Below are 57,671 nucleotides of genomic sequence, written 5' to 3'. Positions count from 1 at the left end.
CAAACAGTTTCGAAGGTGTGGCAAGCAGTTTTGCTATCCAGGCAGGTAGAGAGATCCGCGTGATGGTCAAGCCAGACCAACTTGACGATTCTCAAGCTATACGTGTAGCTCGTGAGATTAGAAAGAAAATCGAAGAAGAACTAGATTATCCGGGACACATCAAGGTTACGGTTATACGCGAAACAAGAGTAATTGAATATGCCAAATAATGAAAAACCAAACGGGACAGCTTTTTGTCCCGTTTTTTGCTTTTCATGGATCTCCGGTTTGCTGGGCAAGGGTGCAACGGCTTATCGAAACAGACAAAATATGTTACTATAAAAAGACTAGAGTTTAGAGAAGAGGCTGAAGATGAAAGTATTATTTATTGGGGATGTCGTAGGTTCAATCGGCAGACAGATGCTGCAGGATACACTCCCGCAACTGAAGAAACATTACCGTCCGCAAGTGACCATCGTAAACGGGGAGAACGCAGCAGGCGGCAGAGGCATAACGGAAAAAATTTACAAAGAATTTTTGCAGACAGGTGTCGATGTCATCACCATGGGGAACCACACTTGGGATAACCGTGACATATTCGAATTCATCGGAACGGCCAACAAGATGATCCGTCCGGCTAATTTTCCGGAAGGGACGCCCGGCATCGGCTGGACGATCATAAAAGTGAACCAACTGAAATTGGCTGTGGTGAATCTGCACGGACGCGTCTTCATGAACAGTCTGGATGACCCTTTCCGCAAAGCGGATGAAATCCTGGAGCAGGTTCGCAAAGAAACGAATTGCATCTTTGTCGATTTTCACGCTGAAACGACCAGCGAAAAACAAGCAATGGGTTGGTATTTGGACGGGCGCGTGTCTGCGGTGGTCGGTACGCATACGCATGTGCAGACAAATGATGCCCGTATCTTGCCTGGTGGGACAGGCTATCTGACGGACGCCGGAATGACTGGGGCTTATGACAGCATTTTAGGCGTCGAAAAAGAAATCATCATCCAGAAATTTCTGACGCAATTGCCGATTCGCCATGAAGTGCCCGAAAAAGGCAGGAAATTGCTCTCCGGCTGCTATATGGAAATCAATGACCAGACCGGCAAATGCGTAAAAATCGAGAACATCGTGATCAATGAAGATCGCCCATTTGGAGGGGAATTCTATTGACCCAAGAACTGCCTATCGAAGGCCCGGCAGAAGCAGAATTGCATCGACTGATCGAAATACTGAAAAAAAATGAAGTGATCGTCCGTTACCAAGAGGCCGAAGAAAGCATAAAAGAGAACCGGGCGCTGGAACAATTGGTCGAAGCCATCAAAAGCAAACAAAAAGAAGCCGCGGCTTTTGAACACTATGCTAAGCCGGCAGCGGCGGGAAAAACAGCTGCTGAATTAGCGGAGCTGAATAAGCAATTGAAGGACAGCATAGCGGTTCAGCAATACCGGGAAGCTTTATGGGATGCCAATGAACTGTTGGAGAATGTCATCGGCATCATCCAACGCGGCGTTGATGACGCCATCGAAAAAGATGAACCGTGAGGACTGAAGAGATATATTGATAGAGGTGAAAGAATGCCACAAAAGACTAAAAACACACCCATGATGGAGCAATACTTATCCATAAAAGAGCAGTATCCGGATGCGTTTTTGTTCTACCGCTTGGGCGATTTCTACGAATTGTTCCATGATGATGCCATGAAGGCTGCAAAATTACTGGAAATTACGCTGACGAGCCGCAACAAAAATGCCGATGAACCGATTCCGATGTGCGGGGTCCCTTTTCATGCTGCAGCGGAATACATCCAGAGACTCGTGGAAATGGGGCACAAGGTTGCCGTTTGCGAACAGATGGAAGACGCCAAGCTGACAAAAGGCATGGTGCGCCGGGAAGTCGTGCGGGTCATTACACCCGGTACGTTTTTGAATGAGAACGGAAGCGAGAGCAAGACAAACAATTACTTGGCCAGTGTCGTCCGGAACGAAGCGGGCGGCTATGCGCTGGGATATGCCGATATCGGAACGGGGGAACTGAAAGTCACCCTGCTGACCAACGAGGATGCCGTATTCAACGAGCTCCAGACGTTGCCGTTCAAAGAAATCGTCCTGGACGAAAAAACGGCTGAAGGCCTGACGGAAAAGTTGGAAAAACACTTTGGCATCCTGGTTTCCATTCAAGCAAAGTTGATTCCGGAAACGGACTTCCAGGATCTGGTTGCGGAGTTGCCGCAACAGTCTGAAAAGGATGTGCTTGTCCTGTTGCTGAGCTATCTTTCGGATACCCAAAAGCGCAGCCTGTCCCATCTTCAGAAAGCCGTCGCCTATCAAACGGACGCTTTCCTGAAGATGGACACTTATGCGCGGCGAAACCTTGAGTTGGCCGTATCGATCCGGACGCAGCAGAAGAAAGGCAGCCTGTTGTGGACGCTGGATGAAACCAAGACAGCTATGGGCGGGCGGATGCTGAAACAATGGCTTGAAAAACCGCTGATCAATCTGAGCGACATACTCGAAAGGCAACGGAAAGTGGAGTCGTTGGTCAATCACTACTTTGAGCGGATGGACATCAATGATTCCTTGACATCGGTGTATGACCTGGAACGTTTGGTCGCCAGAGTATCGCTCGGCAACGTCAACGGCCGCGACCTGATCCAGCTTAAAACATCTTTGCAGCAGATTCCGGGATTGGTCCAAGCCATCGCTGCAATCGACGAACCGGATGTTTGGCAGGCTGTCATTGACAAATTGGAAGCCTACCCCGAAGTCATCGAGCTGATCGAGCGGGCGATCACGGATAATCCGCCGATCCAGATCACGGAAGGCAACATTATCCGCGACGGTTACGACGAGCAATTGGATCGCTACCGTGATGCGATGAACAACGGAAAACTGTGGATAGCGATGCTGCAAAAAGAGGAAAGAGAAAAAACCGGCATCAAAACGCTGAAAATCGGCTACAACCGCATTTTTGGCTATTACATAGAAGTGACGAAGGCGAACCTTGCCGCGCTGCCTGAAGGCACGTACGAGCGCAAACAGACGCTTGCCAATGCGGAACGTTTCGTCACGCCTGCGTTGAAGGAGAAAGAGACGCTTATTTTGGAGGCGGAGGAAAAGTCTGTCGAATTGGAGCATGAACTGTTCGTCGCCTTGCGCGAAGAGATAAAAGGATACAGCCGACAATTGCAGGCGCTGGCCAAACTGGTGGCGGAGATCGATGTCCTGCAGTCGTTCGCCCACGTCAGCGAAGCCTATCATTTCTCCAAGCCGGAATTGAGCAACAGCGACCGGAATCTGTCCATCAAAGATGGACGGCATCCGGTCGTGGAACGTGTCATCGGAAAAGATAAATTTGTGCCCAACAGTATTTCCATGAATGAGGACAACCATATTCTGCTTATTACCGGGCCGAATATGTCGGGCAAGAGCACCTACATGCGTCAGGTTGCGCTGATTGTCATCCTGGCCCAGATGGGTTGTTTTGTGCCGGCGGAAAAAGCCCATTTGCCTATCTTTGACCAAATCTTTACCCGGATAGGCGCAGCGGATGACCTCTATTCCGGACAGAGCACGTTCATGGTCGAAATGGTCGAAACGAACCAAGCGCTGCGATTCGCCACCGATAAGAGTCTGATCTTATTCGACGAAATCGGTAGGGGTACGGCAACGTATGACGGCATGGCCTTGGCCGAAGCGATCCTGCGTTACATCGATCGCACCATCAAAGGCAAGACGCTGTTTTCGACGCATTACCATGAATTGACGCAACTCGAAGCCGATTTGGCGGGGACAAAAAACGTCCATGTAGGGGCAATCGAAAAAGACGGAGAATTGGTGTTCCTGCATAAACTGATGCAAGGACCAGCAGACAAAAGCTATGGCCTGCATGTGGCCAAATTGGCCGGAATGCCGCATGAACTGATAGCCGAGGCGCAGGTCATCCTCAATTCATTGAATGAGCAGCATGTGCTGCATGCGGGAACGGGCATACCTGTTCCGGATGACACAGTCGAACAGTTGGCACTTTTCCAGGAAAACGCGATGCAGCCGAACGAGAAGCACATCCTGGACGAGTTGTCGGACCTGGCGCTGGAGGATTGCACACCGATGCAAGCCATGCTGATGATAGACGGTTGGAAAAAGTTGCTGAAATCGCAAAAAAGTAGGTGAGAACGATGGCCAAAATCAGGGAACTTTCCCAAATATTGACGAACCAGATTGCTGCCGGAGAAGTGATCGAACGTCCGGCATCAGTCGTTAAGGAATTGGTTGAGAACGCAATCGATGCGAACAGTACGCAGATTGACGTCTATATTGAAGAGGCTGGATTAAAGAAAGTGCAGGTCACCGACAACGGCGACGGCATAGCGGCGGATGAGGTGAAACTTGCCTTTACGCGGCACGCGACCAGCAAAATCTATACGCAGGATGATCTTTTCCGCATCCACTCGCTGGGGTTTCGGGGTGAGGCTTTGCCCAGTATCGCTTCTGTCGCCAAAGTTTCGATCGAAACGGCTGTCGCTGATCAAAGCGGCACCTACTTGTCCATAAAGGGCGGCGTCATTGGGGAGGAAAAGCCGAACAAATCCCGTAAAGGGACTACGATCATCGTTGAAGACCTTTTCTACAACACGCCAGCCCGTCTGAAATACATCCGTTCCCTGCAGACCGAATTGTCGAACATCACAGACATCATGAACCGGATTGCCTTGAGCCATCCGGAGATCGCTTTCCGTTTGCTCCACGAAGGGAACCAACTTCTGCACACAGCAGGCAATGGCGATCTGCGTCAGACCATCGCGGGCGTCTACGGCACCTTGACTGCCAAGAAGATGAAACTGATCGAGAACGAAAATTTGGACTTCAAAGTGAAGGGTTATATCAGTTTGCCTGACACGACACGGGCAAGCCGCAACTACATCACCTTGATACTGAACGGACGCTTCATAAAAAATTACGCCTTGAACAAAGCAATCATCGACGGCTACGGATCCAAGCTGATGGTCGGAAGGTATCCGCTCGCCGTCATCGTGATCGAGGCGGACTCCCTGCTTTTGGATGTGAATGTCCACCCTTCGAAAAAAGAAGTCAGGATCAGCAAAGAAAAAGAGCTCGGGGAATTGATCCAGAGTGCGGTCGCTGCTGTTTTGAGGACCGAAGAACGCATCCCGAGCGGCATCGAAAATCTGAAATTCAAACGCCCGAGTCCAGCTGAACCGGTCCGGACCGAGCAATTGAGCGTCTCTTTCCGGTCAGTCGACCGAGAGCTTCTGCAAGAAACGGAAACGAAGCTGCCGGCAACAAGCGAAAATATGGATTTCCGCTCTTTGGAAACATCTTGGGACAACGGGCCGGTTCATGATGAAAACGACGAACACATAGAGCCCTTTAAAGATTCCGCAGGGACCGAACCTCGTGAAGACCTATCCCTTCCAAGTGAAGATCAAGAAGTTTACGTTGTTCCTTTCAGTGACCAGCCAAAACAGGACCACAATGAGCCAAGCGCGCCTTACCTATCCGGGGAACCCAAAAATCCGGATGCCCATGAAGAGCCGATCATGAAGACAGTCCAGAAAGTCGAAGCGGAAACAGAGAAGGGACCAGCGAGCAAGCGGCCTTTCCCGGATTTGCACTTTTTCGGCCAGATGCACGGGACTTACCTGTTCGCGCAAAACGAAAATGGACTCTACATCATCGATCAGCACGCTGCCCAGGAACGCATCAAATATGAATATTATCGTGAAGAAATCGGCAAGGTTTCCACCGATCTCCAAGGTTTGTTGATACCGATCATGCTGGATTATCCTGCGAATGAATTCCAGTTGATCCAGGAAAACCGAGAGGTACTGGAATCGATGGGCCTGTTCCTGGAACCGTTCGGCCAAAACAGTTTCATTGTCGAAAAGCATCCCGCCTGGTTCACGCCGGGTGAAGAGGAAGAAATTCTGAAGGAACTGGTGGAAATGTTTTTGGCTGAAGGCGATATCTCCATCAAAAAGCTTCGGGAAGCGACGGCCATCATGATGAGCTGCAAACGCTCGATCAAGGCGAATCATTTCCTCAGCGACAAAGAAGCGCGCCAATTATTGGCCGATCTTGCCGAAACGGACAACCCCTACAATTGCCCGCACGGCAGACCGGTGCTGATCCAGTTCTCCAACCAGGATATGGAGAAGATGTTCAAGCGGATCCAGGACCCGCACTGAAAGCTTATCATTTCTTATTTCTGCTTATTTATTGTAAAATCAGGTTAGTTAAATAACAGATAGGAGTGGAAAAAATGGTGCAAATCAATGACATTTCCGAAATGATGGGAGAACTGAACAAAGAAAGTTCGATCCAGGCCTTGGGCAGCAAAACGGGCGTTGATGCAAGCATTTTGCCTAAATTGGCTGTCGTTGCAATTCCATTGATCCTAAGGGCATTAAGCAAAAACGCAGAGTCAAAAGCAGGGAAAGATTCCTTATCGGATGCGTTGGAAAAACATAAAGGTCAGACGAAAGACGTGTCCTCGATCGAAGACGTGGTCAAAAAAGTCGATACGGATGATGGGGATAAAATATTGGATCATGCCTTCGGGGACAAGGATAAGGTCGTGGATCAGATCGCTGCCCAAACAGGCATCAGCAAATCTGAGGTTGCCAAGGTCTTGGCTTCCATGGCGCCAATGATCCTGGGCATGCTGGCTGACAAAAAAGATGCTGATGGGCTGGATGCCGACGGTGTTGCCAAACAGACCGACATCTTCTCCAAACAAGCTGAAGAAACAGCCACAAACAATTTCGACATCACCGATCTTTTCCCTAAGCAGTCCGGAACGGCGACGCCATCGGCAACAGGCGGATTGGGCGGCATTCTGGGGAGCATTTTGGGGAATCTATTCTGATCCACTCCTGAGGACACATGGTCGAAGCAGAACAAGACTTTTTTGTTCTGCTTTTTTGTATTTTTTGATATACTGGAGCAATGAAAAGAAAGGGGTCTGATCTCGAGATGGACAACAAAGAGGAACAATTGAAGCGTTTGACGCCTTTACAATATGAAGTGACACAGAACGAAGCTACGGAGAGGCCTTTTTCCGGCGAATATGATGATTTTTACGAGAAGGGCATCTATGTGGATATCGTGAGCGGTGAGCCTTTATTCAGTTCTGCCGACAAGTACGATGCAGGCTGCGGGTGGCCTTCTTTTGCAAAACCGATTTCCACTCTGAAAGAGCTGGAAGACCGCAAGTTGATGCGCAAACGCACAGAAGTCCGCAGCGCTCAAGCCGATTCCCATCTGGGGCATGTTTTTGAGGACGGCCCTGCAGAGTTGGGCGGCTTGCGCTATTGCATCAATTCGGCAGCCCTGCGCTTTGTTCCGTACGATCGATTGGACGCGGAAGGTTATTCAGAATACAAACAATTATTCGAATAAACAGCAGAGATAAGTCCCATGGCTATCAGCCCTGGGATTTTTTGCTTATGCAGAACCAAACGATTGTTCCCACATATATGGCTGAGCGGCTGTCATTTCCGTTCTGTTTTATGTTATGATAGGGACCGAATGATAATCAGGAAATGAAGAGTAGGAGTCAGATGATGTACGAATACATAAAAGGTAAATTAGTTTATGTGGGACCGCTCTATGTGGTTCTGGAGAACGGTGGCATCGGCTACCAATTGCAGGTCGCGAATCCTTTCCGTTTTTCCGGAAGCCTGAACCAGGATGTAACGTTTTACATTTATCAGGCAGTCCGCGAAGATGCGATCACGCTCTTCGGTTTCAAGGACTACACGGAAAAACAGTTGTACTTGAAACTGATCAGCGTCTCCGGAATCGGACCGAAGAGCGGCTTGTCCATATTGGCAAGTGATGATCACCTGGGTCTTATCCAAGCGGTCGAAACGGATAATGTGGGGTATTTGGTGAAATTCCCTGGTGTAGGCAAAAAGACAGCCTCGCAGATCATTTTGGACTTGAAAGGCAAACTCGGGGAACTGCTGCCCGATACGTATTGGATGGAAGAGCATCCGGTCCATGAACCCGCTGGCGCACAACCCGCTGTGTTGACGGAAGCACTCGAGGCTTTGGCCGGTTTGGGATATTCGGACCGTGAAGTGAAGAAAATACTGCCGCTATTGGAAAAAGAAAACTATTCCAGCGCCGAAGAAGTGCTTCGTACGGCGTTCAAGCTACTTTTAAAAGGGTGATATAGATGACAGCTGAAAACAGAATCGTTTCCGGAAATACGGAAGACCTGACAGAAGATTTGATCGAAAAAACATTGCGGCCGCAATTGATGGCGCAGTATATCGGCCAAGACAAAGTCAAAAATGAATTGAAAGTGTATATCCAGGCCGCAAAAGCGCGCAGTGAAGCCTTGGATCACGTGCTGTTGTACGGGCCTCCGGGATTAGGGAAAACGACATTGGCGATGGTCATCGCCAATGAATTGGATGTCCGGATCCACAGCACGAGCGGACCCGCAATCGAGCGGCCGGGCGATCTGATGGTATTGCTCAATGAACTGGAAGCGGGGGATGTCCTTTTTATCGATGAGATCCATCGCTTGCCGCGGATCGTGGAAGAAGTTCTGTACTCTGCCATGGAGGATTATTATGTGGACATCATCATCGGGCAAGGACCGACAGCCCATCCGGTCCACTTTACGCTGCCGCCGTTCACTTTGGTAGGTGCCACAACAAAAGCCGGCAGTCTGTCGGCTCCCCTGCGCGACAGGTTCGGGATCGTTTCACGGATGGAATATTACAGCCTTGAGGATCTCCGGCAGATCGTCCACCGCTCTGCGGATGTTTTGTCCACGAAAATCGACGAGTCAGGCGCTGTCGAAATCGCCTTGAGATCCAGAGGCACCCCACGTGTAGCCAACAGGCTGCTCCGGCGCGTGCGCGATTTCGCCCAAGTTTATCGCGATGGCCTGATCACGAAGGAAATCGCCGACAAAGCCTTATCCATTTTGAGTGTGGACAATAAAGGGCTGGATGACTTGGATAGGCAAATCTTGACGACGATGATCCGATTCTATAACGGCGGCCCCGTCGGTCTTTCGACGATCGCCGCCAACATCGGCGAAGAAATGGAAACGATAGAGGACATGTACGAACCCTATCTGCTCCAATTGGGCTTTCTGCAGCGCACTCCGCGCGGCAGGATAGCAACCCCAATGGCATATGACCATTTGGGAATTACGTATGATACAGAAAATTAAGTGAGGTATTTTATCAATGAGGACAAGTGATTTTGATTTTTATTTGCCGGAAGAGCTGATTGCGCAGACACCGCTGCTGGATCGGTCATCATCCCGGCTTCTTGCCCTGGACTCCAAGACTGGAGAAATCACGGACAAACATTTCACCGACATGGTGGAGGAGCTTCAGGAGGGCGACGCACTGGTGCTGAACAATACGCGGGTGCTGCCTGCGCGACTGCACGGCGTCAAACCGGATACCGGCGGGCATATCGAAGTTCTGCTTTTGAACAATATCCAAGGGGATGAGTGGGAGACGCTCGTCAAGCCGGGAAAACGGGTCAAAGTCGGGACAGTCATCTCTTTCGGGGACGGGCGCTTGACAGCCGAAGTGACGCAATCGTTGGAGCACGGCGGCCGCATTTTGAATTTCAAATATGATGGCGTATTTTTGGAGATACTGGAATCGCTGGGCGAAATGCCGTTGCCGCCATACATTAAGGAAACGCTGGACGATCAGGAACGTTATCAGACCGTTTACGCCAAAGAAGTCGGATCGGCAGCGGCCCCGACAGCCGGGCTTCATTTCACGGCCGACTTGCTCAAGGAAGTGTCCAATAAAGGTGTCAAGATTGTCTATCTGACGTTGCATGTGGGCTTGGGGACTTTCCGTCCGGTATCGGTCGATGATATCGCCAGCCACGAAATGCATTCGGAATTCTACCAGCTGACGAACGAGGCAGCGCAAACGCTGAATCAGGTCCGTTCCAACGGAGGCAAAATAGTGGCGGTGGGCACGACTTCCGTGCGGACACTGGAAACGATCGGCACGAAATTTGATGGGAAAATCAAGGCGGACAGCGGATGGACCAAAATTTTCATTTCGCCCGGCTACTCCTTCAAGGTTGTGCAAGGCATCATCACCAATTTTCATTTGCCGAAATCCACCTTGGTCATGCTGGTCAGCGCTTTTGCCGGCAGAGAAAACGTCCTGTCCGCTTACGAGCACGCAGTCAAAGAAAAATACCGATTCTTCAGCTTCGGCGATGCCATGTTCATCAAATAGAGAAAAGCGGAACGGGTTCGTTCAGCCAAAAAAACCTTCAGGAATTTGATCCCTGAAGGTTTTTTCGATTTCTCTGCCGTCTCTAGTACGAACTATCGGTTATTTATGCGAGGCTGTCTTCGGCATCAACGCAGAAACAAGAACTACGATCAGCGCGGTAAAGATACCCGTCATGGTTGCGATCATAAAGTCATAACTGCCGCCGGATAAGGCGCTGCCCAGATAAACAGATACTTGCCCTAAGATAAATCCCCAAAAAATGATTGCAATATATTTCATGTCGTTTACACCTCTTCTCGAAATTCATTTTATCACTTTTTTTGGAGATGACAAGCATTACTTGCCCAACAACTTTTTCGCTTCTTGGATTAGGGCGGGTGCGCTATAATAGTAGTATTGATTAGAAAAAGGAGGTCCAGACATGTCTTTTGTACATTTGCAGGTCATCAGTGCCTATTCTCTTTTGCAGACGACTACCCGAATAGAGGATTTGGTGCGCAGCGCCAAGACAAAAGGCTATCAGGCCATCGCACTGACGGACCAAAATGTTCTTTATGGCCAAGTCGACTTCTTCAAGCTTTGCAAAAAGTATGCTATCCAACCCATTCTGGGCATCCAACTGGATTTGCCCGGAATAATCAGAAAAGATCGCACCTTTCCGTTGGTTTTGTTGGCAAAGGATTTTGAGGGCTACAAAAAGTTGATGGCTTTGTCGACGGTCAGGAATCAGGACGCTTCGGATAAGGAATTGCTTTCCCTTTTGGAGGAAGATTCAAGCCGCATCATCGCGATTACGCCGGGAGAAAAAGGCGAAATCGAGAGCTTTTTGAACGGAAACGATCAGGGGAATGCCAAGGCAGCCAGTTTGGCCTGGGAAAAAATCTTCACCCACGGCAATTTTTATTTAGGCGTTCAGCTCCACGAGAAAATGAAACCGATCATTCCGCAGCTGAAACTTTTATCGAGGGAGACAAACATCCCGACTACAGCGATGCATGACGTCAGATATCTGGAGCCGAGCGACAATTTCAGCTGCCGGGTCCTGAAGGCGATCGAAGCGAACGGAAAAGTGGATCTGCAATCGGAAGCGCTGGATGGCATGTATTACTTGCCGACCTGCGGAGAAATCGAAAGGAAATTCCGGGAGGCTGCTTTGGTGGAAGAGGCTGAAACGACCCAGAAAATTGCGGATGAAATCGAAATCGACTTGCCGCTGCATCAGTCGCTGTTGCCGCGCTATCCGCTGCCTGCCGGGACGACGCCGCAAGCATACCTCAGGAGGCTCTGCGAGGAAGGGTTGCGTCAGAGGATGGATTCCCCTAACGCGGAATATGAAAAACGCTTGGCGTATGAATTGGAAGTCATCCATGAAATGGGCTTCGATGATTACTTCCTTATCGTTTGGGACGTGATGGCATATGCCCGAAAAGCGAAGATCATGCCGGGAGCCGGCCGGGGATCTGCCGCCGGTTCGCTCGTATCGTATGTCCTGCGCATCACCCATGTCGATCCCATCAAATACAATCTGTTGTTTGAGCGTTTTTTGAACAAGGAACGCTACAACATGCCGGATATCGATTTGGATTTTCCGGATAACCGGAGGGACGATATCCTGCATTATGTCCGGGATAAATACGGTTCGGACCACGTAGCCCAAATAGCCACATTTGGCACGCTTGCCGCTAAAATGTCTTTGCGTGATACTGCACGAGTATTCGGACTGTCTGTTGCGGAGGCTCAAATATGGTCGAATGCGATCCCTAATCAATTGGGCATCAGTCTGGCGGAGGCAAGGCAGAAATCAAAAGAGTTGCAGAACCTGATCAGCGCGACTGGCGTGAATCGTCTTCTCTATGAGACCGCAGAAAAGATCGAAGGTGTCCCGCGGCATGTTTCCACTCACGCGGCAGGGGTCGTCATCAGCGACAATCCATTGCGGGATATTGTGCCTTTGCAGAAGAAAAACAGTGAGCTGTATTTGACGCAGTACACAATGGGTAACATCGAAGAAATCGGCTTGCTCAAAATGGATTTCCTGGGTCTGAAAAATCTGACGATACTGAATGATGCGGTGCAATTGGCCAGCGATGCGCACAAAAAAAACATCAACATTTGGGAAATACCGATGGATGATGATCGGACGCTCGATATATTCCGAAGAGCGGATACGAATGGGGTATTCCAGTTCGAATCCCCCGGCATAAAGAATGTGTTGCGAAAACTCGGGCCGGAATCGATCGAAGATGTCGCCGCCGTCAATGCGCTTTATCGACCGGGTCCGATGGAACAAATCGACCTCTTCGTTTCGCGGAAAAAAGGATTGGCCGCAATCGATTATCTCCATCCAGATCTGAAATCGATCCTTGAGGTGACCTACGGGGTGATGGTTTATCAGGAACAGGTCATGCAGGTGGCTTCCCGGATGGCTGGCTTCAGCCTGGGGGAAGCGGACATCCTCAGAAGAGCGATAGGCAAAAAACAAAAGTCGGCTATCGATGAAGAAAGAAAACACTTTATTGAAGGGTCGCTGCGGCAAGGCTATTCCGAGCAGACGGCCGAGCAAGTGTATGATTACATCGAGCGGTTCGCCAATTACGGTTTCAACCGTTCGCACTCGGTCGCTTATTCTTTCATAGCCTACCAACTTGCCTACATGAAGGCGCATTACCCGGAAGCGTTTTTCGCTGCTTTGCTGAATTCCGTCAACCAACACTCGGATAAGATGAAGGAATATTTCATCGAACTGAAGAGGCGCAACATCACCATTTCCTATCCGGACATCAATACAAGCAATTGGAAATTTGCGTTGCAGCAGCAGACGATCCAGTTCGGCTTGGGCGGGATCAAAGGCCTCAGACGCGATTTTATCCAGGAAATCATCAGAGAACGCCAAGGTCATGGCCGCTATCAGGATTTCGTTCAATTCTTGAGAAGGATCCATCCGAAATGGCTGAAGGAGGAAAACATCACACCGCTCATCTACAGTGGGGCGTTCGACAGTTTTGGACATTCGCGCGCTACGCTGCTGCAGTCGTTGCCGGGTATGCTGAACAGCATCGATTACAGCGGAAATAACATCGATCTGTTTTCGATACTGGAGCCGAAATATGTTGAAGTGGGAGAAATGCCTCTGTTGGAATTGTTGGATATGGAAGAAGCCACATTGGGTCATTCTCTGAAAGGCCATCCAATCGACCAGTTCGGCAAATTATACAACAACGGTGCTGTTGCGTACGTAACTGAGCTGGCATACGACAAAAAAATGCGCACGATGGGATTGATCAAAGACATCAGAAGAATCCAGACGAAGAAGGGCGACCCCATGGCTTTCGCTAACCTGACCGACAGTACAGGCGAAATCAGCGTCACGATTTTTCCCGAGTACTATATCCGGTTCATGAAACTGCTGAAGGCAAACCAGCTGCTTGTCGTCGAAGGCAAGCTGGAGCGGTCGAAACAAGCTGACAAAACGAGCTTTTTGGTTACGCATATCTGGGATGCCGAAGCCTATCAGGATATGATGGGTCAAAAAAAGGAGAATGTATTCATCCGCTTGACGGCGGAAAACAACACGCCAGAGCTGTTCAATAAAATGTATCGGGTGCTGAACCATCAGCGGGGAGAACATCCTGTTATTCTTTACAACGAAGCCACAAAACAAACGATGCGCTTGACAGCGGAAAACTGGGTCACTATTTCTGCTGAACTGCTTGAATCACTGAAGTCCATTTTTGGAAATGGAAATGTTGCGGTCAAATGAAAGCGAAAAGTTGATATCCGGATACTGTTTTCATAAAAGCGAATGCTGTCCAGACTTGTTCAGTCTTTTTGGTTGAGCCTGCCTACTACGGATTTGTAGAATTCGGGCGGTAGTAATAACATTTTGTCCGAATGTGGCGATATTCGGGACAAGAAGCCATTATTTTTCATTGTTTCTTTTTTAACAATCAAAAAAACGTGAAATTAAAAGACATTTTCATAAAAAGATGATAAGATAGTGAAGGACAAATTCAAAAAATATTTAATGCATGAATTTTTTTGAAAATTGAGAGTTTTTAACTTTATTGATGAGGTGAAGTCTAATGAAACGTATTGCAGTATTGACTAGTGGTGGAGATGCACCAGGAATGAATGCAGCCATTCGCGCTGTTGTGCGAAAAGGCATTTATGACGGTTTGGAAGTTTATGGTATCAATTATGGCTATGCTGGTATGGTAGCCGGAGATTTCCGTCGTCTGACGATTGATGACGTCGGAGACACAATCAGCCGTGGGGGAACAATTTTATATTCTGCCCGCTATCCTGAGTTCGCAAAACTGGAAGGACAGCTTAAAGGAATCGAACAGTTGAAGAAATTCGGCATCGATGGCCTGATCGTAATCGGAGGAGATGGATCCTACCGTGGAGGAGCAGCGCTTACTAAATTAGGCTTCCCGACAATCGGTATTCCAGGAACAATCGATAACGATATTCCAGGTACTGATTACACGCTTGGTTTTGATACTGCGATCAATACAGTATTGGAATCTGTGGATAAAATCAGAGATACTGCAACAAGCCATATCCGTACATTCGTTGTTGAAGTAATGGGCAGAAATGCCGGCGACATCGCTCTATGGACTGGTATCGGAAGTGGCGCGGAATCCATCGTCATTCCCGAAAAAGAATTCACAATGGAAGAAGTAGTTGCTGAAATCCAGGAAGGCAGAGCGCGCGGCAAAAAGCATACGATCATCATGTTGGCTGAAGGCGTAATGTCCGGGGTTGAATTCGCAGAGAAACTTTCCAAATTCGAAGAATTCCATACACGTGTCACTGTTTTGGGCCACGTGCAACGCGGCGGATCCCCATCAGCGAAGGACCGCGTATTGGGAAGCATCTTCGGTTACAATGCCGTTAAAATGTTGGAAGAAGGCAAAGGCGGAATCTGTGTAGGCGTCAAGGGCGATGAAGTTGTTTTCAACGATATCATCGACACACTTGAGAACCAAAAACACTTGCCATTATTGTCGCTTTACCAAATCAACAAAGAAATTTCTTTCTAACGAAAAGTTGACTTACGTTTTACAAAATATAAAATGAGGTGCTTATTTTCTATGAAAAAGACAAAAATTGTATGTACGATTGGGCCTGCTAGTGAATCTGTAGAAACACTTGTAAAATTGATCAATGCCGGTATGAACGTTGCCCGCTTGAATTTCTCGCACGGAGACTTTGAAGAACATGGCGCTCGTATCGTCAACATTCGCGAAGCATCAAAAATTACAGGCAAAATGTGCGCTATCCTTTTGGATACAAAAGGTCCTGAAATCCGTACAAACAACATGAAAGACGGCATCGTGTCATTGATCGCCGGCGAAACAGTAAGAATCTCAATGACAGAAGTTGAGGGTACGAAAGATAAATTCTCAATCACTTACCCAGAATTGATCAACGATGTCGTTGTCGGAAACCATATCCTATTGGATGACGGCTTGATCGACCTTGAAGTGACTGAAATCGACAGAGAGAACAACGAAATTGTTACCTTAGTCAAAAACTCAGGAATCTTGAAAAACAAAAAAGGTGTCAATCTGCCAGGGATCAAAACCAACTTCCCAGGGATTACACAAAAAGATACTGACGATATCATCTTCGGTATCGAAAATGACGTCGATTTCATCGCAGCGAGCTTCGTGCGTCGCGCAAGTGATGTATTGGCAATCACTGAAATTTTGGAAAAACATAATGCAACCCACATCCAAATCATCCCTAAAATCGAAAATCAAGAAGGTCTTGATAACATCGATGAAATCTTGAAAGTTTCTCAAGGTTTGATGGTTGCCCGTGGTGACTTAGGCGTGGAAATCCCTACTGAGGAAGTTCCTATCGCACAAAAAATGTTGATCAAAAAATGTAACGCATTGGGCAAACCAGTCATCACAGCAACACAAATGCTGGATTCCATGCAACGCAACCCACGTCCTACACGTGCTGAAGCAGGAGACGTTGCCAACGCAATCTTTGACGGAACCGATGCAGTTATGCTATCCGGCGAAACAGCTGCTGGGGATTACCCGGTTGAAGCCGTTACAACGATGGCTACAATCGCTATCCGTACGGAAGAAGCAATCGTTGGACAAGATGCATTTGCTTTGAAAGCATACAGCAACACAGATATGGCTGAAGCAATCGGTCAATCGGTTGGACATACAGCCCGCAACCTTAACATCCAAACAATCGTTGCCGCTACTGAATCTGGACATACAGCGCGCATGATCTCTAAATACCGTCCGAAATCACACATCGTTGCAGTCACTTTCTCGGAACGTCAAAGACGCGGATTGGCACTTTCGTGGGGTGTGTATCCGTTCGTAACCGAAAAACCTGATTCAACAGATGAAATGATGGAATTGGCTGCAAAAGTTGCCAAGGAAGAAAAATTCGCTAAAGAAGGCGATTTGATCATCATCACTGCCGGCGTACCAGTTGGCGAACGCGGAACAACAAACTTGATGAAGATCCAATTGATCGGAACCAAATTGACTTCCGGCCAAGGTATCGGCGACAAATCTGTCATCGGTAAAGCTGTAGTGGCTCTTTCAGCAGAAGAAGCAATCGCTAAAGTGACAGAGGACTGCATCTTAGTATTGAAGAACTCTGATAAAGACTATACGCCTGCATTTGAAAAAGCTGCAGCCGTAATCGTCGAAGCTGGCGGCTTGACAAGTCATGCTGCTGTTGTCGGTATCGCAAGCGGCATTCCGGTAATCGTAGGAGCAGAAAATGCGACTACATTGGTGCAAGACAACGAATTGATCACAATCGATTCTCGTCGCGGCATCATTTACCGCGGTGCAACAACTACCATCTAAGCTTAACTAAATTAGAGAGCATCATTGGGTCTGGGACGAGAGTCTCGGGCCCATTTGCTTTCCGGAAGCACGACTTGCCCTCTGTTTCGGCAAGCAGACAGGATAATATGCATAAATATCACAAATATGACAAGCTCATAACAACGACGCTTTGGAAATCATTTTGTGATATGATAAAATGGAAGAAATACAGCGACGGAAAGACCGTCTGGAGGAAAAATATGAGTAAAGTACTAGGTACAATCATTACAGGTGTGATCGTGGACGAAAACGAAAAAAGTGTCTTCGTTCAGAAAGACGGCATCACCTACAGATTGGATAAAGAAGAGTCGGAAACGGCATTACAATTGGGCGACACTGTCAAAGGCTTCGTCTACGAAGGGATGAACAAGCAACTTCGCATGACCTTAAAGGAACCAGCGAGCCAAGTTGGGAAATACGGTTGGGGAACAGTTGTGGCCGTCCGGAAAGATTTGGGCGTGTTTGTGGACATCGGTCTTGACGACAAAGAAATTGTGGTTTCCTTGGATAATTTGCCTGATATCAAATCACTATGGCCGAAAAAAGGAGACCGTCTTCTGATCGCCCTGGAGCAGGACAGCAAAGATCGTCTGTGGGGCATCATCGCCGACGAGCCGGTATTCCGTTCCATTTCCCGTACCCCGGGAGAGGAATTGAAAAACAAGGACATAACCGGAACAGTCTTCCGTTTGAAATTGGTAGGAACGTTCATCCTGACGGACGATCATTACATCGGATTCATTCACCCATCCGAGCGGGAGATTGAACCGCGCTTGGGCGAAGTCGTCAGCGGTCGGGTTATCGGCATCAGTCAACACGGCATGCTGAATCTGTCCTTGAAACCGCGTGCTCACGAAGCGATCAGTGAGGATGCAGCCATGATTTTGGTATTGTTGGAGCAGAGCCCAACGCACAGCTTGCCTTATTGGGACAAGAGTGATCCAGAAGCAATCAAAGAATACTTTGGCATCAGCAAAGCACAATTCAAAAGGGCTTTGGGCCATTTGTTGAAAGCCAGACTGATCATCCAAGAAGATGGACACACAAAATTAATCTAAAAGGATTAGGCCTTCAGCCTGTCCTTAAAGGAGCCGACAGCAGTGACGGAATTGTCATTAAACACCATCAAAAAACAATTGCAAGAGGCAGGATTCAAGCTCACTCCACAACGAGAAGCGACTGTCAGCGTGCTGCTGGAAAAGGAAAAGGAGCATCTCAGTGCAGAGGAGATTTTTCTGCTGTTGCGGCTTAAGCATCCCGATATCGGCCTAGCTACGGTCTATCGTACATTGGAAATTTTGACTGAACTGAACATCACCTACAAAGTTGTGTTTGAAGACGGGTTATCCCGCTACGATTTAAGAAGGACCAGCAATGAACATTTCCATCATCACCTTTTGTGCATTGAATGCGGCAACATAGAGGAAATACACGAAGATTTGCTGGGTGAGGTCGAAAAAGATGTCGAGGCGCGCTATCAATTCGTGGTTAAAGACCATCGTTTGACTTTTCATGGCATCTGCCGTGACTGCCAACAAAAACTGAGGAATAAATAGCCTCAAAAGGATGAAATGGGTTAAAGGATATGGAAGAAGAAATCAATGCATACGGGCGTTATTTGAGGATCGAGCGAGGGCTGTCCGATAATACCATCACCAGTTATCAGCGGGACCTCAGAAAATATAGCCATTTTTTGGAAAAGAATGAGATTCATGCATTCGGGGATGTGGTCAAGCCGGATGTGCTCTTGTATCTTCAATTTTTGAATGAGGAAAAATTGGCGACAGCCTCGATCGGAAGGATGATCACCAGTCTCCGGAGATTCCATCAATACTTGAAGCAAGAAGGATTGATCGAAAACGATCCGATGGTCACCATCCAACTGCCGAAAAAGCAACAAAAGTTGCCGAAAGTGCTCTCGATGGATGAAATCGAACGCTTGATGGCTGCACCGGATGTCAAAACCGTTTTGGGGCTGAGGGATCGTGCCATCTTGGAACTGCTGTATGCCACTGGTCTTCGTGTCAGTGAACTCATCCACATTACGATGAGCGAAATCCATCTGGATATCGGGTTCATCCAAACGATCGGGAAGGGCGATAAAGAAAGAATCGTACCGTTGGGGGAGGAAGCCGCCTTCTGGATTTCGGAATACTTGTCGGACAGTCGACCAGCTTTGGCGCACGGGAGGAAAGAGACGGCTTATCTGTTCCTGAATTTTCATGGCAATGGGTTCACACGTCAAGGGATCTGGAAAAATCTGAAGCAAACTGTGCGGGATGCCGGCATCAAAAAAAATGTATCTCCGCACATGTTGCGCCATTCCTTTGCGACACATATCCTGGAAAACGGAGCCGATCTGCGGATCGTGCAGGAACTGTTGGGGCATGCTGATATTTCCACAACCCAGATCTATACGCACATCACAACAGAAAGAATGGCAGAAATCTATCAAAAATATCATCCTCGTGCTTGAAGCTTAACGGATCAAGTCCGCTGAGGATAAGGGAGGAATAGGATCATGAAATTTAATCGCATCCATTTGATCGTGTTGGATTCAGTCGGCATAGGTGAAGCACCAGATGCCGACAAGTTCGGCGATGTCGGGTCGGATACGCTTGGACATATCGCGGAAGTCGCTGGGCTGGAAATTCCTAATCTGGAAAAGTTGGGTTTGGGAAACATACGCGAACTGAGTGGTGTAAAGCCGGACAGCGCATCCCTTGGCTACTGCACAAAACTCGAGGAACAGTCCGTCGGTAAAGATACGATGACAGGCCATTGGGAAATCATGGGGCTGAATATCCAGTCACCATTCCGCGTTTTTCCGGAAGGTTTTCCGCAAGAATTGATCCAGAAAATCGAAACCCACACAGGCCGGAAGATTATCGGAAACAAACCTGCCAGCGGGACGGAAATACTGGATGAATTCGGTGAGCACCAAATGAAGACGGGTGATCTGATCGTCTACACCTCTGCGGATCCGGTGCTGCAGATTGCCGCACACGAAGACATCATTCCGCTTGAGGAATTGTACGCAATCTGCGAATATGTCAGAGAAATCACTTTGGAGGATCCCTACATGATCGGACGGATCATCGCCAGACCATACATCGGCACTCCGGGACATTTTACCCGCACAAGCAATCGGCACGATTATGCTTTGGACCCATTCGGGCAAACGACATTGGATCACCTGAAGGACGCAGGCTACGATGTCATCGCAATCGGCAAAATCAATGACATCTACAATGGCCAAGGCATCACGGAATATGTACGCACAAAAAGCAACATGGATGGCGTCGACCAGTTGTTGACCGTCATGGGAAAAGATTTCCGGGGTTTAAGTTTCCTGAATTTGGTCGACTTTGACGCGTTGTTTGGACACCGCAGGGACGTAAAAGGTTACGCTGAGGCAATCGAAGCCTTTGATGCGCGTATTCCTGAAATATTGGCTGCTTTAGAGGATGATGATTTGCTGTTGATCACCGCAGACCACGGGAATGATCCAACGTTCCCGGGAACAGATCATACGCGCGAATATGTTCCATTATTGGCTTATTCGAAAAAAATGGCAGGCCGCGGCAAGTTGGATCAAGGCAAGTTTGCGGATATCGGCGCGACCGTATCCGATAATTTTCGGGTGGCTGCTACCCAAAACGGCCGCAGCTTTTTGGATGAATTGGACTAGTGAGGTGTGGGAATATGACAAATGATCAAAACAATGTGCGGATAGCCGCCGAATTTTTGGAAGAAAAAGGCTTATTGGAACCTGAGTTCGGCCTGATCTTGGGTTCAGGTTTGGGTGAGTTGGCTGATGAAATAACGGACGCGATTGCGATCCCGTATGAGGAAATCCCTTATTTCCCTGTATCGACGGTTGAAGGACATAAAGGCCAACTGGTATACGGGAACCTGAGCGGGAAGAAAGTCATCGCCATGCAAGGGCGCTTTCATTTCTATGAGGGCTACGGGCTCGAAGCGGTCACTTTTCCGATCAGGGTAATGAAGCATCTGGGCGTCCATTCCTTGGCGCTGACAAATGCGGCTGGAGGCATCAGTTATGCCTTCACACCCGGGGATCTGATGCTGATCACGGACCACATCAATCTGACTGGCCAGAATCCCTTGATCGGCCCGAATGATCCTGAGCAAGGCCCGCGTTTTACGGATATGAGCCAAGCCTACGATGCCGAATATCAAGAGAAAATAAAACAGGTCGCTTCAGAGATGGGATTGGATTTGAAGGAAGGCGTTTATCTCGGACTGACAGGTCCGACTTATGAAACGCCAGCGGAAATCCGGATGTGCCGGGTGCTCGGAGCAGACGCTGTCGGCATGTCCACTGTACCGGAAGCCATTGTGGCGCGTCATGCAGGTTTGCGCATTTTCGGCATTTCCTGTATAACTAATTTAGCTTCAGGCATGCAGGCAACCCTGAATCATGAAGAAGTCGTCGAAACGACTACCCGGGTCAAAGAAACATTCAAAGCCTTATTGAAGAATGCATTGATTGCTCTGTAACAAACGGGTAAATACAAAGTGAGAAGGAGATCGAAGTGTTCATTTCTTATAATCAATCATGTGAAAAAATAGCTATGGGTCTGCTTTCCTATGTGACAGATCTGAAAAATGTAGCGAGGCTGAAGCCGGAAATGGATAGCTACATTGAAAATGTCGATAGGAAATTATTCTTGTGGAAAGATGAAGAGACCGATAATATCGTTGCTCTGATAGGTGTGGAAATAAGTGAAGCGATGGTGCTAGTTCGTCATATCGCTGTCTCGCCTTCTTTTCGCAAGGAAGGCATTGTCCATCGGTTGCTGGATGGCTTGCAGCAACACTATCCCACAAGCACAATCAACGGGACTCTGGAAACCGCGCCGTTCATCGCCAAATGGAATCAGAAGCAACTGAACCGAAACGACGAGGAAACGAGTGGATCATTGTGAGCGAACAAAATGAACTCACCCTCATATTGCCGGATTTTGAGGGCCCATTGGATCTCCTCCTGCACTTGATCAAAGAGCTGAAAGTCGATATTTTCGATATTCCGATTGCAGAAGTGACTTTTCAATATCTGCGTTACTTGGACACGATGCAGGAGATGAAATTGGATATTGCCGGCGATTATCTGCTGATGGCTGCGACGCTGTTGGAAATAAAAAGCCGCATGTTGCTCCCAAAAAAAGAAGTGACTTTCGAAGAGGAATTTTATGAAGAGGGCGAGGATCCAAGGGAAAGCCTGATCCAACAATTAGTGGAATACAAGCAATTCCAGGAAGCCGCCAAAGCGCTTAAAACGATGGAACAGGAACGCGGCTTGTATTTCACGAAGCCGGCAACGGACCTGGAGGAGCTCCAACAAGCGATCCCTCTTGCCCCAGGCGAAGTTTCTGCGGCGGATCTGATTGCCGCGCTTCAGAAAATGTATCAGAAACTGCAGAAGAAGAAGCCGCTTCAGGCCAGAATGGAACAGGAACAATGCACGGTGGATCAGACGATGACTTGGATCATGGAAAAACTGGACAACCTGCCGGATGATTCTGACCCGAGGCTTCCTTTTACGGCTTTCTTTGAAGTACAGACCAAATCGCAGATCGTGAATACATTTTTGGCGATGCTCGAATTGGTCAAAGAAAGAAAAATCAATTTTTCGCAGGAGAGCACCTACGGAGACATTTATATACTACGCAATATGGGAGTTTTAGCAAATGAATAAAAAAGGGGCACTGGAGAGTCTGCTGTTTGTGGCAGGGGATGATGGCTTGAGTATGGATGAAATCACCTCTTTATTGGAGACCACCCCATTGGAAGCGCAAAATCTGTTGACCGAAATGCGGGCGAGTCATAACGACAACATCCACTCCGGTTTGACGCTTATCGAAACCCGCAAGAGGTACCAACTCGCCACAAAAAGGGAATATGCAGAACTCATCAAAATGTACGCTGTTTCGCCATTCGCGACCCACTTATCACAAGCTGCCCTGGAGACGTTGGCGATCATCGCATACAAGCAACCACTGACGCGGATGGAAATCGATCAGATCCGCGGCGTTCAGTCAGCGGGCTTGGTCCAAAGGCTGTTGCTGAGAGGGTTGATAAAGGAAATCGGACGTTCCGAAACGCCAGGAAGACCGATCATTTACGGCACAACCGATTATTTCATGAATTATTTCGGATTGACCACAATTGATGATCTGCCGAATGTGGACGAATTATTCCAGATGCAGGATAATGAATCCTTTGATCTTTTTGATTTTCCTGCGGATGAAGATACAGATAACCAACTTGCTTTTTTCAAGACAGATTCCGTCATACCGGAACAAGAATGACCGACAAAAACAAATAAGAATAATAGGTGAATAAATGGAAAGATTACAGAAAGTTATTGCTCATGCAGGAATAGCGTCACGACGGAAAGCTGAAGAACTGATCACTTCTGGTGCAGTCAGCGTAAACGGAAACAAAGTAACGGAATTAGGGGTGAAAGTTTCAAAAAATGACAGAGTCGAAGTGAACGGCTTGCCGATCTATCGTGAACAGCCGGTCTACTTCTTGTTCTACAAACCAAAGAACACCCTCTCATCCGTGAAAGATGATAAAGACCGGACTGTCGTCACTGATTTCTTCAACGTAAAAGAGCGGATCTATCCGATCGGCAGATTGGACTATGATACGACCGGACTGCTTCTTTTGACCAATGACGGTGAGTTTGCGAACCTGTTGACCCATCCGAAATACCATATCGACAAAACTTATGTCGCTAAGGTCGGTTGCATCCCTACGCGTTCCGATCTGAACAAATTGGAGAACGGAATCGTGATCGACGGCAAAAAAACATCGAAAGCGAGAGCTAAGTTGATTTCTGCCAATTCCCAAAAAAATACAGCAATCATTGAATTGACCATCCATGAAGGCTGGAACCATCAAGTCAAAAAAATGTTCGAAAAAATTGGTTGTCCCGTCGAAAAACTGAAAAGGGAATCATTTGGATTCCTTACGCTCGGTGATCTGAAACCGGGGCAACATCGAGAGCTGAAGGCGTTTGAAATAGAGAAGCTGAAGAATATGGCTCTTGCGAACGAAAAGGCATCAAAAAGGCAGTAATTTTGGCTGGACAAACCCGTTCAGCTTTTCTTATCGAATCAGAGAGGATGATCACGATGACAAATTCCAGCGGGAAAATATTGATTGTGGATGACGAAGAACGCATCCGAAGACTGCTGAAACTCTATCTGGAAAAGGATGGCTACGAAACAGCCGAAGCAGAGGATGGGACAACAGCGGTAGAGATGATCCTGAACAACCATTACGATTTGGTGTTGTTGGATATCATGCTTCCTGGCATGACCGGCATTGAAGTTGCCAAAATTGTCCGCAAGGAAAAAGAAATACCGATCATGATGATCACTGCCCGCGGCGAAGAGAACAACCGCGTAGAAGGATTCCTGTCCGGAGCGGACGACTACATCGTGAAGCCTTTCAGTCCAAGGGAAGTCATGTTGCGGGTCGCAGCCATCCTGAAGCGGACGAAACCTTCAGAATCGGAATCGAGCACAATCGAATATCCGATGCTGAAGATTTTTCCGGATGCCCGAAAAGTGCTGGTTGATGAGGTGGCCATCAATTTGACGCCCAAAGAATTTGAATTGCTGCTTTATCTTTCAAAGTCCCCAGAAAAAATTTTTACGAGGGAAGTTCTTTTGAAAGAAGTTTGGAAATACGAATTTTTTGGCGATTTGCGCACAGTCGACACGCACGTCAAGCGGTTGCGAGAAAAACTGTTGAAGCAATCGAAACCTGTTTCAAAAATGATAGTGACCGTTTGGGGGATGGGCTATAAATTTTCCCCGAATGATGACCAAGCAGCAGACGATAAACAATGAGAAGGACGAGCATATTCCTCAAATCATGGGTCCTATTGACTTTTTTGACTGTAGCCATCATGACTTTGATGTATATCGGCCACGCAATCATCAGTGTGAACTCGATCGAAGATACGTATAACAAACTGCTGCAGGAGAAAATCACCGCGTACAAGGATACGATTATGTCCGACCCTGAAGCTTATCTCAAGCAAGCAGAGACTGCGCAATCGCTGGACCCGGAATTGTCCTATTACATCAAAATGGGGGATCAGAGCCGCTTTACCGTGCAAAATCCGGAACTGCAAGGGCAGTCCGAACTGCTTCTGGAGAATATTTTGGCGAATGATCAAATTCTCGATGCGATCGACAGTAACGTGGACGATTTCAGCAGGATCACCGTAGAGGACGAGGAAAATAATCCCTTGCTTTTGATGGTTTTTGTTCATACTTTTGAATTGCAGGGACAAACCGGAATGCTCGTCATCGGTTACGAGTTGGATGAATTTCAGGCTTACGAACTGAACGCAAAAAGCATCACTTTGCTGTTGTTGACCGTCTATCTGATGGGGACGATCATCTATTACCAGCATCTGATCAGGAATGTTGCTGAACCGTTGGGAATTATGACGGACATCGCCTTCAAATATTCACGGAATGATTTTTCCAAGAGGATCACGTTCGAAGCCTATGACGAGATATCCGGATTGGGTACCGCCATGAACAAGCTGGGAAAGACCCTCCAAGCCACGACGTTGATGAACAGGGAGGAACGTGAACTGTTGAATCATCTGTTTGATTCTTTGCCGGCTGGGATCCTTTATTTTGACCAAACCTTTCATTTGAAATTAGTGAACGGCCCAGGGCAAGCGTTTTTGGATTTTTGGCGGAGGGTGGATCCGGATGCCGAGACTAAGGCCATACCGCATCAGTTCAAGGAAATGGTCGAGCATGCTTTCAGCACAACGGACGGATCGGAAGCGGATTTCAGTTGGTCTCAGCGGCACTATAACGTAAAAGTGACACCGGTCATCCAAACGGATCTGCAAAAAACCGCCGGCGTCCTGATTGTGCTGCAGGACGTAACGAATGAACGGCAGTTGGATATCATCCGCGGTGATTTCATCACGAATGTCTCCCATGACTTGCGGACGCCGTTGCAGATGATCAAAGGATACAGCGAAGCCATCATCGATAACATCGCTGAAAGCAATGACGAAAAAATTGAAATGGCCCAAATCATCTTGGATGAAACGACCGAGATGAACAAAATGGTGAACAACCTTCTGGATCTGTCGCGCATGCAAGCGGGGTATGTCGATCTGAACCGGCAGAATGTCGATCTAGCTGTTTTCTTCAACCATTTGTCGGGCAGGTTCGAGAACAGTTTCAAAGAAGCGGCGATCCAATTCACTTACGAACTGGCGGATGGCATCAAAACCTGTCCCTTCGACGAAGAGAAAATGAATCAGGTGTTTTACAATCTGATCGACAATGCGGTGCGTTATTCAGGCGAAATCGGCACGCGCAGGCAAAAATTCATCCACATCACCGTCCGTCTGGATGATATGTTGGATAAAGTTGTCTTTGAAGTCAGCGATAACGGAATCGGTATCCAAGCGGAAAGTTTGCCGTTCATTTTCGAGCGTTTTTACAAAAACGATAAATCACGGACATACTCGAAACAAAAAGGGACCGGTATCGGGCTTTCGATCGTGAAAACAATCGTGGAAGCGCACGACGGGGAAATTGAAGTCCACAGCGAACCGGGTGTAGGGACGACTTTCTTGATCCGTTTCCCATTCCGAGCGGGTTGAGTAAAACGACCGGAAGATAGTCTTAAAATAAATATCTCGAAACCGTGACATTTTCCTTGACAAGCGCGTGCGCATTGATTATAGTGTACATATAACAAAAATATAAATAAGATTCGTCTTCAGGGCAGGGTGAAATTCCCGACCGGTGGTGAAAGTCCACGACCTCGCAATGATTCATTGCGGGCTGAACTGGTGTAATTCCAGTACCGACAGTACAGTCTGGATGGAAGAAGATGGGGTTTCTTTGGATTGCAATTTCAAAGGCTCTATTTTTATGTGTCCATTAGCGGATGATAAAGATAGGGTCTTTTTTCGGATTCGGAGAAATCCATCTCTGAGACAGTCAACAGGGAGGATTCATTAACATGCAACAAAATAAGACAAAAAGATTGGTCGGCATTTCACTATTTGGGGCGTTGGCATTTGTGCTGATGTTCATCGCTTTTCCGGTAATTCCGGCATTTTCGTATCTGAAGATCGACTTCAGCGACTTACCGATTCTGCTTTCATTTTTCCTATACGGTCCGGCCGGCGGGATCATCTCCGCTGTCATCCGCTCCGTTCTGCACTACGTCCAAACAGGCGGGGACATGGGTTATCCGATCGGGGACTTCGCGAGTCTGTTGGCGACGCTCTCTTACACTTTGCCTGTCTACAATCTGTTGAAAAAAGCAAAAACCAAAACAGCCGTCATCATGGCGCTGTTGACGGGCACTTTGGTGTTGACGGTTGTCTTATCGGTAGCCAATTGGTTCATCATCACGCCGTTATATATGCACCTGTTGAATTTTGAAATGGGTCCTATCAAAGAATTGGTGTTGGCTGGCGTATTGCCTTTCAATATCATTAAAGGACTTGTCGTCAGTGCGGTCATCCTATTGATGATGCCGAAGCTGAAACCTTGGTTGGCGCATAACAAAGTTCCTTTTGCCCAGCAATAATTTACGATTCACGATTTGAATGTTTAAAAAAAAGAGGTTGCACCCGAATCATCATTGATTCAGGTGCAACCTCTTTTTCGCTTGTCCCTGCAGCAAGGACAATTCAGGATCTCTGTTCCGATGGAGGGAACGGTCGATCGGAACGCAAAATGGCGCCGGTGGGGCATTTGCGGTAGGCATCCAGAAACGCTCCAAAGCGTTCTTCGGGTATCGGAACCTTGCCCGCATTCAAATCCATTTTGCTGAAAGCAATCCCTTCGGAAGTGTAGTCGAAGAGATTCGGTGAAATTATTTGGCAAAGTCCACAAGCGATGCAGTTATCTTGGTTTACTTTGGTATAATACATACAGTAACCTTCTTTACAAAAATTTGGTGGTGAAAATGATGCAAGGTTTGACATATATAGATTATCTTTTTTTGGATTGCATTTCAACCGGGCGCCCCATCAAGGAGGCGACGCTTTTTTATAACCTGATCGGCAAACGGACCGTGTCCACGATGCTCCAGTGCCGCCAATATGATCTGGAGGCTTATTTCACTGTCATGCCGGGCATGAAACCGACAGTGTTGAAAAAAGGACTCGATCGGCTGGTTTCGGATGGTTTGATCTTCGGCAAAGATGGCGAAGGATTTCTTCTCACGGAAGCAGGCAGCGAAAAAAAGGCTGTTTTCTTCAGCGATCATGCGCGTTTTTTTAGGCAAAACCAAATGGAATACTCCCTCGTTCAGGGTGTTTTGCGTCGTCGCTTGCTGTTTTTGATCCAAATCCTTTCCGAAATGCTGCATAAAAATAAACGCTATTACCCGATTGAGCGGGAAGCGAAAGAACAGATTTGGATGAAGCGCTTGTTGGCGGAGCATTCAGGAGACAAAGCAGCTTTTGCGAAAAGCTGCGGCGAGGAATGGCGAGTCTACCTCTCGCGTTTGTCCGAAAGGGATGCCGGGCTCTTTGCGCTTCAATTCGAAGGCTATGAGCATTTAAGGAAAACAACCGGGCAGATGGCTGCGCTGTTCTCTTTGGAGGAAGCCGAAGTGAGGATACTGCTGCACCAAAATTGGCTGGGCTTGTATCAGGTATTGGAAAAGGAACCGGAAAAGTTTCCTGTCCTTTCTTCGGTGATGCTGATGACGGTGAATGAAACCGGCTTGGCTTCCGCCAGTGCGGAGACGACCCTGCGCTATTTCATGAACGGGCATGGCATGAATGAAATCATTTCGATGCGGGGATTGAAACAGAGCACAATCCAAGATCACTTTGCTGAAATCGCACTGATCTATCGGGAATTTCCGACGCAAGAATTTTTGGACAAGGAGAAAATGCTGTATCTGCAACAGCTTTTGGAACACAAAGCTCGCGTCGATTACCGGGAAATTCAACACGTGTTTCCCGGAATCAATTTTTTCGAGTCCAGGTTGATACAAATAAGAAGTGAGGTTGCGGCTAAATATGGATGAAGCACAATTGAAATCAGAACTTCAGAAATACTTCGGCTACTCGGCATTCAAAGACGGCCAATTGGAGCCCATCCGATCCGTTTTGGGGGGCAAGCATACGCTGTCCACTTTACCGACGGGAACAGGTAAATCATTGATATACCAGCTGAGCGGCTATCTTTTGGATGGCATTGTCGTTATCGTTTCGCCCCTGTTGTCCTTGATGGAAGACCAAGTGGCACAACTGAAATTCATGGGCGAAAAAAGGACGGCCTCATTGAACAGCATGATGCAGTTCGAGGAAAGGCAAAGATTGCTGAGCAACCTGGATCGAATCAAATTTTTGTTCCTTTCTCCTGAGATGCTGCAGAACCAAGTTGTGCTGAACCAACTCAAGCAAATTCCGCTCGCTTTGTTTGTGGTTGATGAAGCGCACTGCATTTCTCAGTGGGGCTTGGATTTCCGATCCGATTATCTTTTTCTGGGAGCGGCAAGGAAAGCATTGGGCAATCCCTTGACGTTGGCTCTCACTGCGACCGCGACACCGGCTGTGATGGGCGACATCATCAGCTCCTTGCATATCGACGGAGACGACTTGAACGTATTTGAAGGTGCGGTCGACCGTCCCAACATTTACTATAGAGTCGCAGCGGTGCCTCCAGAAGAGAAAAACGAGTACCTCCTGCAGCTTTTGGAGAGATATCCATCTCCGGGCATCATCTACTTCTCCAGTAAGGCACAAGCTGATGCGGTCGCTTTCATGATCCGGAAAAGAACAGGTTTGCGCGCGGAAGCCTACCATGCCGACCGCACGAATGAAGACAGGATCACCATCCAGCATCAATTCCTTCAGGATGAGTTGGACGTCATCTGCGCCACAAGCGCCTTCGGGATGGGGATCAATAAACCGAACATCCGCTATGTGATCCATTACCACATGCCGAATTCGCTCGAGGAATATGTGCAGGAGATAGGCAGAGCAGGGCGGGACGGGCAACCGAGCACGGCTGTCCTACTGTATTCGGAAACGGACTACAACTTCAAAGTGAAGATGCTGCAAGGCGATTTTCCGAATGATTTTGCGATTGAGAGTGTCATCAAAAACAAAGCCGTAAATCCCGATTATGGGAGTCCAACTGAGCAAACGTTGCTGCTGCATATCTTGCGGCAACGGCTCACAAAAGAGGAAGCGAAGCATTTTATTGCGGCCCGGCGCGAGTTAAAGCAAAATCTGCTGAAGCGCATGAAGGGGTTTGCCGAAACCGACACTTGCCGACGCGAGTACATCTCTGCATATTTCGGGAAAAGCAGTCTTGTCAAACCTGTCCTCTGCTGTGATGGCTGCGGGGACGAGGACCCACCTTTAGCTGGAGAAGTCAGCTCAAGGAATGCGGTTCCAACGACAGGGGCGCCACATTGGGGGAAAATCCTGTCCGACCTTTTTCTTTTATAAAATTTAACCCAAATTTTGCGAAAATGTGCTACAATTAGCATGAATCACTTATAGGAGGAACCCGAATGGATAAAAAGAATCGCAATCGCAATAATGGAGAGCCTTGGTCACGTAAATTCGGCGAAGATGAGAATCTGAAGAGCCGGCAGTATTCGCGTTCGGCCAGAAATACAAAAAATAAAGAAGTAGCACCTCTATTAAAAGTATTGCTGTTTCTCTTTTTGGCTATTCTGATTATTCCTTTTGCAACCATCTATTTTAATAAACAGAATCAAAATACTCCCGCACCTAAAAGTGCTGAACAAGTGATGATCAACAAAAGAGTGGCCAGTTCCAGTGTCGAGAGCAGTGAAGAAGCGTCTTCCGAAGTGATCGAATCATCCAGTGAAGTCGCTGAGAGCGTCAAGGAACCGGAATCCTCGATTGCGGAAACCCCAAGTTCAAGCGCTGCACCAGCAGTAGTCGAAACGCCGGTTGAAACAGTTGAAGAGCCGGAAACGACAACCGGGGAATACAATAATTCCTATACCATCAAACCGGGTGACAACCTTTACCGGATTGCTTTGAACCATGGGATGACATTGGATGAATTGATGCAGGCTAACGGGTTGAGCAGCACAGAAGCGCAAATCGGTATGGTATTGAACGTTAAATAACGAAAGCCGTCTGACAAGGCGGCTTTTTCGATGAAATCGTACAGAATGAAGTTGGAGGGTTATTGTGAAAAAAATGAATATTGCCATTGACGGTCCCGCATCGGCCGGAAAAAGCACCATCGCAAAGAAAGTTGCGGAAAAGTTGGGCTACATTTATCTGGACACAGGTGCGATGTACCGAACATTGACTTATGCGGCTTTATCCACTGGAGGCGATCTCCAGGATGAAGAGGCATTGCATAAGTTGTTGCAAGGAATCAGGATAACGTTTTCGACTGCCGAAAACGAAATGCAGCGTGTTTTTTTGAATGATGAGGACGTGACCGAATCAATCAGATCGGATGAAGTGACCCAAAACGTCTCCTTGGTTTCATCATTTGCCAAAGTGCGTGAAGAGATGGTTGCTCGCCAGAAGAGCATCGCACAATCAGGCGGCGTTGTAATGGATGGACGGGATATCGGTACTGTCGTATTGCCGGATGCGGAGGTCAAGATATTCATGACAGCGACAGCCGAAGAACGCGCGCTGCGACGCTACAAAGAAAACGTTGCGAAGGGTATGACCACTTCCTTGGAAGAGCTGACGGAAGACATGAAGCGCCGCGACCATTTGGACAGCACCCGGACGATTTCCCCTTTGAAAAAAGCGGACGATGCCATCGTTTTGGACTCTACTCATCTGGAAATCGACGAAGTGGTAAAGAGGATTCTCGGCATTATCGAAGCGAACCTAAAACCCTTACAAACATTGGATTAACAATACTAGACGATTTTAAGCAAAAATGTTAGAATGATTGTATGCAGTATTACGCTTTCAAAAATATGGAGTCAAGGATTAATTTCTTAGCCGAAAGGCGAAGGAGTTAAGGGACCTAGCCAATCGGTTGCCGCAGACTTTTAGGAGGAATAGTTACATGTCAGATTACATTGAAAACCCAGAGTTAAATGAAGAAGAGTCCAATAACGTTGAGCAGACTATGCAAGATGTGTTGGATGAAGCATTATCCATTGAGGTGGGCGATACTGTCAAGGGGGAAGTTTTAAGCATCCAAGATAGACAAGCCATCGTAGGAATCATTGGGGGCGGCGTTGAAGGAGTTATTCCTTATAACGAATTATCTGCAAAACCATTCGATGAAGTTACAGAAATCCTAAACGTAGGTGACGTTGTGGATCTGGTTGTCATAAAACAAATCAAAGATAAAGAAAATGGAAGCTTTTTACTTTCGAAGCGTCGCGTTGATGCTAAAATCGTTTGGAAAGATATCCAAGATAAATTCGAAAACAACGAAATCATCGAAGCTCCAGTCAAAGACGTCGTTAAAGGCGGATTGGTCGTTGATGTCGGCGTGAGAGGATTTGTTCCAGCTTCAATGGTCGAAGATCATTTCGTGGAAGATTTCAGCTCTTATAAAGGCAAAGTAATGACATTCAAGATTGTCGAACTTGAGCCAAGCGAAAATCGCCTGATTTTATCGCATAAAGCGGTTGTGGAATCAGAAAAAGAAGCCAATAAAGGCAAGTTGATGGATGAATTGGTAGCCGGAGACGTTGTCGAAGGAACTGTCGCTCGTCTGACCAACTTCGGAGCATTCGTTGATTTGGGCGGCGTGGATGGTTTGGTCCATATCTCCCAAATTGCCCACGAACATGTTAAGAATCCTGGAGACGTTTTGTCAATCGGCCAAACCGTCAAAGTCAAAATTTTGTCCATCGACAAAGAAAATGGCCGCGTATCCTTAAGCATCAAAGACACATTGGCTGGTCCTTGGGATGCGATTGCTGAAAAAGCGCCGATCGGAGCAGTATTGACAGGTGTTGTCAAACGCTTGACAAGCTTCGGTGCGTTTGTTGAAGTTTTCCCTGGCGTCGAAGGTTTGGTGCATATTTCCCAAATTTCGCATCAACACATTGCGACTCCGCATGAAGTGCTGCAGGAAGGCCAAGAAATTCAAGTCAAAGTTCTGGATGCCAAAGAAGATGAGCAACGCTTGTCCCTAAGCATCAAAGCTTTGGAAGAAAAAGCTGCGAATGAAGCACCTGCAGCTGAAGAGAAAAAAGAGAAAAAAACCGAAGAATATGTGGCTGACGATTCAGACGCAAACTTCACATTAGCAGATTTATTAGGCGACAAGCTTTCAGGTTTGAAAGACGATACTGAAGCCTAATCAGCAAGGAAAATGAACATGTGAGGGCATGGAATTCCATCCATGCCCTTTTTTTGTTGTTATTATTGACGGATGTATGTTATAACTGACATGGACGAAAACATTGAGAAAACCATACACAGTGAGCAAATACCCAAAAAGATTTGTGTTGTAGAGGAAAAGAAAGGCGGAGGTTAGATGCCAAATCCAGTAGTAGCCATAGTAGGCAGACCAAACGTAGGAAAATCAACAATATTCAATAGACTAGCGGGAGAGAGAATTTCCATAGTCGATGATGTTTCAGGTGTCACGCGCGACAGAATTTATGCAAAAGGAGAATGGCTCGGCAAAACATTCAATATCATTGATACAGGCGGAATCGATATCACGGATGAGCCTTTTATGAGCCAAATCAAATTGCAGGCGCAAGTGGCGATCGAGGAAGCCGATGTCATCATCTTTTTGACAAGCGTCAGAGAAGGCGTGACGGATGCCGATGAAAACGTCGCAAGAATCCTGTACCAATCCGATAAACCTGTCATATTGGCGGTTAACAAAGTGGATAATCCGGAAATGCGCGCCGAAATATTCGATTTCTACAGTTTGGGATTGGGCGAACCCTATCCTGTATCAGGCAGCCACGGCTTAGGTCTGGGAGACCTGCTTGATTCGGTTGTAGCGAATTTTCCATCAGAAGATGAAAATGCCGAAGAAGAGGATATCATCAACTTCAGTTTTATCGGCCGTCCGAATGTCGGGAAATCTTCCTTGGTGAATGCCATTTTGGGAGAAGAGCGCGTAATCGTATCGAATATTGCAGGCACAACCCGTGACGCTATCGATACGATGTTCGTTGATGAAGAAGGCACAAAATTCCGGATGATCGATACAGCCGGAATCCGGAAAAAAGGCAAGGTCTACGAATCGACGGAAAAATACAGCGTCATGCGTGCCATCCGCGCAATTGAGCGTTCGGATATCGTTATGGTCGTGCTGAATGCGGAAGAGGGCATCCAGGAGCAGGACAAAAAAGTTGCCGGCTATGCGCATGAAGCAGGCAAAGGGATCATCATTTTGGTGAACAAATGGGATACTTTGGAAAAAGATAATCATACGATGAAGGAATTCGAGGAAAAAATCCGCAAAGAATTCCAGTACCTCTCTTATGCGCCTATCATGTATGTTTCCGCAGTGACGAAACAGCGATTGTCCAATATTCCTGCGAAAATCAAGGAGATCAGCGAAAACCAGAACCGCCGTATCTCTTCATCCTTATTGAATGATGTCCTGATGGATGCCGTCGCGCACAATCCGACGCCAACCGACAAAGGCCGTCGCCTGAAGATTTACTACATGACGCAAGTGGCCGTAAAACCGCCGACGTTCGTGGTTTTTGTCAACGATCCGGAATTGCTGCACTTCTCTTATGAACGTTTCCTTGAAAACAGAATCCGGGATTCGTTCAATTTCGAAGGGACACCATTCCATTTGATCGCCAGACAGAAAAAATAATAGCAAATTACCGTTTCCAAGCCATTAAATCCACTATAATCGTTGCAGTAGCACGGTTTGTGTGATATTCTTTATTAGAAATATCTTTTCAATTTGACTGCGGTATTTCAGAACTGTTTTTGGACCACTCAAAAATAGTTATTCCATGTTTTGTTGTGTTATCAAAGAAAGCATGTATTCTTCTTCTTTAAAGGAGGTGAAAGGACAACATGGCAAACAAAGCTGAATTAATCGAAAGAGTTGCTGGAAAAACAAACTTGACTAAAAAGGATGTTACAGCAAGCGTTGATGCATTATTTGAAGTGATTCAAGAAGCATTAAAAGACGGTGAAAAAGTTCAAGTTATCGGTTTTGGTAATTTTGAAGTTCGTGATCGTGCAGCTCGTAAAGGACGCAATCCTCAAACTGGGGAAGAAATCCAAATCGAAGCAAGCAAAATTCCTGCATTCAAACCAGGTAAAGCATTGAAAGATGCAGTTAAATAATTCGTAAAAATGAAGTTGGGGCCTTACGGGGCTTCAGCTTTATTTTTTTTTTAAATGATGATGGGGACTCCAGAAGCTGTTTGCTGTGTCCTTGACAGAGAAAAGCCTGAGGAACAAATAGATACAGATGCTGAACTTTATGATAAAATGTAAAGGAAGAGCACCAGCAAGAAGAGTGTATTTGAAGGAGCAGTAGACGAATGAATAAAGAAGCACAGGCAATGATAGAAGCCATTCAACAGAATGATTTGGATACGGCTGTCCAACTGTTCAAACAATCAGTTGAGCAATCCGTCCTGGAGAACAACAGCGCTGATTTGGCCGAATTGGCAGAAACGATGCATGCCTTGGGCTTTTTGAGTGAAGCAAAAGAGGCATTTGGGGCGTTGAACTACTTGGCGCCGCATATACAGGAGTGGAATATCGCTTTAGCAGAAATCGCCATTGATGAAGATGATTACGATCAAGCTTTGGATATCCTACTCACGATTGATAAAGCAAGTGACGTGTACCCTCAAGCTTTGTTGACGATGGCTGATGCTTATCAAGTGCAAGGATTGTACGAAGTCAGCGAAAAGAAAATCTTTGAAGCAATGGCGCTTTTGCCCGATGAACCCATATTGGATTACGCGTTGGCGCAGCTTTACCATTCGATCGGGGAATACAAGAAGGCGATTCCGATCTATGAGGAACTTGCATACGGAAACGGGGAAATCGCATCCGAAACGCAGCTGAATTTTTTCCTGGGCGATTGTCATAATGCGATCGGCGAATTCGAGACGGCCTTGCAGTATCTGGAGAAAATCCCGGCGGATGAGCATTTCCCGGACAGTTATTTCCAACTTGGCTTCACTTATTTCCAACTCAAGGAATATGCGCGGGCCATCACCATTTTTAATAAATTGCTCGAAACAGACAATGCTTACCTGAGCGCATACTTGTACTTGGCAAATGCGCTTGAGGCTGAATTGGAGTTGGAAGAAGCGCTTGCTGTGATGGAACAGGCCATCATGCGGAATCCTTATCAGCATGAATTTTACACGACAGCGGCCAGACTGCAATTGAAGTTGAACCGGGAGCAGGATGCGGAAAGTAATTTGCGTGAAGCGGCAGCGCTTGAACCTGACCTTTCCAGTATCCACTTGGCCTTGGGAAACCTGTTGCTGAAACAAGGAAGGTTCGAGGAATTGATTGCTTATATTGCTGACCGGGCAGAACAGGAAGACAACGATCCGCAATACAATTGGTTGCTTGCAGCCAGCCATAATGCCTTGGAGGACTATGATTCGGCAAACAAAGAATATGAGGCGGCTTATCCGCATTTTGCCGACAATGAGTCCTTTTTACTGGAGTATGCATCATTCCTGAGAGAGGAAGGCAACTGGGAAAAGTTGAGTGAGGTCATCCACCAAGGCTTGGCTCTTTATCCCGCCAACACTGAGTTGCTTCAACTCCATGATGAGCTGCATCATTTCGATCAATAAGTCATCATCCCATCGGATAGGAGGTTTTAAAATGATGAATCCTACTTTGGAGGAGAAAAAAAATTTTATTTCTTGGTTTATTCAGAATTATCAATTGAAGCGCAGAGAGTCCCTTTGGATACTCAATTATCTGCTTAATCATGAGATTTTATTGAAGAATATCCATCTGATTGAGGAAGTCCATACAACGAACAGAGGAATGGGATTTGCCGTGGTCGGAAATCCGAAAGACGCCTTCATGTACTACAAGGACGGAAAGACATTCGAGGATCCCGAACAGGCATTCCATGATCTGCGGTTGAATTGGAAAGAGGATTTTTATTTGGAGTTATTCTTTGATCAATCCTACCAAGTCCTTTCATTTTTTGGCGTTTTGGAGGACAATCCGTACATCCAAGAATCCGAAATTTTCGATAAGGATCTGGAAGAAATAGTAGAAAAGTCCTTGGAAAAATTGGCGGTTAAGGATCGCATCCATTATCTGAAAAAACAGATCGATATCGCGCTGATCCAATACGACGAAAACAGCTTCAGGAAGTTCACGAAAGAATTAAAAGAGTTGGAAGAAAAAAATATGATCTGATACAACGTGGATATGGCACGGAACAAGCGTGCCGGCAGCGTTAAACGGAAGGGAAAGTGTAGAATGAAAATTGTAGTTTCGGGTTTTAAAGGCAAAATGGGGACCGCGTGCACAAATATGGTCTTGCGTCAGGAAGACTTTACATTGGCGGCTGTGTACGATCCTTTCGCAACAGAAAAGCAACTGGATGAATTGCCGCAATATGCCGGCCATCCTGTGAAAGTGTTCCGTGACAAAGCGACCCTCGTCAAGGAAGTTGAAGCTGATGTTTGGATTGATTTTTCCAGACCGGATGCAGCCTATGAAAACACGCGTTTCGCCCTTGAAAACGGCATGCGCCCCGTAATCGGCACTACCGGTTTTTCCAGTGAGCAACTTGAAGAATTGACCAACTACTCTAAAGATTTGGGCCTGGGCGGCTTGATTGCCCCGAACTTTGCGATCGGCGCCGTGCTGATGATGGAATTCGCAGCAAAAGCAGCGAAATATTTCCCGGATGTGGAAATCATGGAACTGCACCACGATAACAAATTGGATGCACCAAGCGGCACTGCCATAAAGACTGCCGAATTGATTTACGAGGTGAGAGGCGATCATCAACAAGGGCATCCGGATGAGGAAGAACTGATTGAAGGCGCAAGAGGGGCTGATTACCATGGCATGAAAATCCACAGCGTCCGCTTACCTGGCCTGGTCGCGCATCAGCAAGTGCAATTCGGCAGTGCCGGAGAAGGTTTGATCATCCGCCACGATTCTTATGACCGCGACTCTTTCATGAACGGTGTAGCCCTTTCCTGCAGAAAAGTAATGGAAATCGATCGCCTGATCTATGGATTGGAAAACTTCCTATGATCATAAACGCACCGGAATTTCAAAAAGCGATACCGATCATCGAAGCCATCGAACGGGCTGGATATGAAGCCTACTTTGTTGGGGGAAGTGTGCGCGATACGCTGCTGAATCTGGATATTTCGGATGTCGACATCGCCTCAAGTGCTATGCCTGAAGAAATTCAGCGGATCTTCCCGATCACCTTTGATGTGGGCATCCAACATGGAACGGTGATGGTCTTACATGAGCGTGAGACATACGAAATAACAACTTTCCGGACAGAATCAAAGTATGAAAAGTTCCGCAGACCGGAGAAAGTCGAGTATGTGCGCAGTCTGCAGGATGACTTGAAAAGGCGCGACTTTACGATCAATGCGATTGCGATCGACCGCCATGGGAACATCAAAGACTTCTTCAACGGGCAGGAGGACTTGGCGAACAAATTGATCCGGGCAGTCGGCAATCCGGAAGAACGCTTCAGGGAAGATGCCTTGCGCATGATGCGCGCAGCCAGATTCGTGAGTCAGTTGGATTTTGAAATCGAACAAGCGACGAAGGAGGCCATCATCGAGTACCATCCGCTGCTTTCGAAGATCGCGGTAGAACGCGTGCGCGAAGAGTGGAATAAGCTTCTGATCGGAAGAAACCGCAAGGGCGGAATCAAGTTTTTTGTCGAAACACGTTTATTCCAGATGTGTCCCGGCTTGCAAAACCGGGAAAAGGAATTGATCGACTTGGCCCTGTTTCCGCTGCAATTCAAAGGGACGACGATCGCTTGGACTGTGTTGGTCCATTTCCTGGATCTGAAGGATGAAGCGATCGAGCCGTTTTTGCGCCAATGGAAGTGTTCCCGCAAGGAGATCATGGACATACGCATAGGCGTTCAGGCCCTCAACAAACGCCTGCAGCAATTCTGGGACTACCCACTTCTGTTCGAAACAGGGATCGAAATCGCCATGGAGATTGAAGCCATCATAGAAGGGTTCGGCCTGCCGAACCAGAGCGAAAACCTGATCGAATTGAATGAATCCATGCCGATCCATACGCTGAAAGATTTGGCCTTGGACGGAAAAGAATTGCTTTCATTGCTGGGCATCCAACGAGGCGGCCCTTTTGTGGGCGAGATATTCGAAGAATTGAAAACGCTGGTTTTGGCAAACAAACTGGAGAATAGCCCCTTCGCACTAAGGGATTTCATTACGAAAAGAAGGATGATTTATTTGGATGAGACATTCGAAGCCGCCTATACCGTCGGGCAAAAAGATTTGGCGTCCGAAATCGGTTCGGGAACGTTGCCGGTTTTGGCAACGCCGGCATTGTTGGCCATGATCGAAAATGCCTGCATGGGGATCGTCAAGGAACATCTTTCCGAAGGCGACACGACAGTCGGGATACAATGCGATCTGCATCATAAAAAAGCCTCTCCCATCCACGCCGAAATAACGGTGACGGTCAGAGTGACGGAACACAGAGGAAACAAATATTTCTTCGAATGCACAGCCCATTCACAAGGCCATGAAATCGCCTCGGCGAAGCACACAAGGGCCGTCGTCAACGCAAATGCATTCATGGACAGTCTCTAGCAGCTCAACTTACTTTTTTTCCGTCATCGCAAGTGTATTTGTACCCACTTTTTAAAAAATATGATAAAATAGTTACATATTCAAAAAGTAAATATATCAGGAGTGATTTCGATGAAAAAAGTAATGACAGGTTTGAGATTTATTTTCAGAAACGGCGAAACATGGACGATCAGGCGTGAATTTATCGGAGATTTATGGATCAAACAAGTCACAACGAGCTACGGCCGAATCGGAAACAGTGATTTCCAAGAAATCCACCCTTGCGAATCTTTGCGTATCGAAATTAACCAAGAAGCGGATCACGTCAATACGAGCGACATCAATCTGGGCGGACTTGAACAAGGCATGTTCGAGCGCGTTGCGAGTCATCAAGACATCGAAAAAATGGATATCCTTTACCAAGATGAAGATCACCCAAAATCCGACGTCATTGTGGAAGTGGACCGCATCTACTTCCCATATAAAGCTACGGACACCGACGGATTCGACAATGAACACCAATCTTCTTTCGTTTCATCCGAAAACAAATTATATATCGTAATCGATCCGGAAAAAAATGTGAAAGATATCTATCCTAACATCGTTTAATGGATCAAAAAAATGGGCCCTTGCTGAAAAAGCGAGGGTCCATTTTTTGATCTCTGCTAGGCAGCCTATCCCTGCAGGTTATCAAAAAAATCCGACAATTGTCGTTTTTAAGGTAACAATACCCGCGACATAGGATATAATGAGGTCAGCTGCATACAATGCACAGTTTGATCGGAGAGGCTCCTGTTTTTTTGAGATATTTTCAGGGAAAGTCTTGCGGAAAGAAATACCGGAACAGGAGATGCTTCTGTTTATTTAGGAGATTATTTTTATGAAGAAAACCTATGCCATTGTCGATCTGGAGACAACGGGATCCAGCTTCAAGCGAGGAGATCGGATCATTCAATTCGGGTGTACCCTGCTTCAGGACGGCAAAATAGTTCAGGAAATCAATATAACCATCAATCCCGGCAGGAAAATACCGGATATCATCGAGAAGTTGACGGGAATCAGGAACAAGGACGTCAAAGAGGCTCCTTATTTTGAAGACGTATGTGATTTCATCTACAACACATTGGATGGTTGCATTTTTGTAGCGCATAACGTGCATTTCGATTACCATTTTTTGGACAGCTCCTTCCACGAAGTCGGCATGCCGCCGCTTTCGCTGCGTGCGATGGATACGGTGGAGTTGACGAAAATCCTCTATCCGACCTTGTCCAGTTATCGGTTGGGCGATTTGTCAAATCACTTTGGTTTGGCGCATGATAGTGCCCACGATGCCGCAAGCGATGCACATGCGACTGCGGAACTTTTTCTCCAATTGAAGGAGAAGGCCAACAAATTGCCGTTGGTCACGCTGGAAAAATTGAATTTCTTGTCGGCGCACTGTCAGGTTGACAACGATTCCTTTTTCTATGAAAGTTATGAAACCGCCAAAGAGATGCGCTCTCCGCTCCCGCAGCAAATCTATGTCAAAAATGGGTTGGCGCTGAAGGAAAAGGAAATACGCTTGGAACAGACTGCTTACAGAGAAAAAGAAGTTGCCGATTTCTCGGAAGTGGCCAAAAGACTGATGGCAAATCATGGGTTGGAAATCCGTTCGGAGCAGATCGAGATGATGCAATCGCTTTTTGACTTCCGTCAGGCTGAAACGCCCCAAAATCTGGCGATCGAAGCTGCACCGGGCATCGGGAAGACATTGGCGTACCTGTTGCCCGCCGCTTATCAGGCAACCCCGGAAAACAAAGTCATGATCAGCACCTCCACGCTGCTTTTGCAGGAACAGATCATGGACAACGAAATGACCCGGTTGCGCAAGATGCTGCCGTTTGAGTTGCAGGTAAGCTCATTGAAAGGGAAGACGAACATCGTTCATCTGGAGAAAATAGCCGCATTGACTTTGGGATCCCTCACCAAAAAAGAATCTTTGATCATGATGAGCATCTTTGTCTGGTTGACCGAGACGGAATCCGGCGATATCAGCGAATTGAGCCAAGCGCAGAATTTTGATTTTTTGTGGGAAAAATTGACATATGAAAGCCATGAGGCCCCTTTAATAGGAAAATGGGCCGATGATGACTTCTTCTCCTTCAACAACAAAAAAGCGGAGCAATCCAGCCTGATCGTCACGAACCATTCCTTTTTGAGTCATCACATCGATGATCTGGCTATTTTTGACCAGGGCCAGACCATAGACCTGATCCTCGATGAGGCGCATCAGTTCCCGCGCGTCTATCAGGATGCGCACAAAAAAAGTGTGGCTTTGTCCATCCTGAAACGGCGCTTGAAGCGGTTCGGCTACTTCCTGCGGGATTTTCGCGAGGCGATAGAGAAGGAGGCTGACGGTGATTCCTTGGACTATGATTTGTTCAACCTTGAATTCGCGGTCGATCAACTGCAGCAGGAGTGTGCCCATTCAGAAGAAGTGTTGATGCGTTCCCTAATCAATGAGGTTGGGGAAAAGGGTGAAGTTTATCTGGATGAGAATTTTCAGGTTGAGAACGGAATGAAGAAAATCTACAAGAAAATGCACCAGTACATTCAGGAGACAAGACTTGCCGCGATGCGTTGCCTGGATAAAGCCAGCTTGAGGAACGATCCGGTCATGGGCCCGCGCGGAAAGGCACTGCTTGATGACTTGGATGCGGTCCAAGGCAATCTGCAATATTTTTTTGAAGATCGCGCAGGCACGTATCATGTGCTGCACTTTACTTGGGATAATGATCTGCTTTCATTGGCGATCGAAATAAACCAGATCGACCTTTCGGAAGAAATCCATTCCAAAATTAAAGAGCGATTCAGCAGGACGGTTTATTTGAGTTCGACACTCAAAGTGGATGATTCGCTGGACTATTTTAAAAACAAAATCGGTGAAGCAGAATTGCAGGAAGCGCATTTTGCTTCACCCTATAACTTGAGTGAACGATTGCGGATTTTCCTTCCAGCTGACATTACGGCCATCACGTCCTTGGATGATAAACAAGCGGCCAAACAGATTGTTTCGACGTTGCAGGAAATCATACTCCCACAACAGCGCAAAGCCTTAGTGCTGTTCACATCCAACCGCTTGCTGGAGGAGGTCCATAACCAGCTCAAAAATGCGGTCTCTGCCGGATTCCCGGGAACGGAAATACTGGCTCAAGGTTTCTCCGGCAGCCGAAGAAGGATGCACAATCGGTTCATGTCAGCCGGTGCGGCAATTTTGCTTGGCTCCGCTTCTTACTGGGAAGGCATAGATTTTTCCGATCAGGCAGTTGAAATTTTGGTGATCACAAGACTGCCGTTCGATCCGCCTCACCGTCCTGAGAATGCTGCGTTCCAAGCGTATCATCAGGACAAAGGCAAGAAGGCATTCTATGAAGAGTTTCTTCCGCGTGCGATGATCCGCCTAAAACAGGGCATTGGCAGGCTCGTCCGCTCCAGAAATACGAAAGGAGTAGTCATTTGCCTGGACGACAGATTGACCAAAAGTAATTATTCCAAACGTATGCAACAGATGCTTCCGGAGGGCGTAGGGATCAAAGTAGCCGATCACGCTGAAATAAATGCGGAAATTCAAGAATTTCTGAAAAAATAATGCGGTGGGATATTCCATCAGCTTGAAGTTTAAGGTATCATTAATAATTAGGTGAGATTGCGATTAAGTTTCAAACAAAGATAAGGAAGTGGAAGATGTGAAGAAGAATATCATTGTTGGGACGATTGTGATTCTTTTCCTGATGATCGTCAGTTCCTACACGATATTTTACCGAAGCCAGCAGCCGATGCTGCAGGCGGAGAAAGAAGCAACCGCCATTGCAGAGGCGAACGCCAATATCCAGAAGGTCCAAGATTTTTATTGGTACAACGGATCTGAGACGTATTTCACACTGGCCGGTATCGATGACAACAATGAAGAATTATATGTCATCATCAAGAAAGACGGCGGTGAAACCACTATCCTGAATACTGCGGAAGTCATCACCGAAAGTGAAGCTAAATCAATCACTCAGGCGGATAAGAACCCTGAACGGATTCTGGAGGCGAGACTGGGGATAGAGAACGAAGAACCGGTTTGGGAAGTCACCTACAAAAATGCAAACGATACGATTGGTTACTATTTGATATCCGCTATTTCTGGTAAATGGCTCAAAGATATAGAAAACATATAAATTGGAGTGATTGAGATGGTAAAAATTTCTGAAAGAATGAAAAAAATAAGCGAATCCCCGACATTGGCGACGTCAGCTAAAGTCAACGTCATGAAAGCGCAAGGTAAGGATATCCTTAACTTGACCGTAGGGGAACCGGACTTCGATACGCACGCTTCAATCCTGAATGCTGCAGTAGAAGCGATCCAATCAAACAAAGCGAATCACTACACACCGACTGCCGGTATCCTGCCATTGCGTCAAGCAATTGTTGATTATCACCAGAAGTATGACGGAGTCAGTTTCGCAGTCAATCAGGTCATCGTGACTGAAGGGGCCAAAAATGCTTTGTTTGCGCTATTCCAAGTCATTCTTAATCCCGGAGATGAAGTCATCGTCCCTGCGCCATATTGGGTAAGCTATACGGAGCAGATCAAATTGGCGGGCGGCGTCAACGTTCTCGTCGAAACAGCGCCTGAAAAAGGCTTCAAACTGACTGTGGAAGATCTTGAAAAACATCGCAACGAAAAAACGGTTGCTTTGCTTTTGAACTCTCCGTCGAACCCGACCGGTATGATCTATACGCCAGAAGAACTGAAGGCAATCGGGGAGTGGGCGGTTGCACACGATATCTTGATCATCGCTGATGAAATTTACTACCGACTGACTTATAACGGAAATAAAGCCATCTCAATCGCTTCCCTGTCAGAGGAAATCAAGAACCAGACGATCATCATCAACGGAATCTCCAAGACATACGCTATGACAGGCTGGAGGATCGGATATGCAATAGGGAATGCGGAAATCATCAGTAAGATGATCGAACTATCCAGTCATTCGACAAGCAATCCTGCCGGACCAAGCCAATATGGCGCGCTGGCTGCATTGACCGGACCACAAGATTTCGTTGAGGATATGCGCGCAGCATTCGAAGCGCGCCTGAACTTCTTCTATCCGCTTGTTGCGAGCATTCCCGGTTTCAAGGTCACGAAACCTCAAGGAGCCTTTTACCTGTTCCCGAACGTGAAGGAAGCAGCCGAAATGTGCGGTTTTGAAGAAGTGAAAGACTTTACGCTGGCTTTGATCGAAGAGGCAAATGTCGCTTTGGTTTCAGGCGATGGTTTTGGATACCCTGATTATGCCAGAATAAGTTATACTGTCAGAGAAGAACTACTGGCAGAAGCAGTAGATCGCATCAAAAAATTTATCGAAACCCACAAAAAATAAACTATTTTTTGTGGTAAAAGGGGTAGAATAGTTTGACACTTATCACAATGGACCAAGCGAAAGAATATGTAGGGCAAGAGATTTCCATTGGTGCTTGGGTAACCAACAAAAGAAGCAGCGGAAAAATCGCTTTTCTGCAATTGCGTGACGGCGCCCATTATTTCCAAGGCATCGTTCTGAAAAATGATGTAGGTGAGGAATTGTTCGACGTCGCAAAATCGCTGACGCAAGAAACTTCTTTGATCGTCAAAGGGATCATCCAAGAAGACACCCGTTCGAAGCTTGGATACGAATTGCTCGTAACCGGCATCGAAGTGGTAGGGGAAAGCCACGATTATCCGATCACACCTAAAGAGCACGGAACAGATTTCCTGATGGATCATCGTCATCTATGGCTGCGTTCATCCAGACAGCACGCCATCATGAAGATCCGGAACGAAATCATCCGTGCCACTTATGAATTCTTTAATCAGGAAGGGTTCATCAAGGTGGACCCGCCGATCCTGACCGGCAGCGCGCCGGAAGGGACGACCGAGTTGTTCCACACCAAGTATTTCGATGAGGAAGCCTACTTGTCCCAGAGTGGGCAGTTGTACATGGAAGCGGCAGCGATGGCCTTCGGAAAAGTTTTTTCATTCGGCCCGACTTTCCGTGCCGAAAAATCGAAAACACGCCGCCACCTGATCGAATTCTGGATGATGGAGCCGGAAATGGCCTTCATGCATCAAGACCAAAGTCTGGAAGTCCAAGAAAAATACGTCGCTTATCTGGTCCAATCGGTGCTGGATAATTGCGATATCTACTTGGATACGCTGGAGCGCGACAAAGAATTGCTGAAAAAATATACGCAATTGCCGTACGACCGCATCAGCTATGATGATGCCGTAGCTTTGTTGAACGCAAACGGATTTGACGATATCGTCTGGGGCGATGATTTTGGTTCGCCTCATGAAACCTTTATCGCGAACCAATCGGACCGACCGGTATTCATCCTTAATTATCCGAAAGCGATCAAACCTTTTTACATGAAAGAACATCCGGATCGTCCGGAAGTCGTTCTGTGTGCGGATATGATCGCTCCTGAAGGATATGGGGAAATAATCGGCGGCAGCGAACGCGAAGTGGATTACCAACGCTTAAGCGAACAGATCGAAAAATTCGGCCTGAGCAAGGAAGACTATTCATGGTATTTGGATCTGCGCAAATACGGCTCCGTACCTCATTCCGGTTTCGGGTTGGGACTTGAAAGAATGGTGACTTGGATCTCCGGGACCGAGCACATCCGCGAGTCGATTCCGTTCCCTCGCCTTCTGAACCGGATCTACCCTTAACCAGGCTATTCCGCGAATCATAATTTAATCATAACAGAATGGGAGTGGGGCAAATAGCAGCTATTTGTTCCACTTCCTTTTTCTCTAAAGGAGTTTATCAATATAATGTCATACAACAAATTAACCAAATGGATCGAATCAGGACAGACGCTGATCCCGAATTTATTGCTGCAGAACTACAAAAGGATCGGGCTTGCGGATACGGAATTCATTTTTGTGCTGCAGCTGAAAGCTTACATCGATAAGAACATACCATTTCCGAATCTGGCACTGATCGCCGAACATATGGGCATTGCCGAAAAGGATGTCTTTTCCTTGTTGCATAATTTGATGCAGAAGCAGATGATTTTGATGGAGACGAAAAATGATCTCGCCGGCAAAGTGGAGGATTCCTATTCCTTGGATCCGATCTATCAACGGCTGTTCCAATTGATGGAACGTTCCGAGAAAAAACAGCCCATCCAGCAACAGGGTAAGAATATTATGACCATGTTCGAGCAGGAATTCGGGCGCAACTTATCGCCCATCGAAATGCAGACCATTGCGAGTTGGATCGATATGGACCACTATCCGGTCGAATTGATCGAATCAGCTTTGAAAGAAGCGGTGTTGAATCGCGTCTACAGCCTGAAATACATCGACCGCATTCTGCTTGCCTGGGAAAAGAAAAATATCAAAAGCGTAAAAGATCTGATCCAGCAGCAAACGACGCGGCCCCAAAGCAATCAGGATAAATCCAATGAAAAAGCGGCAACGGATGCGCCGATGGAAGTGCCGCTTTACAATTGGCTGGATACTGACGCGGACGCATAGGTGAGGTGAAATATGTTATCGAAAAGAAAGACTGTCGAAGCGCTGGATGAGATGGCTACGCTGTTCCCGAATGCGCAATGCGAACTGCTGCACCGGAACGTGTTTCAGCTGTTGATCGCGACACTCCTCAGCGCCCAAGCAACGGACGTTTCCGTCAACAAGGTCACGCCAAGCCTGTTTGGCCGATTCCCCACGCCCGAGGCTTTCGTTGCGGCCCCGCTCGAGTCGATCATGCAGGAAATCAAAACGATCGGCCTGTACAGGAACAAAGCATCCAACATCCAAAAATGCTGCAAAATGCTGCTGGAGGATTTCGGCGGCGAAGTACCCAGCACAATGGAAGAACTGACCAAGTTGCCCGGAGTAGGGCGAAAAACAGCGAATGTCGTCATGAGTGTCGGTTTCCATATTCCGGCGATTGCGGTGGATACCCATGTGGAACGGATAGCCAAACGGCTGCGGATTGCTCCCCAGAAAGCATCGGTTCTCGAAGTCGAAGAGCTGCTGATGAAAAAAATTCCGCGGGAGCGATGGTCCGATGCGCATCACCAGATGATCTTCTTCGGCCGGTACCATTGCACAGCCAGAAATCCCAAGTGCGACGTTTGCCCGTTGCTTTCGATGTGCCAGGAAGGGCAAAAGCGCCTGGGTTTGAAGTGAATCGGAAGAGCGCAGCTTCCGCAAACAAAAACAGCCAGCTCCTTATCAATTCGGGAGCTGGCTGTTTTCTTATGGATTCTGGGCTGTTTCTTCGTCATCTTGGACGGCGGAGGATGCTTGGTCGCTATCCGCCGAGCTGGAGGACGATGCTGAATCGCTTGCTGAATCACCATCATCTGCGGAATCCGCTTCGGAGGATTCCTGTGCCGGATCGGCGATGGTCAACTGGATGGATGAAGAAGGTGACGTGCTTGAACCGACTTTGACGGTCAACGAAATCGTGATTGTGCCTTTATCAGGATTATCAATGACGACTTTGGTGTCTGTTGTCGTTTCGGATGCGCCGCCTGCTGTCACGGTGTATTGTGCTTGTGCGTTCGAATCGGTGCCGCTGGCTGAATATTTATCCCATTCGACGGTCAATTCGTCCTTATCTGCATCGTAGCTGGCCTTCAAACCGGCAGGCGCCAACAGCGTCACGCCGTATTTCTTGGAGGTGGAAGTAGGTTCCGTTCCTTTGACGAAAAGTTCTGTGGCGATCAGGCTGCTCGGTGTATTTGGACCGGGCTTCATGATCGGATCAGTGTATTTTTCGATCGAGACTTTGCTTACTGATGAAGGCATCGTCCAATCGGAGTAATCGGTATCCTCGGAGACGTAGGACATCAACTCACGATAAATATCGCGCGTCAGACTTTGTGTCTGGTAATCCAAAAAGTTTCCGTATTCTTTGGAATTGTCATAGCCGACCCATACTGAGATGGAATAGCTGGTTGAATAACCGGCAAACCAGGCATCTGGAGCGGCATAAGGCACGTTTGCACCGCCGACTGCTGCCAATTCGTCATCCGTGTAGTTGGTTGTCCCGGTTTTGCCGGCCTGCGGCAATCCGGATATCTGGGCGTTCGTTGCCGTTCCTTCGGTGATGACGTCCTTCAGCATATCGGTGATCATGTAGGCAGTGGATTCCTTCATCGCTTCCGTTCCGTTCGGTTCGAAGGTGAATTCTTCACCTTCCGCGGTCGTCACGGATTGGACCGTATAAGGCTCGTAGTAAGTGCCCCCGTTAGCGAAGGCGGCATAAGCGGCAGAAAGCTCGATCGGTGTCGCTTCGCCGCCGATGGCATTGGATTCAACCAAATATTCCTGGCCATCGTTTGTGATCGTGATGCCCAATTTTTGCAGGAAGGAAAAGGCGTTATCCGCACCGACTTCCTGGAAAGTCTTCAATGCCGGAATGTTGCGCGAATCGACCAGCGCTTCGCGGATGGTCTGGTCGCCTTTGTAGTCGTTGTCGTAGTTGTTGATTTCGCTGCCGTCAGAGTAACTGTATTCCTCGTCGACGACCAATGTGCCTGTCGAGTAATCCAAGTATTCGATGGCCGGACCGTAGACAGCCAATGGTTTCATTGTCGAACCGATGCTGCGCTCGAGCGTTGAGGCGCGATTCAGTCCGAGCTGGACAGTCTGGTTGCGGCCGCCGATGACTGCCTGAATGGCGCCTGTATTGACATCGACCATGGAAACCCCTGTCTGCAACAGATCGTCCGGGAATTCTATATAGTCGTACGTATTCACGATATCGTAGAGACGTTGCTGGGCATCCATATCGATGTTGGTCGTGATCGTCAGCCCGCCTTCGTAGACGTCCAGACCGGTTTTTTCAGCGACTTCATCTATGACGAGTTGGATATAAGGATCGATCACCAGTGATGTATTGACGTCCGCGGAGTGATCGACAATGCTGCCTTCGATTTGGACTGTTTTCGCTTCAGCGCTCTCTTCGGCAGTGATTTTTTCGTTTTCGACCATCATGTCCAAAACAAGATCGCGTCTTGTTTGCGTGTCCGCCGGATTGTTGATCGGGTCATATAGGGAAGGCGCTTGCGGCATGCCGGCCAAAGTGGCGGCTTCCGCGAGCGTCACATCAGTGATGGATTTGCCGAAAAAGTATTCGGCGGCCGTGCCCATGCCGTAGACGTTATTGGACATGTAGACTTTGTTGATGTAGAATGCCAAAATCTCGTCTTTCGTGTATTCACGTTCCAGCTGCATGGACATCCAGGCTTCCTGCGCTTTTCGCTCCAAGGTCTGGTCTTCGGAACTGGTTGAAAAATAGGATAATTTTATCAATTGCTGGGTGATGGTGCTTCCGCCCTGCGAGATGCCGCCTTGCTGGAGGTTCGCGAACAGGGCGCCGATGATCCGGATCGGATCGACACCATTATGATCGTAGAAACGTTGATCTTCTATCGATACGATGGCATCCTTCAAAACTTGCGGGATATCCTCGGCGGCAATCAATGTCCGGTTCTGATCGTTTCCGCCGATCTCGTTGATTTCGTTTCCGTCAGCATCCAAAATGGTCGATGCCACTGTTCCGACTAATTTTTCTTCAGTCAGTTCGGGAGCGGAAGAGACGTAATAAAAGAAGAGGCCTGCTCCGGAAGCGAGTCCGATGACCCCTAAGGCCAGAACACCAAAGATTATTTTCTTCCAAAGCGCCACCCCGGTTTTTTTCACGCCCGCTTTCGTTTTTGCTTTCACCGCCGTTTTACGTGGGCCTTTCGTAGTTCCGTTCTTCTTTCTGTTGTTTGCGCGTGATCGTGTATGATTGCCTTCATTCGGCATGTAGTTCACCTCTTAATTATTTGATAGTGCGTTCAAGCATTTTATCCACTGCATCCAGATAATCCAGTCGCGGATTGAATCCGTATGCCACTTCTATCCCATTATCCTCAATAAAAGCCAGTGGGATCGATTTACGGCCATTATTCAATGTATTCTCCCAAAAGTCAATCAAATAGGAACTGTTCAGCAGGAATACGCGGTTGAAAACGGAAAATCGGATCAGGACGAACGTGATTCCTTGCTGTTGGATACACCTTTTCATATGGATGATCTGATGCTCGTGGAAGTTGCTCAATGGTATGGCTGTCTTGTTTTTTGTTTCTTTGGCCTCAAAGTCCAGGTATAGCCCTTTGTAGACGCCGTTGTAGTCGGTAGTGGAGGACTGCCGATAGTAAGCCTCCTTGATGACGGCTGCGCTTCTTTTGGGGTAATCCACTTTGACGACTTGGATAGGCGTCGGCTTTTTGTGGATGACGGCTTTCCCTGATGAAAGGTAATGCTCATTGCTGCTGTTGATTTCTTCTTCAAGCGTCATTCCCCGGTTGCTGTATACGAAGTCTTTCCTCTTTGCAGTTTTCGGCATATGCGACTCGGCATGGAACTTTTTGCCGTTCGGATAATTTACGGCCACTGACGATCACCCCCATTGAATGATTATACCAAAAACATATGGTGAAAGAAATCTAAGAAACCATTAAAATAGATGCTTAAAGCGTTGATAGCGGGCACAATTTTTGAACGAATGCGGATTAATTAAGCACTTTTTGTTTACAACACCGCTTTTCTAGTGTAGTATTGGAGAGTGTGCAATATCAAATTAATTGCAATAAAATCAAGATTTTTGGAGGAAAGTAAATGACTGCAAACTGGGAAAAAACAGGCACTAACGATGGTGTCTTAACATTTGAAATTTCAGAAGAAATCATCAAACAAGAAATGGATAAGGTCTTCAACAAAGTGAAAAAGAACGTTTCCGTTCCTGGATTCCGTAAAGGTAAAGTTCCTCGTCACGTATTCAACAATATTTATGGTGAAGAATCTTTATTCGAAGATGCATTGAATGGCGCTTTGCCTGATGCTTATTCACAAGCAATCGAAGAAGCTGGATTGGATCCTGTTTCTCAACCAAAAATTGACATCAAGAGCATGGAAAAAGGCCAGCCTTGGGTCATCGCTGCTGAAGTTACAGTGAAACCTGAAGTGAAGCTTGGAGAATACAAAAATCTTAAAGTTGAAAAACAAGACCGCGTCGTTACAGATGAGGATGTAGAAAACAACTTGAAAGAAAAACAAGAGCGTCAAGCTGAATTGGTTCTTAAAGAAGAAGGCGCAGAACTTGGCGACACAGCTGTAATCGACTACGAAGGATTCGTTGACGGTGTGGCTTTTGAAGGCGGCAAAGACCAAAACCATTCTTTAGAGTTGGGATCTAAGCAATTCATCCCAGGTTTCGAAGAACAATTGGTCGGCGTTAAAGCTGGAGAAGAAAAAGACGTTGTCGTGACTTTCCCTGAAGATTATCAAGCTGAAGATCTTAAAGGCAAAGAAGCTACTTTTAAAGTAGTCGTACACGAAATCAAAACAAAACAATTACCTGCTTTGGATGACGAGTTCGCAAAAGATGTCGACGAAGAAGTTGAGTCATTGGACGAATTGAAAGCTAAAATCCGCAAGGAATTGGAAGAAAGCAAAAATGCTGCAGCTGATGAAGCTGTTCAGGATCTAGCTTTGAGACAAGCAGTGGAAAACGCTGAAATCGTTGAATTGCCGCACGTAATGGTTCACGATGAAGTGCACCGTCAAATGGATCTATTCCTGAATGACATGCAACGTCAAGGAATCTCTCCTGAATTGTACTACCAAATCACAGGTACTACAGAACACGACTTGCACGTCCAAATGGAAGCTGATGCTGATGTACGCACGAAAACGTCACTAGTGTTGGAACAAATCATCAAAGATGAAAACATCGTCGTTTCTGAAGAAGAAATCGCTGCAGAAATCGAAGAGTTAGCGAAACAATACAACATGGATGCAGACCGTGTCCGCGGATTGGTTAGCCCTGATATGTTGACTAACGATATCCAAATGAAGAAAGCGATGAGCATCATCACTGATTCAGCAATCGAAGAATAAGAAAAGTTGAAACAGAATACAGAGATCGGGACATTGTCTTCCATAGTCAGTGTCCCATCTGTTTATACTCAGGGATATATTCGGACTGTAACCCCACATAGGTAAACGAATCATATTCTTTTTCAATTTTTCCTTTCTGTGTTAAGATGTAAACCGTTCGAAAGCGGTCAGGGTCACTGCGCCAAAGCAATCGGCGTATCCTGGCAAGTTCCGCTGGATCGGAAAGTAAGTATATAGAGAGGAGAATGATTGTGTTCCATGATGAAAGTATCGGGACAATACATTGTTCATTCTGCGGAAAATCTCAGGACCAAGTGAAAAAGATCATTGCGGGGCCGGATGTATATATTTGTAATGAGTGTGTAGATTTATGCAAAGAGATCATCGATGAAGAGATCTATGCACCAAGCGAAGCGGTATTCACCGAGGTACCAAAACCGCAGGAAATCCAAAAGATTTTGGGCGAATATGTGATTGGCCAAGAAAAAGCCAAGCGTACGCTATCTGTAGCGGTCTATAATCACTACAAACGCATCGGCCAAATGAGCATGATGTCAGAAGACGATAATGTAGAGTTACAAAAAAGTAATATTTGTTTGATAGGCCCGACAGGTTCGGGTAAAACGTTCCTTGGCCAAACATTGGCGCGCATCCTGGATGTCCCATTTGCGATTGCAGATGCGACAAGTTTGACGGAGGCCGGCTATGTTGGTGAGGATGTCGAGAATATCCTATTGAAGCTGCTTCAGGCTGCCGATTTTGATGTCGAGCGGGCCGAACGGGGAATCATCTACATCGACGAGATTGACAAGATCGCCCGCAAAGGCGAAAATGTATCGATCACGAGAGACGTGAGTGGTGAAGGGGTTCAACAGGCGCTGCTTAAAATTTTGGAAGGCACTGTTGCGAACGTTCCACCGCAAGGCGGCAGAAAACACCCGCAGCAAGAGTTCATCCAAATCGACACGACGAACATTCTCTTCATCGTCGGCGGTGCCTTTGATGGCATCGAAACGATCGTGAAAGAGCGTCTTGGCGAGAAAGTCATCGGCTTCGGCTCCCCTCAAGCCAAGCATTTGGAAGACAAGAGCATTATGCAGCAGATCATCCCGGAAGATTTGTTGAAATTCGGCCTGATCCCGGAATTCATCGGTCGTTTACCGATAATGGCTGCATTGGAAAAGTTGACGGAAGATGATTTGGTTCATATTCTGACACAACCAAAGAATGCCTTGGTCAAACAATACAAAAAATTGCTTGAGTTGGATGGCGTCGAATTGGTGTTCGAAGATGACGCACTGCGCTCCATCGCCAAAAAAGCACTGGAAAGAAACACAGGTGCCCGCGGATTGCGCTCCATCATCGAAAACATCATGCTGGACATCATGTTTGATATCCCAAGCAGAGATGAAATCGTGAAATGCGTCATAACGGACAATACAGTCAATGGCATCGACGCGCCGTTGCTGTTCGATGAAGACGGCAAACAGATCAACTGAACATGAGCTTGCGTTTGAAGTCCGGCGAATCAGACAATTTTCAATCTGATTTCCGGATTTTTTCGCCTAATCATGGCAGTCGATTGCAGCAATAGTTTTAAGCGTCGTTTTAATTGCAGACGGCTTTGAAAAGGAGTGAAAATATATGCACGTAAAAGAAGCAGAAATCGTAATGAGTGCTGTCGATCCGAAACAATACCCAGACACCGGTTTTGCTGAAATCGCTTTGGCGGGACGGTCCAACGTGGGCAAGTCGTCGTTCATCAACAAGCTGATCAATCGCAAAGCATTAGCGCGGACATCAAGCAAACCGGGAAAGACCCAGACTTTGAACTTCTATCTGATCAATAATTCATTTTATTTTGTGGATGTTCCGGGTTATGGTTACGCGAAAGTTTCAAAGACGGAAAGGGCGAAATGGGGCCAAATGTTGGAGACGTACTTCACACAACGTGATACGTTGCGGCATGTCTTTCTGATTGTCGATTTTCGTCATGAACCTACCGAAGACGATATTCAGATGAAGGATTTCATAGAATATTACAACCTTCCTTATTCGGTCATCGCGACCAAATGCGATAAAATACCGCGCGGGAAATGGAATCAACATTTTTACCGCATCAAGAAAGCTTTGAATCTACCGAGCGATGAGTCCTTAATCATGTTTTCAAAAGAAACGGGTGAGGGTTTCGAAAAGGCCTGGACGTTGATTGAAGGAATATTGGCTGAGTATGATGAAGCTGCGCAGGACTAACAAAAAAACAATGGGCAACATCCTACTATTGGGTGTTGCCCATTCTTCGTCCATTCGTTATGATGGGTTAGACAAGGTGCTTGTCGTCGAACGAATAGGACATAGGAGGGCAATATGGGGACTGAAGAAAAGCTGAGCCGTTACACGACTGAAGAAAAAAGTTGGATTATGCAGGATTGGGCGAATTCGGCATATTCCATTATGATCACAACAGCAGTATTCCCTTTGTATTTCAAGTCGATCGCGGAAAGTGGCGGATTGGCGGATGCAGACTCGACAGCTTATTGGGGATATGCGAATGCGGCTGCCACGCTGGTTGTGTCGCTGCTTGCCCCTGTATTGGGAGCTGTCGCGGATTACAAAGGCTTTCGCAATCCTTTGTTTACGGGCTTTACGTTGGCCGGCATTTTCGCAACGATTGGGTTTGTATTTGTGCCTGCTGCAAATTGGCTGTTTCTGTTGGGATTGTACATGTTATCTGTGATTGGTTTTTCCGGAGCGAATATTTTTTATGACGGCTCCTTGATGGACGTGACGACCGATGAACGGATGGACCGCATATCCTCGGCGGGATTCGGCTGGGGCTATATCGGCAGTTCCATCCCTTTCGTCATCTTCATTTTTTTCCAATTGACCGGCATTTTGCCATTGAGCACGAGCGGCATTGTGAAGGGCGGCTTCATCCTGACTGCGGTTTGGTGGTTCATCTTCACCATCCCTTATTGGAAGAATGTCAAGCAGAACTATTACATCGAAAAAGAGCCGCATGTGGTCCGCAAGAGTTTTGTCAGATTATGGGAAACGCTGAAGAACATCAAGGAATACAGACAAGCCTTTTTATTTTTGTTGGCTTATTTCTTCTACATCGACGGAGTTGGGACCATCTTCAAGATGGCGACTGCGGTTGGATCGGATATCGGGCTCTCTTCGAATGAACTGATCGTTGTCATGCTGGTGGTCCAGTTCGTTGCTTTCCCGTTTTCCATCCTGTACGGCCGAGCATCCAAGCGCTTCGGCAACAAGAACATGATTTTTGTGGGCATTGTAACCTATATTTTTATCTGCATTTATGCGCTGCAGTTGGACTCGTTGCTGACATTCATCATTTTGGCGCTGCTTGTGGGCACAGCCCAAGGCGGCGTGCAGGCGTTGAGCCGATCCTTATTCGGTCAACTGATCCCGAAAGAGCAGGCGAACGAATTTTTCGGATTCTATAACATCTTCGGGAAATTTGCGGCTGTGGTCGGTCCGCTGCTGGTCGGACTCATCTCGCAGCTGACAGGAAACTCTTTGGATGGCGTTTTTGCCCTGATCATCCTGTTCGTGATCGGCGGGATACTGCTGTTCTTTGTAAAAGTTCCGGATCCGCAAGCAAAGCAGCAGAGTTGACCATTTGAATTAATGTTTGCATGTGTGCCGAAAATGTGTTAAAATCTAATTTGCATCTTTATGCTCGTTTTTATAAAATGAAGACATTTCTTCAAGGTGGGAGACATTTGGCAGAACGTATTTCAGAAGAAAAATTAGCGCAAATCAGAACCGAAACGAATATTGTTGATGTCGTCAGCCAATATGTACAACTTAAAAAAAGAGGCAAGAATCATTTCGGATTTTGCCCGTTCCATGACGAGAAGACCCCTTCTTTTTCTGTTGCAGAAGAAAAACAGATTTTCCACTGTTTCAGCTGCGGAAGAGGAGGGAATGTTTTTACCTTTTTGATGGATGTCGAGGGCGTTTCGTTCGTTGAGGCAGTCATCAAGACAGCCGAATTAAGCAACATTGCCTTGGATTTCTCGTACGAAAGCCATGCACAGGATAATCCGCTGCAGTCAAAAAAAGAAAAACTGATCCAAATCCACGAGGAAGCAGCTGCCTTTTACCATCAGGTCCTGATGAATACCGTCACGGGGCAAGCTGCGCTTGATTACATGATCCAACGCGGTTTCACCCCGGAGACACTAAAAGAGTATCAAATAGGGTTTTCCCCTTCCAATCGGACGGCGCTCTTTCAAATGCTAAAAGCGAAGGTATTCGATGAAGGACTCCTTCAGGAAAGTGGTATATTCACGGATAGACAAGGCCAGAACGAACTTTTTGATCGCTTCTCGGCCAGGATCATTTTCCCATTGCGGAACGCTAAAGGAAAGACGGTCGCTTTTTCCGGCAGAATTCTGCATGCTTCCCCAGCGGATGATACAGGTTACCATGAAGCAAAATATTTGAACAGCCCCGAAACACTTTTGTTCAACAAGCGGGATTTCCTTTTCAACTTCGATAAAGCCCGCAGTGAGATCCGAAGGCATTCAGAGGTGATCCTTTTCGAAGGATATATGGATGTCATATCCGCTTGGCAAGCGGGTGTGAAAAATGGCGTCGCCTCGATGGGGACCAGTCTGACGGAAGAACAGAACCGGATATTGACGAAGACCGCCGATAAAATAGTCATTGCCTATGACGGTGATCGGCCTGGTGTAGAAGCGACCAAGCGCGCCATAGAGATACTGGAACGCAACAAGCACTTCGATATCTCCATTTTCCCGCTGGA

The 57,671-nt window shown here is 47.0% G+C and carries 52 protein-coding genes and 1 riboswitch (2 of these 53 cut by a window edge); of the genes, 48 read left to right on the top strand and 4 right to left on the bottom strand.

Annotation, left to right across the window (positions count from 1 at the left end; translation table 11 throughout):
* From rny to queA, 10 genes are all read left to right on the top strand, one after another.
* Nucleotides 1-209, top strand: partial view of a ribonuclease Y gene (gene rny / locus BM184_RS04135; RefSeq protein ID WP_086941584.1) — the 3' end only. 1,351 nt of this gene lie to the left of the window's left edge; 209 of the gene's 1,560 nt are visible here — the last part of the coding sequence; its start codon lies off the left edge, out of view; it ends in the stop codon at nucleotides 207-209.
* Nucleotides 210-351: 142 nt separating this feature from the next.
* Complete coding sequence (locus BM184_RS04130) at nucleotides 352-1,158, top strand: TIGR00282 family metallophosphoesterase (RefSeq protein ID WP_086941583.1); 807 nt, start codon at nucleotides 352-354, stop codon at nucleotides 1,156-1,158.
* On the top strand, nucleotides 1,155-1,529 hold the full coding sequence (locus tag BM184_RS04125) for a YlbF family regulator (RefSeq protein WP_177208524.1): 375 nt from the start codon (nucleotides 1,155-1,157) through the stop codon (nucleotides 1,527-1,529). The genes BM184_RS04130 and BM184_RS04125 overlap by 4 nt, the downstream gene beginning before the upstream one ends.
* Before the next feature lie 33 nt (nucleotides 1,530-1,562).
* Nucleotides 1,563-4,157, top strand: a complete 2,595-nt coding sequence (mutS, locus tag BM184_RS04120; protein ID WP_086941581.1) for a DNA mismatch repair protein MutS — start codon at nucleotides 1,563-1,565, stop codon at nucleotides 4,155-4,157.
* 5 nt (nucleotides 4,158-4,162) lie between these two features.
* Nucleotides 4,163-6,193, top strand: a complete 2,031-nt coding sequence (gene mutL / locus BM184_RS04115; RefSeq protein WP_086941580.1) for a DNA mismatch repair endonuclease MutL — start codon at nucleotides 4,163-4,165, stop codon at nucleotides 6,191-6,193.
* Nucleotides 6,194-6,267: 74 nt separating this feature from the next.
* The gene (locus tag BM184_RS04110; RefSeq protein ID WP_086941579.1) at nucleotides 6,268-6,873 is read left to right on the top strand and encodes a DUF937 domain-containing protein; all 606 of its coding nucleotides are present in this window, start codon (nucleotides 6,268-6,270) and stop codon (nucleotides 6,871-6,873) included.
* A 107-nt stretch (nucleotides 6,874-6,980) separates the two neighbouring features.
* The gene (gene msrB / locus BM184_RS04105; protein WP_086941578.1) at nucleotides 6,981-7,406 is read left to right on the top strand and encodes a peptide-methionine (R)-S-oxide reductase MsrB; all 426 of its coding nucleotides are present in this window, start codon (nucleotides 6,981-6,983) and stop codon (nucleotides 7,404-7,406) included.
* A 164-nt stretch (nucleotides 7,407-7,570) separates the two neighbouring features.
* Nucleotides 7,571-8,182, top strand: a complete 612-nt coding sequence (gene ruvA / locus BM184_RS04100) for a Holliday junction branch migration protein RuvA (RefSeq protein ID WP_086941577.1) — start codon at nucleotides 7,571-7,573, stop codon at nucleotides 8,180-8,182.
* A gap of 5 nt (nucleotides 8,183-8,187) precedes the next feature.
* On the top strand, nucleotides 8,188-9,201 hold the full coding sequence (ruvB, locus tag BM184_RS04095; RefSeq protein ID WP_086941576.1) for a Holliday junction branch migration DNA helicase RuvB: 1,014 nt from the start codon (nucleotides 8,188-8,190) through the stop codon (nucleotides 9,199-9,201).
* Between the two features lie 16 nt (nucleotides 9,202-9,217).
* Nucleotides 9,218-10,246 carry a tRNA preQ1(34) S-adenosylmethionine ribosyltransferase-isomerase QueA gene (queA, locus tag BM184_RS04090; protein ID WP_086941575.1) on the top strand — a complete coding sequence of 343 codons (1,029 nt, stop codon included), beginning with the start codon at nucleotides 9,218-9,220 and terminating at the stop codon, nucleotides 10,244-10,246.
* A 99-nt stretch (nucleotides 10,247-10,345) separates the two neighbouring features.
* Here the strand turns inward: queA and BM184_RS04085 are convergent, their stop codons facing one another.
* Nucleotides 10,346-10,525: a YjzD family protein gene (locus tag BM184_RS04085; protein ID WP_068560596.1), complete on the bottom strand. Its 180-nt coding sequence runs from the start codon at nucleotides 10,523-10,525 to the stop codon at nucleotides 10,346-10,348.
* 142 nt (nucleotides 10,526-10,667) lie between these two features.
* Between BM184_RS04085 and dnaE the strand changes: the two genes are divergently transcribed.
* The 15 genes from dnaE to BM184_RS04010 all read left to right on the top strand — a co-directional run bounded on the left by dnaE (nucleotide 10,668) and on the right by BM184_RS04010 (nucleotide 27,747).
* Entirely contained in the window at nucleotides 10,668-14,006 is a 3,339-nt protein-coding gene (gene dnaE, locus BM184_RS04080; RefSeq protein WP_086941574.1) for a DNA polymerase III subunit alpha, read from the top strand.
* A 322-nt stretch (nucleotides 14,007-14,328) separates the two neighbouring features.
* Nucleotides 14,329-15,291 (top strand): 6-phosphofructokinase, encoded by a 963-nt coding sequence (gene pfkA, locus BM184_RS04075; RefSeq protein ID WP_086941573.1) that lies wholly within the window; start codon nucleotides 14,329-14,331, stop codon nucleotides 15,289-15,291.
* 51 nt (nucleotides 15,292-15,342) lie between these two features.
* Complete coding sequence (gene pyk / locus BM184_RS04070; RefSeq protein WP_086941572.1) at nucleotides 15,343-17,100, top strand: pyruvate kinase; 1,758 nt, start codon at nucleotides 15,343-15,345, stop codon at nucleotides 17,098-17,100.
* A 221-nt stretch (nucleotides 17,101-17,321) separates the two neighbouring features.
* Complete coding sequence (locus BM184_RS04065; protein WP_086941571.1) at nucleotides 17,322-18,179, top strand: CvfB family protein; 858 nt, start codon at nucleotides 17,322-17,324, stop codon at nucleotides 18,177-18,179.
* 42 nt (nucleotides 18,180-18,221) lie between these two features.
* Nucleotides 18,222-18,677 carry a ferric iron uptake transcriptional regulator gene (fur, locus tag BM184_RS04060; RefSeq protein ID WP_086941570.1) on the top strand — a complete coding sequence of 152 codons (456 nt, stop codon included), beginning with the start codon at nucleotides 18,222-18,224 and terminating at the stop codon, nucleotides 18,675-18,677.
* A 29-nt stretch (nucleotides 18,678-18,706) separates the two neighbouring features.
* A complete protein-coding gene (xerD, locus tag BM184_RS04055) occupies nucleotides 18,707-19,597 on the top strand; it encodes a site-specific tyrosine recombinase XerD (protein WP_086941569.1) in 891 nt (296 codons plus the stop codon).
* 45 nt (nucleotides 19,598-19,642) lie between these two features.
* Nucleotides 19,643-20,812: a phosphopentomutase gene (gene deoB / locus BM184_RS04050; protein ID WP_086941568.1), complete on the top strand. Its 1,170-nt coding sequence runs from the start codon at nucleotides 19,643-19,645 to the stop codon at nucleotides 20,810-20,812.
* A 14-nt stretch (nucleotides 20,813-20,826) separates the two neighbouring features.
* On the top strand, nucleotides 20,827-21,645 hold the full coding sequence (locus BM184_RS04045; RefSeq protein WP_086941567.1) for a purine-nucleoside phosphorylase: 819 nt from the start codon (nucleotides 20,827-20,829) through the stop codon (nucleotides 21,643-21,645).
* Nucleotides 21,646-21,680: 35 nt separating this feature from the next.
* The gene (locus BM184_RS04040) at nucleotides 21,681-22,073 is read left to right on the top strand and encodes a GNAT family N-acetyltransferase (RefSeq protein ID WP_245830506.1); all 393 of its coding nucleotides are present in this window, start codon (nucleotides 21,681-21,683) and stop codon (nucleotides 22,071-22,073) included.
* Nucleotides 22,070-22,843, top strand: coding sequence for a segregation/condensation protein A (locus tag BM184_RS04035; RefSeq protein ID WP_245830505.1), 774 nt, complete (start codon nucleotides 22,070-22,072; stop codon nucleotides 22,841-22,843). Before BM184_RS04040 ends, BM184_RS04035 begins: the two co-directional genes overlap by 4 nt.
* Nucleotides 22,836-23,456 (top strand): SMC-Scp complex subunit ScpB, encoded by a 621-nt coding sequence (scpB, locus tag BM184_RS04030; RefSeq protein WP_086941565.1) that lies wholly within the window; start codon nucleotides 22,836-22,838, stop codon nucleotides 23,454-23,456. Before BM184_RS04035 ends, scpB begins: the two co-directional genes overlap by 8 nt.
* Before the next feature lie 34 nt (nucleotides 23,457-23,490).
* A complete protein-coding gene (locus BM184_RS04025; RefSeq protein WP_086941564.1) occupies nucleotides 23,491-24,231 on the top strand; it encodes a pseudouridine synthase in 741 nt (246 codons plus the stop codon).
* 56 nt (nucleotides 24,232-24,287) lie between these two features.
* Entirely contained in the window at nucleotides 24,288-25,010 is a 723-nt protein-coding gene (locus BM184_RS04020; RefSeq protein WP_086941828.1) for a response regulator transcription factor, read from the top strand.
* Nucleotides 25,007-26,806 (top strand): sensor histidine kinase, encoded by a 1,800-nt coding sequence (locus BM184_RS04015; protein ID WP_086941563.1) that lies wholly within the window; start codon nucleotides 25,007-25,009, stop codon nucleotides 26,804-26,806. Before BM184_RS04020 ends, BM184_RS04015 begins: the two co-directional genes overlap by 4 nt.
* Nucleotides 26,807-26,917: 111 nt before the next feature.
* Nucleotides 26,918-27,045, top strand: a riboswitch (FMN riboswitch).
* 126 nt (nucleotides 27,046-27,171) lie between these two features.
* Nucleotides 27,172-27,747 (top strand): ECF transporter S component, encoded by a 576-nt coding sequence (locus BM184_RS04010; RefSeq protein ID WP_086941562.1) that lies wholly within the window; start codon nucleotides 27,172-27,174, stop codon nucleotides 27,745-27,747.
* A gap of 103 nt (nucleotides 27,748-27,850) precedes the next feature.
* Here the strand turns inward: BM184_RS04010 and BM184_RS04005 are convergent, their stop codons facing one another.
* A complete protein-coding gene (locus tag BM184_RS04005; RefSeq protein ID WP_086941561.1) occupies nucleotides 27,851-28,093 on the bottom strand; it encodes a ferredoxin in 243 nt (80 codons plus the stop codon).
* Between the two features lie 35 nt (nucleotides 28,094-28,128).
* Here BM184_RS04005 and BM184_RS04000 point away from each other — a divergent pair, with 35 nt between their 5' ends.
* The 18 genes from BM184_RS04000 to nth all read left to right on the top strand — a co-directional run bounded on the left by BM184_RS04000 (nucleotide 28,129) and on the right by nth (nucleotide 48,106).
* Nucleotides 28,129-29,202: a helix-turn-helix domain-containing protein gene (locus BM184_RS04000; protein WP_086941560.1), complete on the top strand. Its 1,074-nt coding sequence runs from the start codon at nucleotides 28,129-28,131 to the stop codon at nucleotides 29,200-29,202.
* Entirely contained in the window at nucleotides 29,195-30,634 is a 1,440-nt protein-coding gene (locus tag BM184_RS03995; RefSeq protein ID WP_086941559.1) for a RecQ family ATP-dependent DNA helicase, read from the top strand. Before BM184_RS04000 ends, BM184_RS03995 begins: the two co-directional genes overlap by 8 nt.
* A 65-nt stretch (nucleotides 30,635-30,699) precedes the next feature.
* Nucleotides 30,700-31,290, top strand: a complete 591-nt coding sequence (locus BM184_RS03990) for a LysM peptidoglycan-binding domain-containing protein (protein WP_086941558.1) — start codon at nucleotides 30,700-30,702, stop codon at nucleotides 31,288-31,290.
* Nucleotides 31,291-31,351: 61 nt separating this feature from the next.
* The gene (gene cmk / locus BM184_RS03985) at nucleotides 31,352-32,047 is read left to right on the top strand and encodes a (d)CMP kinase (RefSeq protein ID WP_086941557.1); all 696 of its coding nucleotides are present in this window, start codon (nucleotides 31,352-31,354) and stop codon (nucleotides 32,045-32,047) included.
* A gap of 157 nt (nucleotides 32,048-32,204) precedes the next feature.
* Nucleotides 32,205-33,458, top strand: coding sequence for a 30S ribosomal protein S1 (rpsA, locus tag BM184_RS03980; RefSeq protein WP_086941556.1), 1,254 nt, complete (start codon nucleotides 32,205-32,207; stop codon nucleotides 33,456-33,458).
* A gap of 177 nt (nucleotides 33,459-33,635) precedes the next feature.
* The gene (gene der, locus BM184_RS03975) at nucleotides 33,636-34,949 is read left to right on the top strand and encodes a ribosome biogenesis GTPase Der (protein ID WP_086941555.1); all 1,314 of its coding nucleotides are present in this window, start codon (nucleotides 33,636-33,638) and stop codon (nucleotides 34,947-34,949) included.
* Between the two features lie 209 nt (nucleotides 34,950-35,158).
* A complete protein-coding gene (locus BM184_RS03970; protein ID WP_068560639.1) occupies nucleotides 35,159-35,434 on the top strand; it encodes an HU family DNA-binding protein in 276 nt (91 codons plus the stop codon).
* A 200-nt stretch (nucleotides 35,435-35,634) separates the two neighbouring features.
* The gene (locus BM184_RS03965) at nucleotides 35,635-36,918 is read left to right on the top strand and encodes a tetratricopeptide repeat protein (protein WP_086941554.1); all 1,284 of its coding nucleotides are present in this window, start codon (nucleotides 35,635-35,637) and stop codon (nucleotides 36,916-36,918) included.
* A gap of 31 nt (nucleotides 36,919-36,949) precedes the next feature.
* On the top strand, nucleotides 36,950-37,501 hold the full coding sequence (locus BM184_RS03960; RefSeq protein ID WP_086941553.1) for a YpiB family protein: 552 nt from the start codon (nucleotides 36,950-36,952) through the stop codon (nucleotides 37,499-37,501).
* Nucleotides 37,502-37,564: 63 nt separating this feature from the next.
* The gene (gene dapB / locus BM184_RS03955) at nucleotides 37,565-38,353 is read left to right on the top strand and encodes a 4-hydroxy-tetrahydrodipicolinate reductase (RefSeq protein WP_086941552.1); all 789 of its coding nucleotides are present in this window, start codon (nucleotides 37,565-37,567) and stop codon (nucleotides 38,351-38,353) included.
* Nucleotides 38,350-39,915 carry a CCA tRNA nucleotidyltransferase gene (locus tag BM184_RS03950; RefSeq protein WP_086941551.1) on the top strand — a complete coding sequence of 522 codons (1,566 nt, stop codon included), beginning with the start codon at nucleotides 38,350-38,352 and terminating at the stop codon, nucleotides 39,913-39,915. Before dapB ends, BM184_RS03950 begins: the two co-directional genes overlap by 4 nt.
* Nucleotides 39,916-40,026: 111 nt before the next feature.
* Nucleotides 40,027-40,503, top strand: a complete 477-nt coding sequence (locus BM184_RS03945) for a hypothetical protein (RefSeq protein ID WP_086941550.1) — start codon at nucleotides 40,027-40,029, stop codon at nucleotides 40,501-40,503.
* 271 nt (nucleotides 40,504-40,774) lie between these two features.
* Complete coding sequence (locus BM184_RS03940; protein ID WP_086941549.1) at nucleotides 40,775-43,522, top strand: helicase C-terminal domain-containing protein; 2,748 nt, start codon at nucleotides 40,775-40,777, stop codon at nucleotides 43,520-43,522.
* Nucleotides 43,523-43,619: 97 nt separating this feature from the next.
* Entirely contained in the window at nucleotides 43,620-44,096 is a 477-nt protein-coding gene (locus tag BM184_RS03935) for a cell wall elongation regulator TseB-like domain-containing protein (RefSeq protein ID WP_086941548.1), read from the top strand.
* Nucleotides 44,097-44,111: 15 nt separating this feature from the next.
* Nucleotides 44,112-45,302, top strand: coding sequence for a pyridoxal phosphate-dependent aminotransferase (locus BM184_RS03930; protein WP_086941547.1), 1,191 nt, complete (start codon nucleotides 44,112-44,114; stop codon nucleotides 45,300-45,302).
* Between the two features lie 47 nt (nucleotides 45,303-45,349).
* Entirely contained in the window at nucleotides 45,350-46,633 is a 1,284-nt protein-coding gene (gene asnS, locus BM184_RS03925; RefSeq protein WP_086941827.1) for an asparagine--tRNA ligase, read from the top strand.
* Between the two features lie 105 nt (nucleotides 46,634-46,738).
* Nucleotides 46,739-47,446 (top strand): DnaD domain-containing protein, encoded by a 708-nt coding sequence (locus BM184_RS03920; RefSeq protein ID WP_086941546.1) that lies wholly within the window; start codon nucleotides 46,739-46,741, stop codon nucleotides 47,444-47,446.
* 12 nt (nucleotides 47,447-47,458) lie between these two features.
* Complete coding sequence (nth, locus tag BM184_RS03915) at nucleotides 47,459-48,106, top strand: endonuclease III (protein WP_086941545.1); 648 nt, start codon at nucleotides 47,459-47,461, stop codon at nucleotides 48,104-48,106.
* 69 nt (nucleotides 48,107-48,175) lie between these two features.
* Here nth and BM184_RS03910 read toward each other — a convergent pair whose 3' ends face one another.
* Together BM184_RS03910 and recU are read right to left on the bottom strand one after the other, a co-directional pair.
* The gene (locus BM184_RS03910) at nucleotides 48,176-50,737 is read right to left on the bottom strand and encodes a PBP1A family penicillin-binding protein (RefSeq protein ID WP_086941544.1); all 2,562 of its coding nucleotides are present in this window, start codon (nucleotides 50,735-50,737) and stop codon (nucleotides 48,176-48,178) included.
* 16 nt (nucleotides 50,738-50,753) lie between these two features.
* Entirely contained in the window at nucleotides 50,754-51,368 is a 615-nt protein-coding gene (recU, locus tag BM184_RS03905) for a Holliday junction resolvase RecU (RefSeq protein ID WP_086941543.1), read from the bottom strand.
* Nucleotides 51,369-51,592: 224 nt separating this feature from the next.
* Here recU and tig point away from each other — a divergent pair, with 224 nt between their 5' ends.
* The 5 genes from tig to dnaG form a co-directional block, all read left to right on the top strand.
* Nucleotides 51,593-52,873 carry a trigger factor gene (gene tig, locus BM184_RS03900; protein WP_086941542.1) on the top strand — a complete coding sequence of 427 codons (1,281 nt, stop codon included), beginning with the start codon at nucleotides 51,593-51,595 and terminating at the stop codon, nucleotides 52,871-52,873.
* Nucleotides 52,874-53,124: 251 nt separating this feature from the next.
* The gene (clpX, locus tag BM184_RS03895; RefSeq protein WP_375152973.1) at nucleotides 53,125-54,372 is read left to right on the top strand and encodes an ATP-dependent Clp protease ATP-binding subunit ClpX; all 1,248 of its coding nucleotides are present in this window, start codon (nucleotides 53,125-53,127) and stop codon (nucleotides 54,370-54,372) included.
* 145 nt (nucleotides 54,373-54,517) lie between these two features.
* Complete coding sequence (yihA, locus tag BM184_RS03890; RefSeq protein ID WP_086941541.1) at nucleotides 54,518-55,126, top strand: ribosome biogenesis GTP-binding protein YihA/YsxC; 609 nt, start codon at nucleotides 54,518-54,520, stop codon at nucleotides 55,124-55,126.
* A 114-nt stretch (nucleotides 55,127-55,240) separates the two neighbouring features.
* Complete coding sequence (locus tag BM184_RS03885; RefSeq protein WP_086941540.1) at nucleotides 55,241-56,515, top strand: MFS transporter; 1,275 nt, start codon at nucleotides 55,241-55,243, stop codon at nucleotides 56,513-56,515.
* 107 nt (nucleotides 56,516-56,622) lie between these two features.
* A protein-coding gene (gene dnaG, locus BM184_RS03880) for a DNA primase (RefSeq protein ID WP_086941539.1) crosses the window boundary here: on the top strand, nucleotides 56,623-57,671 show its 5' portion. It continues 829 nt past the right edge of the window; 1,049 of the gene's 1,878 nt are visible here — the first part of the coding sequence; it begins with the start codon at nucleotides 56,623-56,625; its stop codon lies beyond the right edge, outside the window.

Source organism: Trichococcus pasteurii, from assembly GCF_900112935.1.
GTDB classification, from domain to species: Bacteria; Bacillota; Bacilli; order Lactobacillales; family Aerococcaceae; genus Trichococcus; species Trichococcus pasteurii.
This window is presented reverse-complemented; position numbering and strand designations above follow the sequence as displayed.

Bases quoted from the DNA above. Each gene is read 5' to 3' on its own strand.
- BM184_RS03995 (WP_086941559.1), top strand. From the start codon at position 29,195: ATGGATGAAGCACAATTGAAATCAGAACTTCAGAAATACTTCGGCTAC.
- msrB (WP_086941578.1), top strand. From the start codon at position 6,981: ATGGACAACAAAGAGGAACAATTGAAGCGTTTGACGCCTTTACAATAT.
- rpsA (WP_086941556.1), top strand. From the start codon at position 32,205: ATGTCAGATTACATTGAAAACCCAGAGTTAAATGAAGAAGAGTCCAAT.
- dnaE (WP_086941574.1), top strand. From the start codon at position 10,668: ATGTCTTTTGTACATTTGCAGGTCATCAGTGCCTATTCTCTTTTGCAG.
- queA (WP_086941575.1), top strand. From the start codon at position 9,218: ATGAGGACAAGTGATTTTGATTTTTATTTGCCGGAAGAGCTGATTGCG.
- BM184_RS03960 (WP_086941553.1), top strand. From the start codon at position 36,950: ATGATGAATCCTACTTTGGAGGAGAAAAAAAATTTTATTTCTTGGTTT.
- mutS (WP_086941581.1), top strand. From the start codon at position 1,563: ATGCCACAAAAGACTAAAAACACACCCATGATGGAGCAATACTTATCC.
- BM184_RS04065 (WP_086941571.1), top strand. From the start codon at position 17,322: ATGAGTAAAGTACTAGGTACAATCATTACAGGTGTGATCGTGGACGAA.
- BM184_RS04045 (WP_086941567.1), top strand. From the start codon at position 20,827: ATGACAAATGATCAAAACAATGTGCGGATAGCCGCCGAATTTTTGGAA.
- BM184_RS03990 (WP_086941558.1), top strand. From the start codon at position 30,700: ATGGATAAAAAGAATCGCAATCGCAATAATGGAGAGCCTTGGTCACGT.
- scpB (WP_086941565.1), top strand. From the start codon at position 22,836: ATGAATAAAAAAGGGGCACTGGAGAGTCTGCTGTTTGTGGCAGGGGAT.
- BM184_RS04110 (WP_086941579.1), top strand. From the start codon at position 6,268: ATGGTGCAAATCAATGACATTTCCGAAATGATGGGAGAACTGAACAAA.
- BM184_RS03910 (WP_086941544.1), bottom strand. From the start codon at position 50,737: ATGCCGAATGAAGGCAATCATACACGATCACGCGCAAACAACAGAAAG.
- tig (WP_086941542.1), top strand. From the start codon at position 51,593: ATGACTGCAAACTGGGAAAAAACAGGCACTAACGATGGTGTCTTAACA.
- BM184_RS04010 (WP_086941562.1), top strand. From the start codon at position 27,172: ATGCAACAAAATAAGACAAAAAGATTGGTCGGCATTTCACTATTTGGG.
- BM184_RS04000 (WP_086941560.1), top strand. From the start codon at position 28,129: ATGATGCAAGGTTTGACATATATAGATTATCTTTTTTTGGATTGCATT.
- BM184_RS03970 (WP_068560639.1), top strand. From the start codon at position 35,159: ATGGCAAACAAAGCTGAATTAATCGAAAGAGTTGCTGGAAAAACAAAC.
- BM184_RS04085 (WP_068560596.1), bottom strand. From the start codon at position 10,525: ATGAAATATATTGCAATCATTTTTTGGGGATTTATCTTAGGGCAAGTA.
- BM184_RS04020 (WP_086941828.1), top strand. From the start codon at position 24,288: ATGACAAATTCCAGCGGGAAAATATTGATTGTGGATGACGAAGAACGC.
- ruvB (WP_086941576.1), top strand. From the start codon at position 8,188: ATGACAGCTGAAAACAGAATCGTTTCCGGAAATACGGAAGACCTGACA.
- BM184_RS04130 (WP_086941583.1), top strand. From the start codon at position 352: ATGAAAGTATTATTTATTGGGGATGTCGTAGGTTCAATCGGCAGACAG.
- dapB (WP_086941552.1), top strand. From the start codon at position 37,565: ATGAAAATTGTAGTTTCGGGTTTTAAAGGCAAAATGGGGACCGCGTGC.
- xerD (WP_086941569.1), top strand. From the start codon at position 18,707: ATGGAAGAAGAAATCAATGCATACGGGCGTTATTTGAGGATCGAGCGA.
- BM184_RS04025 (WP_086941564.1), top strand. From the start codon at position 23,491: ATGGAAAGATTACAGAAAGTTATTGCTCATGCAGGAATAGCGTCACGA.
- yihA (WP_086941541.1), top strand. From the start codon at position 54,518: ATGCACGTAAAAGAAGCAGAAATCGTAATGAGTGCTGTCGATCCGAAA.
- BM184_RS04005 (WP_086941561.1), bottom strand. From the start codon at position 28,093: ATGTATTATACCAAAGTAAACCAAGATAACTGCATCGCTTGTGGACTT.
- BM184_RS03945 (WP_086941550.1), top strand. From the start codon at position 40,027: ATGAAAAAAGTAATGACAGGTTTGAGATTTATTTTCAGAAACGGCGAA.
- BM184_RS03930 (WP_086941547.1), top strand. From the start codon at position 44,112: ATGGTAAAAATTTCTGAAAGAATGAAAAAAATAAGCGAATCCCCGACA.
- deoB (WP_086941568.1), top strand. From the start codon at position 19,643: ATGAAATTTAATCGCATCCATTTGATCGTGTTGGATTCAGTCGGCATA.
- BM184_RS03920 (WP_086941546.1), top strand. From the start codon at position 46,739: ATGTCATACAACAAATTAACCAAATGGATCGAATCAGGACAGACGCTG.
- pyk (WP_086941572.1), top strand. From the start codon at position 15,343: ATGAAAAAGACAAAAATTGTATGTACGATTGGGCCTGCTAGTGAATCT.
- BM184_RS04015 (WP_086941563.1), top strand. From the start codon at position 25,007: ATGAGAAGGACGAGCATATTCCTCAAATCATGGGTCCTATTGACTTTT.
- BM184_RS03940 (WP_086941549.1), top strand. From the start codon at position 40,775: ATGAAGAAAACCTATGCCATTGTCGATCTGGAGACAACGGGATCCAGC.
- mutL (WP_086941580.1), top strand. From the start codon at position 4,163: ATGGCCAAAATCAGGGAACTTTCCCAAATATTGACGAACCAGATTGCT.
- nth (WP_086941545.1), top strand. From the start codon at position 47,459: ATGTTATCGAAAAGAAAGACTGTCGAAGCGCTGGATGAGATGGCTACG.
- asnS (WP_086941827.1), top strand. From the start codon at position 45,350: ATGGACCAAGCGAAAGAATATGTAGGGCAAGAGATTTCCATTGGTGCT.
- BM184_RS03950 (WP_086941551.1), top strand. From the start codon at position 38,350: ATGATCATAAACGCACCGGAATTTCAAAAAGCGATACCGATCATCGAA.
- BM184_RS03965 (WP_086941554.1), top strand. From the start codon at position 35,635: ATGAATAAAGAAGCACAGGCAATGATAGAAGCCATTCAACAGAATGAT.
- pfkA (WP_086941573.1), top strand. From the start codon at position 14,329: ATGAAACGTATTGCAGTATTGACTAGTGGTGGAGATGCACCAGGAATG.
- ruvA (WP_086941577.1), top strand. From the start codon at position 7,571: ATGTACGAATACATAAAAGGTAAATTAGTTTATGTGGGACCGCTCTAT.
- der (WP_086941555.1), top strand. From the start codon at position 33,636: ATGCCAAATCCAGTAGTAGCCATAGTAGGCAGACCAAACGTAGGAAAA.
- BM184_RS03885 (WP_086941540.1), top strand. From the start codon at position 55,241: ATGGGGACTGAAGAAAAGCTGAGCCGTTACACGACTGAAGAAAAAAGT.